At 65.3% G+C, this 54695-nt stretch carries 59 protein-coding genes and 1 tRNA gene (2 of these 60 running past the window's edge); 28 read left to right on the top strand and 32 right to left on the bottom strand.

The features are described 5' to 3' along the window. Nucleotides 1–188 carry the 3' portion of a DUF3768 domain-containing protein gene (locus P1X14_RS03320; RefSeq protein WP_277313887.1) on the top strand. Its footprint begins 145 nt before the window's first position, so 188 of the gene's 333 nt are visible here — the last part of the coding sequence; the start codon falls outside the window, past its left edge; its stop codon occupies nt 186–188. Nucleotides 189–267: 79 nt separating this feature from the next. Here P1X14_RS03320 and P1X14_RS03315 read toward each other — a convergent pair whose 3' ends face one another. Continuing rightward, on the bottom strand, nt 268–879 hold the full coding sequence (locus tag P1X14_RS03315) for a hypothetical protein (protein ID WP_277313886.1): 612 nt from the start codon (nt 877–879) through the stop codon (nt 268–270). Nucleotides 880–2414: 1535 nt separating this feature from the next. On the opposite strand from P1X14_RS03315, the gene P1X14_RS03310 reads away from it, so the two are divergent. After that, nucleotides 2415–3308 carry an endonuclease/exonuclease/phosphatase family protein gene (locus P1X14_RS03310; RefSeq protein WP_277313885.1) on the top strand — a complete coding sequence of 298 codons (894 nt, stop codon included), beginning with the start codon at nt 2415–2417 and terminating at the stop codon, nt 3306–3308. A gap of 113 nt (nt 3309–3421) precedes the next feature. Then, a complete protein-coding gene (locus tag P1X14_RS03305; protein ID WP_277313884.1) occupies nt 3422–3775 on the top strand; it encodes a hypothetical protein in 354 nt (117 codons plus the stop codon). Here the strand turns inward: P1X14_RS03305 and P1X14_RS03300 are convergent. Further along, the gene (locus P1X14_RS03300; RefSeq protein WP_277313883.1) at nt 3744–5024 is read right to left on the bottom strand and encodes a DUF5677 domain-containing protein; all 1281 of its coding nucleotides are present in this window, start codon (nt 5022–5024) and stop codon (nt 3744–3746) included. The genes P1X14_RS03305 and P1X14_RS03300 overlap by 32 nt on opposite strands. Nucleotides 5025–5090: 66 nt before the next feature. Continuing rightward, entirely contained in the window at nt 5091–5771 is a 681-nt protein-coding gene (locus P1X14_RS03295; RefSeq protein WP_277313882.1) for a hypothetical protein, read from the bottom strand. 160 nt (nt 5772–5931) lie between these two features. Here P1X14_RS03295 and P1X14_RS03290 point away from each other — a divergent pair, with 160 nt between their 5' ends. Beyond that, entirely contained in the window at nt 5932–6294 is a 363-nt protein-coding gene (locus P1X14_RS03290; RefSeq protein ID WP_277313881.1) for a hypothetical protein, read from the top strand. On the opposite strand, the gene P1X14_RS03285 is transcribed toward P1X14_RS03290, so the two are convergent. Together P1X14_RS03285 and P1X14_RS03280 are read right to left on the bottom strand one after the other, a co-directional pair. Continuing rightward, nucleotides 6291–8465: an SEC-C metal-binding domain-containing protein gene (locus P1X14_RS03285; RefSeq protein ID WP_277313880.1), complete on the bottom strand. Its 2175-nt coding sequence runs from the start codon at nt 8463–8465 to the stop codon at nt 6291–6293. The genes P1X14_RS03290 and P1X14_RS03285 overlap by 4 nt on opposite strands. Before the next feature lie 613 nt (nt 8466–9078). After that, nucleotides 9079–9165 (bottom strand) — tRNA-Leu (locus tag P1X14_RS03280). Between the two features lie 389 nt (nt 9166–9554). Between P1X14_RS03280 and P1X14_RS03275 the strand changes: the two genes are divergently transcribed. Further along, a complete protein-coding gene (locus P1X14_RS03275) occupies nt 9555–10913 on the top strand; it encodes an MATE family efflux transporter (protein ID WP_277313879.1) in 1359 nt (452 codons plus the stop codon). Here P1X14_RS03275 and P1X14_RS03270 read toward each other — a convergent pair. Further along, entirely contained in the window at nt 10885–11649 is a 765-nt protein-coding gene (locus P1X14_RS03270; RefSeq protein WP_277313878.1) for an MJ0042-type zinc finger domain-containing protein, read from the bottom strand. The genes P1X14_RS03275 and P1X14_RS03270 overlap by 29 nt on opposite strands. Nucleotides 11650–11765: 116 nt before the next feature. Here P1X14_RS03270 and ftsE point away from each other — a divergent pair, with 116 nt between their 5' ends. From ftsE to P1X14_RS03250, 4 genes are read left to right on the top strand one after another with little or no spacing between them, the layout of a single operon-like run. Beyond that, the gene (gene ftsE, locus P1X14_RS03265; protein ID WP_277313877.1) at nt 11766–12461 is read left to right on the top strand and encodes a cell division ATP-binding protein FtsE; all 696 of its coding nucleotides are present in this window, start codon (nt 11766–11768) and stop codon (nt 12459–12461) included. After that, on the top strand, nt 12458–13345 hold the full coding sequence (locus P1X14_RS03260) for an FtsX-like permease family protein (RefSeq protein ID WP_277313876.1): 888 nt from the start codon (nt 12458–12460) through the stop codon (nt 13343–13345). The genes ftsE and P1X14_RS03260 overlap by 4 nt, the downstream gene beginning before the upstream one ends. Then, the gene (locus P1X14_RS03255) at nt 13342–13875 is read left to right on the top strand and encodes a YdcF family protein (RefSeq protein WP_277313875.1); all 534 of its coding nucleotides are present in this window, start codon (nt 13342–13344) and stop codon (nt 13873–13875) included. The genes P1X14_RS03260 and P1X14_RS03255 overlap by 4 nt, the downstream gene beginning before the upstream one ends. Then, nucleotides 13875–14558, top strand: coding sequence for a lysophospholipid acyltransferase family protein (locus P1X14_RS03250; RefSeq protein ID WP_277313874.1), 684 nt, complete (start codon nt 13875–13877; stop codon nt 14556–14558). The genes P1X14_RS03255 and P1X14_RS03250 overlap by 1 nt, the downstream gene beginning before the upstream one ends. Nucleotides 14559–14668: 110 nt before the next feature. Here the strand turns inward: P1X14_RS03250 and P1X14_RS03245 are convergent, their stop codons facing one another. Together P1X14_RS03245 and hisC are read right to left on the bottom strand one after the other, a co-directional pair. Beyond that, nucleotides 14669–15577, bottom strand: coding sequence for a prephenate/arogenate dehydrogenase family protein (locus tag P1X14_RS03245; protein WP_277313873.1), 909 nt, complete (start codon nt 15575–15577; stop codon nt 14669–14671). Then, a complete protein-coding gene (hisC, locus tag P1X14_RS03240) occupies nt 15574–16680 on the bottom strand; it encodes a histidinol-phosphate transaminase (RefSeq protein ID WP_277313923.1) in 1107 nt (368 codons plus the stop codon). The genes P1X14_RS03245 and hisC overlap by 4 nt, the downstream gene beginning before the upstream one ends. Nucleotides 16681–16766: 86 nt before the next feature. On the opposite strand from hisC, the gene P1X14_RS03235 reads away from it, so the two are divergent. From P1X14_RS03235 to P1X14_RS03215, 5 genes are all read left to right on the top strand, one after another. Next, a complete protein-coding gene (locus P1X14_RS03235) occupies nt 16767–18323 on the top strand; it encodes an NAD(P)/FAD-dependent oxidoreductase (RefSeq protein WP_277313872.1) in 1557 nt (518 codons plus the stop codon). Nucleotides 18324–18446: 123 nt separating this feature from the next. Next, nucleotides 18447–19571, top strand: coding sequence for a homoserine O-acetyltransferase (locus tag P1X14_RS03230; protein ID WP_277313871.1), 1125 nt, complete (start codon nt 18447–18449; stop codon nt 19569–19571). After that, a complete protein-coding gene (locus P1X14_RS03225; RefSeq protein WP_277313870.1) occupies nt 19568–20002 on the top strand; it encodes a GNAT family N-acetyltransferase in 435 nt (144 codons plus the stop codon). The genes P1X14_RS03230 and P1X14_RS03225 overlap by 4 nt, the downstream gene beginning before the upstream one ends. After that, nucleotides 19999–20592, top strand: coding sequence for a methionine biosynthesis protein MetW (gene metW / locus P1X14_RS03220; RefSeq protein ID WP_277313869.1), 594 nt, complete (start codon nt 19999–20001; stop codon nt 20590–20592). Before P1X14_RS03225 ends, metW begins: the two co-directional genes overlap by 4 nt. After that, nucleotides 20589–21437, top strand: a complete 849-nt coding sequence (locus P1X14_RS03215) for a pirin family protein (RefSeq protein ID WP_277313868.1) — start codon at nt 20589–20591, stop codon at nt 21435–21437. The genes metW and P1X14_RS03215 overlap by 4 nt, the downstream gene beginning before the upstream one ends. 1 nt (nt 21438) lies before the next feature. On the opposite strand, the gene P1X14_RS03210 is transcribed toward P1X14_RS03215, so the two are convergent. After that, nucleotides 21439–21870, bottom strand: a complete 432-nt coding sequence (locus P1X14_RS03210) for a hypothetical protein (protein WP_277313867.1) — start codon at nt 21868–21870, stop codon at nt 21439–21441. A 14-nt stretch (nt 21871–21884) separates the two neighbouring features. After that, nucleotides 21885–22433 carry a single-stranded DNA-binding protein gene (gene ssb, locus P1X14_RS03205; RefSeq protein WP_277313866.1) on the bottom strand — a complete coding sequence of 183 codons (549 nt, stop codon included), beginning with the start codon at nt 22431–22433 and terminating at the stop codon, nt 21885–21887. Nucleotides 22434–22475: 42 nt separating this feature from the next. Between ssb and P1X14_RS03200 the strand changes: the two genes are divergently transcribed. Both P1X14_RS03200 and P1X14_RS03195 read left to right on the top strand, forming a co-directional pair. After that, nucleotides 22476–22670: a DUF4169 family protein gene (locus P1X14_RS03200; RefSeq protein WP_277313865.1), complete on the top strand. Its 195-nt coding sequence runs from the start codon at nt 22476–22478 to the stop codon at nt 22668–22670. Nucleotides 22671–22711: 41 nt separating this feature from the next. Next, nucleotides 22712–23815, top strand: coding sequence for a hypothetical protein (locus P1X14_RS03195; protein ID WP_277313864.1), 1104 nt, complete (start codon nt 22712–22714; stop codon nt 23813–23815). On the opposite strand, the gene P1X14_RS03190 is transcribed toward P1X14_RS03195, so the two are convergent. The 4 genes from P1X14_RS03190 to P1X14_RS03175 all read right to left on the bottom strand — a co-directional run bounded on the left by P1X14_RS03190 (nt 23796) and on the right by P1X14_RS03175 (nt 27563). After that, nucleotides 23796–25640, bottom strand: a complete 1845-nt coding sequence (locus P1X14_RS03190) for a ferrous iron transporter B (RefSeq protein ID WP_277313863.1) — start codon at nt 25638–25640, stop codon at nt 23796–23798. The genes P1X14_RS03195 and P1X14_RS03190 overlap by 20 nt on opposite strands. Nucleotides 25641–25643: 3 nt before the next feature. Beyond that, nucleotides 25644–25904 carry a FeoA family protein gene (locus P1X14_RS03185; protein WP_277313862.1) on the bottom strand — a complete coding sequence of 87 codons (261 nt, stop codon included), beginning with the start codon at nt 25902–25904 and terminating at the stop codon, nt 25644–25646. A 61-nt stretch (nt 25905–25965) separates the two neighbouring features. Then, the gene (locus tag P1X14_RS03180; protein ID WP_277313861.1) at nt 25966–26625 is read right to left on the bottom strand and encodes a COQ9 family protein; all 660 of its coding nucleotides are present in this window, start codon (nt 26623–26625) and stop codon (nt 25966–25968) included. Next, entirely contained in the window at nt 26625–27563 is a 939-nt protein-coding gene (locus tag P1X14_RS03175) for a DMT family transporter (protein ID WP_277313860.1), read from the bottom strand. The genes P1X14_RS03180 and P1X14_RS03175 overlap by 1 nt, the downstream gene beginning before the upstream one ends. Nucleotides 27564–27618: 55 nt before the next feature. Between P1X14_RS03175 and P1X14_RS03170 the strand changes: the two genes are divergently transcribed. After that, the gene (locus tag P1X14_RS03170; RefSeq protein ID WP_277313859.1) at nt 27619–28704 is read left to right on the top strand and encodes an alkene reductase; all 1086 of its coding nucleotides are present in this window, start codon (nt 27619–27621) and stop codon (nt 28702–28704) included. Nucleotides 28705–28790: 86 nt separating this feature from the next. On the opposite strand, the gene P1X14_RS03165 is transcribed toward P1X14_RS03170, so the two are convergent. From P1X14_RS03165 to P1X14_RS03130, 8 genes are all read right to left on the bottom strand, one after another. Continuing rightward, entirely contained in the window at nt 28791–29270 is a 480-nt protein-coding gene (locus P1X14_RS03165; protein WP_277313858.1) for a hypothetical protein, read from the bottom strand. A 9-nt stretch (nt 29271–29279) separates the two neighbouring features. After that, a complete protein-coding gene (gene ribH, locus P1X14_RS03160; protein WP_277313857.1) occupies nt 29280–29699 on the bottom strand; it encodes a 6,7-dimethyl-8-ribityllumazine synthase in 420 nt (139 codons plus the stop codon). 1 nt (nt 29700) lies between these two features. Beyond that, complete coding sequence (gene ribB, locus P1X14_RS03155) at nt 29701–30834, bottom strand: 3,4-dihydroxy-2-butanone-4-phosphate synthase (protein ID WP_277313856.1); 1134 nt, start codon at nt 30832–30834, stop codon at nt 29701–29703. Next, nucleotides 30821–31441: a riboflavin synthase gene (locus P1X14_RS03150; protein WP_277313855.1), complete on the bottom strand. Its 621-nt coding sequence runs from the start codon at nt 31439–31441 to the stop codon at nt 30821–30823. The genes ribB and P1X14_RS03150 overlap by 14 nt, the downstream gene beginning before the upstream one ends. Beyond that, a complete protein-coding gene (ribD, locus tag P1X14_RS03145) occupies nt 31441–32376 on the bottom strand; it encodes a bifunctional diaminohydroxyphosphoribosylaminopyrimidine deaminase/5-amino-6-(5-phosphoribosylamino)uracil reductase RibD (protein ID WP_277313922.1) in 936 nt (311 codons plus the stop codon). The genes P1X14_RS03150 and ribD overlap by 1 nt, the downstream gene beginning before the upstream one ends. Nucleotides 32377–32393: 17 nt before the next feature. Further along, nucleotides 32394–32744 (bottom strand): hypothetical protein, encoded by a 351-nt coding sequence (locus P1X14_RS03140; RefSeq protein ID WP_277313854.1) that lies wholly within the window; start codon nt 32742–32744, stop codon nt 32394–32396. 98 nt (nt 32745–32842) lie between these two features. Next, nucleotides 32843–33514, bottom strand: coding sequence for an energy transducer TonB (locus tag P1X14_RS03135; protein ID WP_277313853.1), 672 nt, complete (start codon nt 33512–33514; stop codon nt 32843–32845). Nucleotides 33515–33623: 109 nt separating this feature from the next. Then, nucleotides 33624–34952 carry a glutamate--tRNA ligase gene (locus P1X14_RS03130; protein ID WP_277313852.1) on the bottom strand — a complete coding sequence of 443 codons (1329 nt, stop codon included), beginning with the start codon at nt 34950–34952 and terminating at the stop codon, nt 33624–33626. Between the two features lie 89 nt (nt 34953–35041). On the opposite strand from P1X14_RS03130, the gene P1X14_RS03125 reads away from it, so the two are divergent. Continuing rightward, nucleotides 35042–35977: a ribose-phosphate pyrophosphokinase gene (locus P1X14_RS03125; protein ID WP_277313851.1), complete on the top strand. Its 936-nt coding sequence runs from the start codon at nt 35042–35044 to the stop codon at nt 35975–35977. 83 nt (nt 35978–36060) lie between these two features. Here P1X14_RS03125 and P1X14_RS03120 read toward each other — a convergent pair whose 3' ends face one another. Together P1X14_RS03120 and P1X14_RS03115 are read right to left on the bottom strand one after the other, a co-directional pair. After that, complete coding sequence (locus P1X14_RS03120; RefSeq protein WP_277313850.1) at nt 36061–36810, bottom strand: sulfite exporter TauE/SafE family protein; 750 nt, start codon at nt 36808–36810, stop codon at nt 36061–36063. Continuing rightward, nucleotides 36807–37286, bottom strand: a complete 480-nt coding sequence (locus P1X14_RS03115) for a sterol desaturase family protein (protein WP_277313849.1) — start codon at nt 37284–37286, stop codon at nt 36807–36809. The genes P1X14_RS03120 and P1X14_RS03115 overlap by 4 nt, the downstream gene beginning before the upstream one ends. A gap of 121 nt (nt 37287–37407) precedes the next feature. On the opposite strand from P1X14_RS03115, the gene sucC reads away from it, so the two are divergent. From sucC to P1X14_RS03085, 6 genes are all read left to right on the top strand, one after another. Continuing rightward, nucleotides 37408–38607: an ADP-forming succinate--CoA ligase subunit beta gene (gene sucC, locus P1X14_RS03110; RefSeq protein ID WP_277313848.1), complete on the top strand. Its 1200-nt coding sequence runs from the start codon at nt 37408–37410 to the stop codon at nt 38605–38607. A 72-nt stretch (nt 38608–38679) separates the two neighbouring features. Next, entirely contained in the window at nt 38680–39432 is a 753-nt protein-coding gene (locus tag P1X14_RS03105) for an electron transfer flavoprotein subunit beta/FixA family protein (protein ID WP_277313847.1), read from the top strand. Continuing rightward, nucleotides 39429–40358: an FAD-binding protein gene (locus tag P1X14_RS03100; protein ID WP_277313846.1), complete on the top strand. Its 930-nt coding sequence runs from the start codon at nt 39429–39431 to the stop codon at nt 40356–40358. Before P1X14_RS03105 ends, P1X14_RS03100 begins: the two co-directional genes overlap by 4 nt. A 20-nt stretch (nt 40359–40378) precedes the next feature. Then, nucleotides 40379–40915, top strand: coding sequence for a hypothetical protein (locus P1X14_RS03095; protein WP_277313845.1), 537 nt, complete (start codon nt 40379–40381; stop codon nt 40913–40915). 80 nt (nt 40916–40995) lie between these two features. Then, complete coding sequence (locus P1X14_RS03090; RefSeq protein ID WP_277313844.1) at nt 40996–41544, top strand: hypothetical protein; 549 nt, start codon at nt 40996–40998, stop codon at nt 41542–41544. 81 nt (nt 41545–41625) lie between these two features. Next, the gene (locus P1X14_RS03085) at nt 41626–42831 is read left to right on the top strand and encodes an MFS transporter (RefSeq protein WP_277313843.1); all 1206 of its coding nucleotides are present in this window, start codon (nt 41626–41628) and stop codon (nt 42829–42831) included. A 4-nt stretch (nt 42832–42835) separates the two neighbouring features. Here P1X14_RS03085 and nhaA read toward each other — a convergent pair whose 3' ends face one another. Next, on the bottom strand, nt 42836–43987 hold the full coding sequence (nhaA, locus tag P1X14_RS03080) for a Na+/H+ antiporter NhaA (RefSeq protein ID WP_277313842.1): 1152 nt from the start codon (nt 43985–43987) through the stop codon (nt 42836–42838). Next, nucleotides 43984–45564, bottom strand: coding sequence for a lysine--tRNA ligase (locus tag P1X14_RS03075; RefSeq protein WP_277313841.1), 1581 nt, complete (start codon nt 45562–45564; stop codon nt 43984–43986). The genes nhaA and P1X14_RS03075 overlap by 4 nt, the downstream gene beginning before the upstream one ends. Before the next feature lie 171 nt (nt 45565–45735). Here P1X14_RS03075 and chrA point away from each other — a divergent pair, with 171 nt between their 5' ends. Genes chrA through P1X14_RS03060 form a run of 3 tightly spaced genes read left to right on the top strand, consistent with a single transcriptional unit; the run spans nt 45736 to nt 50237 of the window. Then, complete coding sequence (chrA, locus tag P1X14_RS03070; RefSeq protein WP_277313921.1) at nt 45736–46932, top strand: chromate efflux transporter; 1197 nt, start codon at nt 45736–45738, stop codon at nt 46930–46932. A 42-nt stretch (nt 46933–46974) separates the two neighbouring features. After that, nucleotides 46975–49701: an ATP-dependent DNA helicase gene (locus P1X14_RS03065; RefSeq protein WP_277313840.1), complete on the top strand. Its 2727-nt coding sequence runs from the start codon at nt 46975–46977 to the stop codon at nt 49699–49701. After that, nucleotides 49701–50237 carry a histidine phosphatase family protein gene (locus P1X14_RS03060; RefSeq protein ID WP_277313839.1) on the top strand — a complete coding sequence of 179 codons (537 nt, stop codon included), beginning with the start codon at nt 49701–49703 and terminating at the stop codon, nt 50235–50237. The genes P1X14_RS03065 and P1X14_RS03060 overlap by 1 nt, the downstream gene beginning before the upstream one ends. Nucleotides 50238–50404: 167 nt before the next feature. Here P1X14_RS03060 and P1X14_RS03055 read toward each other — a convergent pair whose 3' ends face one another. From P1X14_RS03055 to rpmF, 5 genes are all read right to left on the bottom strand, one after another. Continuing rightward, nucleotides 50405–50746 carry a MerR family transcriptional regulator gene (locus tag P1X14_RS03055; protein ID WP_277313838.1) on the bottom strand — a complete coding sequence of 114 codons (342 nt, stop codon included), beginning with the start codon at nt 50744–50746 and terminating at the stop codon, nt 50405–50407. Nucleotides 50747–50757: 11 nt separating this feature from the next. Continuing rightward, on the bottom strand, nt 50758–51057 hold the full coding sequence (locus tag P1X14_RS03050; protein ID WP_169556675.1) for an integration host factor subunit alpha: 300 nt from the start codon (nt 51055–51057) through the stop codon (nt 50758–50760). A 238-nt stretch (nt 51058–51295) separates the two neighbouring features. After that, nucleotides 51296–52267, bottom strand: coding sequence for a beta-ketoacyl-ACP synthase III (locus P1X14_RS03045; protein ID WP_277313837.1), 972 nt, complete (start codon nt 52265–52267; stop codon nt 51296–51298). A gap of 10 nt (nt 52268–52277) precedes the next feature. After that, a complete protein-coding gene (gene plsX, locus P1X14_RS03040; RefSeq protein WP_277313836.1) occupies nt 52278–53306 on the bottom strand; it encodes a phosphate acyltransferase PlsX in 1029 nt (342 codons plus the stop codon). Nucleotides 53307–53330: 24 nt separating this feature from the next. Continuing rightward, nucleotides 53331–53510 (bottom strand): 50S ribosomal protein L32, encoded by a 180-nt coding sequence (gene rpmF / locus P1X14_RS03035; RefSeq protein WP_277313835.1) that lies wholly within the window; start codon nt 53508–53510, stop codon nt 53331–53333. Nucleotides 53511–53711: 201 nt separating this feature from the next. Here rpmF and P1X14_RS03030 point away from each other — a divergent pair, with 201 nt between their 5' ends. Then, nucleotides 53712–54107, top strand: coding sequence for an MAPEG family protein (locus P1X14_RS03030; protein WP_277313834.1), 396 nt, complete (start codon nt 53712–53714; stop codon nt 54105–54107). Here the strand turns inward: P1X14_RS03030 and P1X14_RS03025 are convergent. Continuing rightward, a protein-coding gene (locus P1X14_RS03025; protein ID WP_277313833.1) for an MBL fold metallo-hydrolase crosses the window boundary here: on the bottom strand, nt 54104–54695 show its 3' portion. The gene runs 71 nt beyond the window's last position; only the last 592 of its 663 coding nucleotides appear in the window; its start codon lies beyond the right edge, outside the window; the stop codon is at nt 54104–54106. The two genes, P1X14_RS03030 and P1X14_RS03025, sit on opposite strands and share 4 nt — an antisense overlap.

Below are 54695 nucleotides of genomic sequence, written 5' to 3'. Positions count from 1 at the left end.
TCGACGAATTCACCCCGGACAACGATCCGCATGGTGAGCACGATTTTGGTCGTTTCGAGGTGAACGGACAAATCCTGTACTGGAAGATCGACTATTACGATCGGGACCTCGTGTATGGGTCTCCCGATCCAGCCGATCCGGCCGTAACCAAACGTGTGCTGACCATCCTGCTAGCCTCAGAATACTGAGGCTAGCTTTTTAAAGTGCTGCTTCATTATCGCTCAGGTGCTCGCTGAAAGTGCCTTTCGACTAAATGCTTGAGACGAGTTAGGGTCGCGAAAAGCCACTCTCCGATGATAGTAACATCGTTTGCGTCGCTCTCACGTGCGGAATCCGCTGTACGACCTCCCTTGCGTACTTGAGCAGATACTCTTGGTCGACAAATGAGAGGTTGATCAGGATGTCGTAGTCCACCGCGCCGTGAACGATGGCGATGTTTGTGAGGGCCAGCGGAAGCCGACTGTCAAGGCGATTGACCTCGCTCCACTCCTTTGTTCGTTCAATTATGAGGTCCATAATTGTCTCTTGCGTCGCTGGTTGCCCCGGGGCCAGCGAAGGACCTTGATGCGCTGAATGATTGTGATCGCCTGAGTTGGTGCGGATCCACTCCTCCTGCCTCAGGGTGGCGATATCAACGGCTACGGCCACCAAACCGGCGTTCTCGAGGTTTACGCGGGGATCTCGCCCATTCAGCCACAACGTCTCTCGAACACCGCCGTCTTCGACAAGGCGCCTAAGAACTTTTGCTACTGCTCTGCGCTCGTTGTCGGTGAGCTTCTCTGAGGGGGTCTTGTCGTACGCTGCTAATAGCGAGGCGCAGTCCAACAATGACTGTTCACTGTGTAGTTTTGGAAATTCGGCAGCCAATGCATTCAGCACTCGCTCTGCTCCAGATCCTGCGCGTGAGCGAGGCTTCTTACTTGCTCCAGCCATCTTCCCCCCATGGACGGTTTGCTAGCTAAAATGGCCCTGCAGTCAAGCTATGAAGCCATTTATTGCACTATGTGACACGAATAATGACTAGATGGAACTCGTAACTTGAGGTCACGATTCTCTGAATTTTCGAGAGATGATATCGCTAAGCTTGGAAGTCATGTTCGGACTGGTGGGCCGGATTTAACGATTAACGCTGCCGCTGGCTGCACGTGCATACGCGTTCAATGGCTAGTGACGACTAATTGCTTATTGCCAGATTGATTATCACCTCTGCAGAGGGTCCGATGCGCTATCGATATAGGTCCATATTGGGGAGAAATGCTGACAGTTATGTCAATAAAGTTATATTATAATAAGAATTAGATGATTTTTAAAAAATAGTGCCATTGATTTGGATCATGATAAAATTATCTGGCGCTCGCTGTTAACCATGTGCTATGGCTATTGTTGGACGGGTGACGCGCGTAACGCGGCGAAGTCTGCCGCGAAGCACCCCGCGCGTCTCCCTAGATTGGGAGCCGAAGATGTCCAAGATCACGATTGCGCGGAAGTCCGAACTTCCCCCTCCCGCATTGCTGCACATCATTATCCTGCGGAGTAACGGCTATGATCCCGGCCGTATCGCATAGCGGCTGCGCGCCGCACGCCGGGGCGATTGCACAATCGCGCCTCGGTCACGTTCGGGCAGCCAAAAGCTGCGCGCCGAAAGCTAGCGCCGTCTCCGTTTATGGGGGCGGCGCTTTCGTTTGGGGCCATCCTTGTGATGACTTCAATGCAAGGCCCAACCGAATTCGACGGCGGTTGGCAATAAAAAGAGGGGCGAGAGCGTGACAGCGCTCCCGCCCCTACCGGCGACAAATCGTATGGAGATTGACCATGCCAATTCTATCGACGGTAATCCTGCGGCAGATCCGAAAGGGACGCCACCTGTTAGCATTAATGTGCGAACACGTACGCTGGATGGGGGCACTTTCTCAAGCGAAAGTGCCTCATACAGTAGCTGATAGTGTAGTTGGACCTGGTGGTCCTGCCCAAAGTTGGGCGGGGCTACTCTGGGCCTGTTTCCTATCGGGATCGAGACAGCTAGTCGTTTCGGTCATCGAAGACCCCGCTGACGCATATTTAAGCGTCATAGCTATTGTTCATACAGTGGCGCTTGTCCGTAGCGCGCTCCGCCGTTTGCGGCGAAAGCGCGGTCGAACTCGCGCCATCGACGTGTCGTTCAAGTCCACTACTAACCCTACAGCATGACCGATTGCGACACAAGGTGTGAATAGACGTCTCTGGGGAGACGGATTTGTGTTCTTCACGGATCTGTCTCCCCACTTTATTATGATGATGTTGACACGTGTTCTAAACTGTGTGGCGTCTCGGGGTAAAAGGTCGCAGCGCCTACGCGCTCCACGCGGTGAGCGCTTGAACGGTGGCGTTCGGTGGAAAGCTTGTGATCAAGCGAGAATCAGAACTAGTCTCTGCCTATGAAATTCGGGATCTTGATCACTGGGCTGTCGCTTGCCCTGGGAGGATGTGCACATCTCAGTATCGCACCGAGCACTCGACAAGCACCCGACCTTAAAGTCGTCAGCTGGAATCTTGAGTTTCTCGCTGAGCGTGATGGCGCCGGATGCAAGCCTCGCACGGCTGCAGATTATGCGCAAATGCGCCAGATCGCAGATAGCCTCAATGCCGATGTCATTGCCTTTCAGGAGGCCGAGAATCCAGCCGCCGCAGCGCGCGTCTTCGATCCCTCGCGCTATACCATCATCATGGAAACGCGGCTTGGTGATGTCAGCGGAAAATGCGGCGGTCGCCAACCAGAGCAGACCTTTATCAGACAGGCAGTTGGATTTGCGATCCGAAAGGATCTCGCCTTTGACCGGGCGGCAGACCTGACAGCACTACAGGTTGGAAATCCGAACCTGCGGTCGGGTGTCGATATTACCGTGCGGCCTGCTGGCGGGCGACCGCTTCGGTTGCTGGCTGTACATCTTAAGTCCGGCTGCTTCTCAGGATCCACTGGACCGGCATGTGACACTTTGGCTCAGCAGGTTCCAGTGCTCGAAGATTGGATCGATGCGGCTGCCCGCGGCGATACGCGTTTCGTCGTGCTCGGAGACTGGAACCGGCGCCTAGCGGTGCCCGGAGATGCTGTCTGGATCGATCTGGACGATGGGGATCCCGCGGACTCCGATCTTACCTTGGCGGACGATGGTGTTGTGCCTCGATGCGATCCTCGATTTACCGCATTCATCGATCATATTGTGCTTGATCGACGGTCTGCGGTAGACTTCCGTCGCTTCTCTGAATTAACTTACGCCACCGCCAACCATCCATCCGATCATTGTCCTATATCAGCAGTGATCGCGCGTTGAAGTCCGCTATGCGCCCCATAAGCGGTCATTCAGCCGCGACACAAACGATCCTGTAGGCTGACACTCGTACAACAACGCTGGAGCTCAACGCCAGCATCCGTGCCGCACTCGCGGTGCCGGCCGCGCAGAGCAGAACACTCGGTGCAAAGACGGCGCTGATCGCTGGCGGCGATGGCCCGCAATGGTATCGAGGACATTTCGGCAAGGGCGATGCCGCGACTAGCCCCATCGATATCGGCCGAACCTTTGTCTCGTTCGGCGTTTCCAGGGTGCTGGTCGGCCATGCCATCATCGAGACCGTGACTCCCCTCTACGGCGGCAAGGTGATCGCGGTGCAGGGCTATCCGCACCGCGACGAGACGACCGGCGCGCCGGCGCGCCGGCGCTCGAAGGCGCACCGCGCGAGGGCGGCAGCGGCTCCGCAGAAAGCCGAGCTTATATGCGGCGCTTGCCCGGCTTGGCCTTGACGTATCCCATACGTCGCGACGCGGACCGGCGCACCGCACGGTCAATGTCCTGCTGCTCGCGCCTTGCGATCTGGCGCGCAACACGAAACCACGCGGCCGCGGTATCATCGCGGAGCCGCCCCAGCACCTTCACGAACACGATCTCATCGAGCTCCCATGGCTGAGGGTAAAGGGTGGTGGTGATCTGCACGAGAGCCTGCGCAGTATCCGTGGCCGGCGCCTCAAAACCGGCTTCGAATACACTTGGGATATGGGTCGTCGGGTCCCAGAGGTGCATGGGCTGGGACAGTGCCCGCGGGCTGGCATGGTTGTCGAACGAAGCCAGCCGGTAGCGATGCTTCAGCGTCAAGCTGCCCGCGGCCTCCTGAAGATGATGGAACTTCGGATCGTCCGGCACGCCCAGCTGGCCGCCGGCCCAGCCGTACATGCCGCGAAAGTGTCTGCCATATTTGGCGACGGCCCGAGCGAAGTCCTTCTCGAGCTCGATGGCATAGTCACGGTCTGCGGACGAACCGCCGTCGAGCTCGGCGGCGCGGCGGTGATCGTCGAGCGCCTTCTTGCGATCGACGATCTCATGGTCGAAATAGCGGCGCGCCAGCGCGTCGCCGCCCTCGGCGATCAACGTCGCGGTGATGGCAACCTCATGCAGCGTGCGCCAACGGGCTTGCGCTCCTTCTGTACGACCATGTTCGAGCAGCAGCAGAATCTCCTCGGCAATCCGGCAGGCGCGGATATGCAGGCGCGCCAGCGCCAATGCCTGTCCTTCCTCGCCTGCGCGGCGTGAACTGAGATGCGCGTGATTGAACTTGTCGCCTTCCTCTGCGCAGAGCGTCAGCAGCATGCGCAGCGCGTCGAACGGCTCGGCCCAGGTCTTGAGGATTCGCGACCGTGTAACTTCCGCCTGATTGTCGGCTGGGCCGGTGCGCCATTTCTCACGCATAGCCTCGGCGATATCGTTGGCCGACCTGTCGGCAACACGCTCGAATATCTCGGGTAGCTGCTCTTCGAGTCTGGTCGACAACTTGCCTAACCGCTCGAAATCCGCGTCGTCGAACTCGATCTTGATCGGGCGATCATGGAGAATCGAGGCAATCTTGCCTCCACCTTCGAGAAGCGCATCGACGATCTTTCCGAGCAGCGCTTCATCCTCGACGCCCGCCGCCTGAAGCTTGTCCTGGACCAGATGCTCCAGCTCTCGCCGCGGCAGTTCGTCAAGAAAGCGATCGAGTGAGTCCTGCAGCGCTCCCATGACCTCGTCCTTGCGAAACCGACAGCAACAAATCTAGCCGATCATCACTTTGTCCAACGAAGGCAATTATCCACCCTCGTCGAACAGGCGGAGTGCCCGGGCCAGCGAAAGCCCAGTCGCAGTCGAACCGATTATCGGACGGATTTCGATGTCCGGCCTTGAACCCCAGGTTGGAAAGACATCGCCTTCGTGATTGGACTTCAATGTCATCAGCGCGGCCGAAACGGAATCGCTGTCGATCGTCACGCGGCGCTCCGTGACGCCGAGGGCAAGCAGATGCTCGGCAGACTGCCAGGCACGGTCACCCAGCTTCTCCCTGATCGCCTTGTACATCTCCCACTCTTCGAGCTCGATATCGTTGAGGATGCCATCCTCCCGGGAATTGGTTCGTTGCGCAGCGTCACTGGTGAAGAAGAAACGCATCACTTCAGCGTCCAGAGGCACGAAGCGCGATACGATCTCCAAATGCCGACGGTCACCTGCATCGACGTCGCCCGATGCCGCACCAGCGAGCAAGCGTGCGAACAATTGCTGGATTTCCGGCTCATCCTGTTTGGTAGCCTCCTCGAACCACGCAACGGCGAAGCGGTCGGGAATGCGAGCTGTAACCGCGAGGCCGCGGGCCTTCAGCTCCTCATGGATCTTCAGCTGAAGATCCATGGCATTCTTCAGACGCCAGGCAGCTACGCGATCGCCAATCAAGGCCTGCCAAGCATCGTTTAGCGTGCCTCCGAGCGGCTTGGTCAATTCCGCCGAGGCGGTCACAATATCGCTAACGTCAATCGGCATCACGGCATCCCAAAAGCTGATATGCAGTTCAGCACAGCTACTTTGACTGCAATACTATGGTCGGCAATATTCTCGCATATGGATTGCACATGGTATGTCGTGAAAGAAGGAGCTGACTATGCCGCAGTTCTTCGTGCCGCTGGTCGACGCGGACAAGCAGGAGGACGCCTACACAGAGATGGCCGCCTCAATTGGCGCCGCTACCGCGCCTCCAGCGAACCGGATCTACTCGATGACCTGGAAGCACAGCGACACCGAATGGACCGCCACGGTCGGCGAGCAATTGCGTGGGATCGCGACGATCGAGAAGGGCCGGGGACGCTCGAAGCGAGAGATCAGAGTGCCCCGCTCGACCAATGACACCGTGATCGCGATCTATCCCGGAGCGCAATTCATGATCATGCACGACAATCGAAGCAAGATCTGGAACGTGCCGATCTACGCCAACCCCATTTCGGTGACGGGGTTTCACCAAGACTAAGTCAGGCAGCATTTTTTGAATTTCTTACCGCTACCGCACGGGCAAAGTTCATTTCTCCCAACCTTGACGCCAGGTGCCGTTGTTCTGGCCGCAGCTGGCCGAGCCGGAGACTTGCGGGTCATTCCGCGCGTGAGTCGCTCCAAGGCACTGTCATGCTTCCACGGATAGCTCAGCTGTATCCCGAACTTCGGCAACCCGTCATCGGCACGAACCGCAAGGCCAAACCAGCCTTCAGCGCGATGCACATATTTACGGCGACGGCAGTGGTCGGCCAGCTTTTCGGCCGCCTCGGCATTGGGCAGCGGTCCGCAATGGATGGTCAGCCCGCTTTGACTATCGTCGAAGCCGAGCGTCAGATTATGGCTCCTGCCGTCCCTACGGGTCTGCTCGGAAATTTGCTGCAGGCCGCGGTTGAGATCGTCGATCGTCTCGCCGCCCAGCGACAATAGGAGGAAGCCGAGGTCGACCAGTGCCGCGTCGGGCCGGGTTTCGATATTCGCGAGCACCCGGCCGACCAGCGTGCCCTTGAGGCGGGTCAAGATGCCGTCTGGCGTATGTTCGCCCGCGATCCCGGTGCGACGAACCGTCATCGCCGTGTCCAGCGAAATGCTGAAATCGTCGGCGATGGTGACGAGGTTCATCTCGTCTTCGAACCAGAGATTGTGCTTGAGGTGATAGGCGAGGATCGTCAGCTCGTTGATCGTGTTGATCCGGTCGCCATAGCCGACCCTGCGGTTGACATAGCTCAGCAGGCGCAACGGACTCGGCAACATCTCCGCCAACACGTCGATCAGGAATACATCGCCGATCAGCGGCGCCTGAATGATCGCATCGGTCTGGAATCTGAGAAACTGGCGCGCCTGTGCGCCCAACGCAGGATAGTGATCCGATACCACGCAAACAGGATAGATCTCGCGCAGTTCCGAGATATCGATTGCGACGTCGCCGGAGCCGACAAAGCGAAGGGTCGGATCGCTCAGCGACGTTGCGCACAGATGCGCTTGATCATAGGCGTCCTGGACCGCCTTCTTGAAATCGTCCTGCAACTGCAGGTCGTTGCCTCGCCGGGCTTCGAGCGTCAGCTTTTTGGACTTGCACTGGACGACGATCGCGCGGTTGGCGAACAATACCAGCACGTCGATTTCACTGACCCGAGCGCCTTTGCGGATGACGTTCACCCCGCGGTGGACATTCGCTTCGCCAAAGACCGCCGCCAGGCGATCGGCCACGAAGCTTTCAGTGAAGTCGCCGCGATGTTGGAAGGCGGTATTCCTGTACCCCTTGTCGGCCGCCATCCAATAGTAAGGGGAATCGTAGAGGGCCTCGACCACGCCGTAGCTCTGAAGCGAGACGTAGTCGTCGGATGGCGTGCGCAGGATCGGATAGGCATTGGCCAGGTTGAAGTCGCCGATCGTCCTGAAATCCGCATTGGAAGGCGCTTCCGGTGCCGTGAACGCGGCAAGCACAGCGGCTGCGCTCTTGGATGATACGCTTGCGGCGGCGGCGACCTCGTCGAGCGAAAAGGTGAAGCCGGGGAGGAAGCTCAACGTGGTCGGGTCCGCGTCGCAGGCCTTGTCGAGAACCGCGAGGAGCTTGTCGTTCGGCAGGGTGGTAAGCGCTTCGGCAACCGCTCGGCCTTCCGCGATGCGAAACCCCTTGTTGGCGAAGAGCCAGTCATCGTCGCGCGCGTAACGCTTCACCGCGAAGTCGCGATATTGAAAGCTGTAGGCGGATTCGCCACCATAGAAGATCGGCTCGCGGAGCACATCGCCCCGCAGGAACGGGCTCGCTTCTTCGATGGTCAGTCCGGCCTGCACCTCCTCGAAAGCCCGCTTCAGCGCCGCCATCATTGGCATGTTGAAGCACGCGTGAAGTTCCTCGAGCAGCTCGCCCGTACAATCAATCAGGCGCTGCATTTCAGTCGGGCTGGGCAGGTCAAAATCGATCGGATGCTTGAGCATCAGCCCGAGCAGCGTCGAGAATTCGGTCCGTATCGTTCGTTGCGGCGCGTAGGAAGCGGCGAGCGCTTCGCTGGTCAACTCACCCGAATGAAGAACGAGATTGTCGCGGAACGACAATAGGGCGAGGACATGGATATAGCCTGGGGATGCACAGAGCCGCTCGAGGTCGTCGAAGACTTCCTGTTCGGTGCGCGCCGTCTCAAATCGCATCAGTCTCGTCCGCCAGCTTTGTTCCAGCGATCTCTATATCCGATCCGCATGCCGTCGCCGGGTCCAAGATTGCTCGTCGTGCGGAGAATAGTAGCCGGTATCGCCCGTAAACGAATGTCCGCTCTTCGGGACCAGTCATCCAGAAGCGGGCCGTTTGCAAGCGGCCCATTAGCGGTCATGCAGGCGCCTTTGGCCGACGAAAAAGGGGCCGGCGCACGCGCCGGCCCAATTGCTCCGTCAGGAGCTGGATGCATCGCGTCGGGCGATTCGTTCACGAAGCCAAGCGTCTATCTCCTCCTCAACCCACCCGACCCGTCCGACACCAAGAGGTACCCGTTTAGGGAATTGTCCGGCAGCTTCTAGGCGAGCGATGTGAGCGGGGCTGTAGAGTACCCGGTCGCGAACGTCCTTCTTCGATAGCAGTCTCATTGTCGCTAACTCCCGTATGGGAGCGTCGCGACGCTCAGGTGATGCCTAAGCAAGTGAGGGATACCATCGCGCGACCGAACGCAGCGAGTTCCAACTGCCTCCGAATTGGAGGGTGGACTAAACGGGGGGCCAGAACTGCCGAGGAAGCAATTCCCTTACTATCTCAACCCCTTATCAGGGGAAGTGGTGCGGTCGAGAAGACTCGAACTTCCACGGCCTTTCGGCCACAACGACCTCAACGTTGCGCGTCTACCAGTTCCGCCACGACCGCACGTGAAACCCACCGGACGAACGCCGGAGGCTGGTAAGGCAGCGGCCCCTAGCAAAGCGGATCGGGGGTTGCAACCGCACTTTCGCGAATCCTGCGATCCGGTAAGGGTCTGAACCCGATAGCGGCAACGCCCGTGACGGAGCCGAATTTGCTTCAGGGCAAGGCGCGAGGAGCGGAGCGATGCAAATGCATCGTGACCGACAAGCAACGCAGCCCTGGGGCAAATTCGGCCCGCCGCGAGGCGGTCGTTCTCCTAGCCCCGCTGGACGGCGTCGTGCCGCTTGCACGTGGCAACCAGCACGCGCTGCGCGTCACTCCTAGCCAGCGGGGCTAGGAGAACGATCCCGGGCATTGTCGCTATCGGGTTCAGACCCTAAGGCAGCCGGCCCATGCGTGCCTCCCCTGCCCTGATTGCCGAGACGCGCAAATTGCTGGCCCTTGCATGGCCGGTGATGCTGACCAGCCTCAACTGGACGATCCTGCACGTCACCGACGTGATCGTGGTGGGCATGACCGGCACCGGCGAGGTGGCCTATCTGGGCGCGAGCCGTTCGCTCACCTTTATCGGCATCGTCATCGCGATCGGCGCTCTCTCGGGCATCCTCGTCCATGTCTCGCGCGCGGATGGCGCGAAGGACCTTCCGGGCACCGGGCGGGTGTTCCATGAAGGGCTGCTGCTGGCCGCCGCGCTGGGGCTGGCCAGCATGGTCATCCTGTTCACCCTGGCCCAGCCGATGCTGATCGGGCTGGGCGTCGATGCACATGTCGCGCCGGGCGCAGCGCATGTCGTGCAGGTGATGGCGTTCGCCTATCCGTTCCAGCTGATGATCGTCGCGGCGAGCTTCTTCCTCGAAGGGGTCAGCAAGCCGCGGCGGGTGGCGGTGGTCAATCTCTCGATCCTGCCGGTCAATGCGGTTCTCGCATGGGCGATGTCGGGTGGGCATCTGGGCTTCCCGGTGATGGGCGCGGCGGGTGCGGCAGCGGCAACTGCGATCGCGTCGGCGCTGGGCGCGATCGGCATGCTGGCCGCAGCGTGGATGGTGCCCGAGGCCAAGGCACGCGGCGTGCGGGCGCTCAACCGGCTCTGGACCCGCGAAACGCGCGCAGGTGCCCTCGCGTTGGCGAAGTTCGGCTTCGTGCCCGGCCTTGCCTCGGGTCTGGAGCTGGCCGGCTTCTCGATCCTGATCGCGCTTTCGACCCAGCTGGGCGACGTGACGACGCACGCCTTCCAGATCGTGTTCTCGATCCACAACCTCACCTTCTCGATCGCGCTGGGCCTCGGCTCGGCAGCGGGCGTGCGCGCCGGCAATGCGGTGGGCGAAGGCGTGCCCGAACAGGCGGCGTGGCGGACCGGAATCGCGGCCGGGCTTGCGGCAATCGCTTTGGGGCTGCAGGCGCTGGTGCTGCTGGTAATCCCGGCTGCGGTGGTCGGCCTGTTCCCCGCAATCCCGCCAGTGCATGTGCTGGCCGCGGCGATGCTGATCCCCTGGGCGCCGTTCATCCTGTTCGACGGGGTGCAGGTGGTGTTGGTCTATGCGCTGCGCTCGCTCGGCGATCAGGTCGCGGCGGGCGTGAACAGCATCATTGCGTTCTTCGTGATCACTGGCGGCGCAGGTCTATGGCTCGTCCACACCGGCTGGGGCGCATACGGTCTGGCGATCGCCTCGGGCATCGGGATGCTGGCCGCGGCCGCATTGCACGGCGCGCGGTTGCTGGTCGTCAACCGCCGATTTCGCTCGCAAAGCTGAAGTCGACGATGCGGACGTTCGCGGGAACGTTCAGGTTCGCGCTGTTGAAGTCGATCGACGCATTGGGATCGAGGCTGCGCACCTCGGGCGTGATCCGCCAGCTATAGACGACCTGCCCCGCCGAATCCTGCAGCTCGATCCGGATATCGGGCACGTGCTGCTTGGCGCCGGTGGGGTTCACCACCTTGCCCGAGACCGCGAACAGCTCGCCGCCGCCCGGCGGGCTGCGCCGCTCGACCTTGGTATCGGTCACGCGCAACGGGGTTTCGACTTCGCCGAGACCAAGGCCCAGCGACGCGGCGATGCCGGGCGCGCCCGAATAGAGGATCGCGCCGGTGCCCAACAGCATCGAGAAGCCCGCGACGAACGCCGCCGCGGTCCAGCGCTTCGCCGGATTCTTGCGCGGCTTGAACGGCGGCTCGGGCGCGAACGGATCATAGCCGTTCGAGGGCTCGGGCACCGCATCGTCGACGAACACGCGGGGTGCGGCCTTGGGCGCCGCTTCCCGCGCGGCACGCGGCGCAGGCTGCGGCTCGGCGGCGGGATAGCTCGGGATCGGCTTGCGTGCTTCGGCCTTCACGTCGGCGGGCGAGGCGCGGGTGGCCAGATCGAGCACCTGCGGCGCCTGGAACCAGCTATGCTTGCAGCTGGCGCAGCGCACGGTACGCCCTTCGGCGCCGATCGCGCTATCGGGAACGAGATACCGGGTCCGGCACTGGCTGCATTCAAGGATCATGGCGAATCATAAGCACTAAGCGACTCGGGCCGCAAGAGTCCTAAATTCCGGACCTGCTTGAGCGGCGGCAGGCGCTATGCGATGGCTCGGCTTCACGGGGGCGCCGCAGGGAACGAATGGCCAATATCGTCCAGTTCGAGAATGTCGGTCTGCGCTATGGCACGAGCGCGGAAACCCTGTCGGACATCAACTTCACGCTGACCTCCGGCTCCTTCTATTTCCTCACCGGCCCGTCGGGCGCGGGAAAGACCTCGCTGCTCAAGCTGCTCTACCTCGCACAGCGGCCGACGCGCGGCACGATCCGGCTGTTCGGCGAGGATGCCGGCGCCCTGCCCCGCACCCGCCTGCCCGGCTTTCGCCGTCGCATCGGCGTGGTGTTCCAGGATTTCCGGCTGGTCCCGCACCTTTCCGCCTATGACAATATCGCGCTCCCGCTGCGTGTCGCGGGCATGCCGGAAAGCGATATCGAGGCGCCGGTGCGCGAGATGCTCGCCTGGGTCGGCCTCACCGATCGCGGCAAGGCCAAGCCGCCGACGCTGTCGGGCGGCGAGCAGCAGCGCATCGCCATCGCCCGCGCGGTGATCGGCCGCCCCGAAGTGCTGGTCGCCGACGAACCGACCGGCAATGTCGATCCCGACATGGCCGAGCGGCTGTTGCACCTGTTCGACTCGCTCAACCGGCTGGGCACCACCGTGGTGGTCGCGACCCATGATTTCCATCTGCTCAACCGCATCCCCAATGCGCGGATGATGCGGCTGGAAAAGGGTCAGCTCAACGATCCGACGGGCGCGCTGAGGCATCCTCCCGCATGAAGTTCAGCCTCAACCCCAACGCGCCCGACCGGCGCCTGCTCGACGAGGGCAAGCGCACCCGCGCGATGACCTGGATCATGTCGATCATGCTGTTCCTCACCGTGCTGTCGGGCGCGCTGGGACTGGGCATGTTCGCCGCGACTGCGCAGCTCGACCAGCAGCTCTCGGGCCGCCTGACCGTCCAGATCGTCGAGCCGAATGCCGAACTGCGCGACGCGCAGGCTCGCCAGATGGCGGCAGCCCTGCGCGCGGTGCCCGGCGTTGCCCGCGCCGAGGAAGTCGATCGCGCGCGGCTAGCCGAACTGCTCAAGCCATGGCTGGGCGATGCGGGGCTCGATCCCGATCTGCCGATGCCGGCGATGATCGATGTCGATGTGCGCGGCGACACCGCCGTTGCAGCCGCGGAATCGGCAGCCAGGCGCGTCGTGCCCGCCGCGCGGATCGACCGGCACGCGCAATGGCTCTCGCCGGTACGCAATTTCATGTCGACCTTGAGCTGGCTGTCGGTCGGGCTGGTGCTGCTGATGGCCTCGGCGACCGGTGCGGTGGTACTGCTGGCGGCGCGGGCGGGGCTGGACACGCATCGCGATACGATCGACGTGCTGCACATGCTCGGCTCCACCGATATCCAGATCGCGCGCCTGTTCCAGCGGCGCATCGCGTTCGACACGCTGATCGGCGGCGTGGTCGGCGCGGCGGCCGCGATGGGGCTGGTGTGGTTCCTCCAGTCGCGGCTGGGCAGCCTCGGCTCCGAACTGATGAGCGGTGTCGCACTTCAGCAGCGTGACTGGTTCCTGCTGCTGTTGCTGCCGCTAAGCTTCGCGCTGCTCGCCACCTTTGCGGCGCGGCTGGCGGTGCTGCGCAAACTGAGCAAGACGCTTTGATCGGGCGGATCGCCGCGCTGGCCCTCGTCGTCTGGGCGCTGGGCTTCGGCATCTTCATGCTGTCGCTCGGCAAGCCGGTCGAGCCAACCGAGAAGACCGACGCCATCGTCGTGCTGACCGGCGCGCCGGGCCGGATCGATCGCGGGCTGGAGCTGATGCGTGCGAAGGCGGCGAAGCGCATGCTGGTCAGCGGCGTCGGGCGCGAAGTGAAGCCGCACGAGCTGGCGATCCAGTACAAGGAACAGCGCCTGTTCCGCTGCTGCGTCGATCTGGGCTGGGAGGCGGTCAACACCCGCTCCAATGCCGACGAGACCGCAACCTGGGTGCGCCGGCACGGCTACAAGACGGTGCGGCTGGTGACGTCGGACTGGCACATGCCGCGCGCGCGGATGGAATTGGCCAGCCAGCTGGGCGGCGACGTCGAGGTGATCGGCGATCCGGTGCCCAGCTCGCCGCGGTTCATGACCCTGCTGCGCGAGTATCACAAATTCCTGGTCCGCTGGACCGCGCTGACGCTGGGCCTGTCCTGATGGACCTAGTGCGGACGATCGCCTTCTCGATCTTCTTCTATGGCCTGTCGGTGCCGATCGTGCTGCTGGCACCGGTCGCGGCTTTGTTCGGCAGCGAGCGGATGCGGGCATGGTGCAACGGATGGGCCGGATTGTTACGCTGGTCGGCGCGCAATATCCTGAAGATCGACCAGCAGATCGTCGGCGAGATTCCCCCGGGGCCGTTCTTCTTCGCCGCCAAGCATGAATCGCTCTACGAAGCGATCGAGCTGACCCGGCTGCTCAAGGCGCCGGCGACGGTGATGAAGCGCGAGCTGGCCAGCATCCCGGTGTGGGGCTGGGCCGCGCGCAGCTATGGCGTCATCGTGATCGATCGCGCCGCCAGCGCCACGGCGCTGCGCGGGATGATGAAGGATGCCAAACAGGCGGTAGCAGAAGGCCGGCCGGTGCTGATCTTTCCCGAAGGCACCCGCGTGCCGGTGGGCGAAGCGCCCGATCTGGTCGCGGGCTTTGCCGGGCTGTACCGGATGATGGGCATTCCAGTGATCCCGGTCGCGGTGAAGAGCGGGCATGTCTGGCCCAAGGGCGGCGTGAAACATCCCGGCACGGTGACGTTCGTTTTCGGCGAACCGATCCCGCCGGGCCTGCCCCGCGAAGAGATCGAAGCGCGGGTGCATGCGGCTATCAATGCGCTGAATGTTTGATTTGATCCGGCTGACGCCGGATGCGGCACCGGCCCGCTCTCCCACCCGGCCACCCAACGACAGTGTATTCTATGGGTGGCCGGGTGGGGGAGCGGGCCGGTGCCGCCAGATCAATCGTGCGAGCGGCCGAAATCGGGGCGTGAATCGTCCTGGCCTTCCTCGATCACGCTGCGGCGAATCGCGCGGGTCTCGGTGAAGCGGTCGAACAGCTCGTCGCCCTTGCCCCAGCGGATCGCGCGCTGGAGCGCCGAGAGATCCTCGGAGAAGCGCTGGAGCATGTCGAGCACGGCCTCCTTGTTCGCCAGGAACACGTCGCGCCACATGGTCGGGTCCGACGCGGCGATGCGGGTGAAGTCGCGGAAACCGCCGGCGGAATATTTGATCACTTCGGAACGCGTCACTTCCTCGAGGTCCGACGCGGTGCCGACGATGGTATAGGCGATCAGATGCGGCAGATGGCTGGTCACCGCCAGCACGCGATCGTGGTGATCGGGGGCCATCGTCTCGACCTGCGCGCCGAGCTGGCGCCAGAAATCGAGCACGCGTTCCACGCCAAGCTGCGGCGCGCCCTCGGGCGGCGTCACGATGCACCAGCGATTGTGGAACAGCGACGCGAAGCCCGCTTCCGGCCCGCTATTCTCGGTGCCCGCAACCGGATGCGCCGGGATTACGATGGCGTTCGGCAGCGCGGCGGTGAGGGCGGTGACCACGCTTTCCTTGCACGAGCCGACATCGCTGACGATCGCATCGGCGGGCAGATCATCGGCGAACGACGCTGCGGCGGCACCCATCGCGCCGACCGGCACGCACAGGATCACGAAATCGGCATCGATCACCGCAGCGCCCGGCGTATCGGTGATGTCGTCGCACAGCTGGATGCGCGTCGCGATCTCGCGGACTTCGGGGTCGGCGTCGTATCCGGTCACCCGGACGCTCGGCATATGCGCCTTCACCGCGCGCGCGATCGACGAGCCGATCAGGCCCAGGCCGATCACCGTCACGCGGGCAAAGGGGATCATCCCGCCTGCTCGACCAGTGCGCGGAGCGCCGCGGCGACGCCCTGCGTCTCTTCCGCGGTGCCCACGGTGATGCGCAGGCCGTGCGGCAGGCCCTGCCCCGGCAGCCAGCGGACAATGTAGCCGGCCTCCATCAGGCCCTTGTACGCCGTCTCGGCGGTCAGCTTGCCCTCAAACAGCACCAGCACGAAGTTCGCCTGGCTCGGCACCGCGCGCAGCCCGGCATTGCCCAGCTTGCCGATCTCGGCGGTGAACCAGCGGCGCCATTCCGCATTCTGCTCGCGGCAATGCGCGACGAAATCGGTGTCGGCGAGTGCTGCGAGCGCCGCGGCGGTACCGGCGATGGTGATCGAGAAGGGCAGGCGGATGCGGTGCATCGCTTCGATGATCGCGTTCGAAGCATAGCCCCAGCCGATCCGCTCGGCGGCGAGGCCGTACATCTTGGAGAAGGTGCGGGTGACCAGCACGTTGCCCGCGGTCTCGGCCAGCTCCATGCCGCCATCCTCGGCGTCTTCGTCGCCTTCGATATATTCGGCATAGGCATGGTCGAGGACCAGCAGGATATCGCTGCGCAGCCCGGCATGGAGCCGCGCGATCTCCGCGCGACTGGAATAGGTGCCAGTCGGATTGTTGGGATTGGCGATGTAGACGATCTTCGTCTTCGGCGTGACCGCGGCGAGGATCGCGTCGACATCGGTCGCATAGTCATTGTCCGGCGCGATCACCGGCGTGGCACCGACCCGGCGCGCGGCGATATCGTACACCGCAAAGCCGTATTTCACGTAGATCACTTCGTCGCCGGGACCGGCAAAGGCACCGGCGGCAAGGTGCAGCACCTCGTCCGAGCCGTTGCCGTAGATGATCCGCATCGGATCGAGACCGTACTTCGCCGCCAGCGTCTCGCGCAGGTCTGCGGCGCTCGCATCGGGATAGCGTTCCAGATTATGCGACGCCGATTCGAACGCGACGCGCGCGGCGGGCGAGGTGCCGTGCGGATTCTCGTTCGACGAAAGCTTGGTGACCTTGCGGCCATCGTCGGTGGTCGAGCGCCCCGGAATATAGGGGGCGATGTCCATGATCCAGGGCTTGGGTACGGGCGCAGTCATGTCGCGCCGCTTGGCCGAACGGTTACGCAATAGCAAGGTCATGCAGGCTATGGCATGAGCCGTAACGGGGACGGAACGAGAGGCGAATGCGAACCAGCACCAGCTTTTGGCGCGCGATGCAGACGGCGCGGCGGAGCAATTTGGCGGCAGCCGGAGAGGCGCCGCCGGTCCCTGCAAACTATGCGGTCACCCGGCGGACGCTGCTGCAGGCGATTGCGGCCGGCGCTGTCGTCTCGGCCCTGCCGCGCGAGGCGCGTGCCGCGACGATGGGCACTGTCGCGATCATCGGCGGCGGGATCGCGGGCCTCACCGCGCTGCATCACCTCACCGAATCGGGCGTCGAGGCGAAGCTCTATGAAGCACGCGACCGGATGGGCGGGCGGATGTTCACCCAGCGCCCGGCGAGCGGCCCGGCGTTCGAGGCGGGCGGCCAGCTGGTCAACACCGATCATCACGACATGCAGCAGCTGGCAAAGGCCTTCGGCGTCGAGCTGATCGACCGCAAGAATGGCGAGCACCGCACGCTGATCCTCGCCAATGGCCGGGTCGTGCCCGACGCCGAACTGGCCGAGGCGCTGCGCGGGATCGCCGGGCAGATCGGCAAGGATGCCGACCGGCTCGACCGGAGCTATGCCCGGGTCGCTGCCGAACTCGATCGCATGTCGATCGAATCCTATCTCAACCAGCATGCCGCGCTGATCCCGAACCCCTGGGTCAAGAGCCTGCTCGAAGGCACCAGCCGCACCGAATATGGCGTCGAGCCGGGCGAGGCATCGGCGCTGGAGCTGATCTTCAACCTGCCCACCGTGAACGGCGAGCGTGCCGAAGTGCTGGGCGGATCGGACGAGCGCTTCGTCATCGAAGGCGGCAGCAGCGCGCTGATCGACGCCATGACGTCGAAATATGCCGGCGCGATCGAGAGCGGGAAGCGGCTGTTGAGCGTGACCCGCAGCGGTGGCCGGATGCAGCTGCGCTTCCTCGACGGATCGGAAGGCCTGGCGGATACGGTGATCGTCGCCGTCCCCGCGCCGATCCTGCGCCAGATCGATTTCCGCGTGCCGCTGCCCGCCGCATGGCGCGCCTTCGTCGCCGAGGCCGAGCTTGGCCGCAACGAGAAGGTGCAGGCCTTTGCCACCGCCACTCCATGGACGAAGACGATGGGGATGGGCGGCGAGCTGTGGCAGACCGGGGACGAGGGCTATGCGCTGGGCTGGGACGGTAGCGTCCATATGCCCGGCACGCTCGATTCGGTGTGGACCTGGTTCCTGGGTGGCGATCAGGTGAGCGATCCGGGTGCTGCCGACGCGCTGGCCCGCCGCTTCGCGCAGATCTCCGAGCCGGCCGTGCCGGGGCTGATCCCGGCAACTGCGGACGGACCCTATCGCCGCACCGCATGGCATCGCGATCCGCTGACGCTCGGCGCCTATTGCAACTATCCGCCGCGATTCCTGACCCGGTTCGCGCATCTGCTGAGCGTCGAATCGGAGGATGGCGAGCCGCAAGTGAGCCGCGCGGGCAATGTCTTCTTCGCGGGCGAGCATCTGTCGGACGCCTTCCCCGGATACATGAACGGCGCGGCACAGACAGGTCGGATGGCGGCCGAGGCGATCACCGGCAAGCGGTTGCTGGCGAAGGCCGCTTGAACCTTGCTTGTGCTCCGGCGAAGGCCGGAGCGCTGGCCACGTCGCGCTTCGATCTCCAACGCTCCGGCCTTCGCCGGAGTACACGGGGTTGAATGCAGACGCACGCAGCCCTAACCCGCCGCAATGTCTGACGATCAGCGTTTCGGCCTGAGCCGCACGGTGACCCTGCCCGGCCCGTTGCGGCTGGACGGCGGCGCGCTGCTGTCGCCGGTCGATATCGCCTATGAGACCTATGGCACGCTGAACGCCGATGCCAGCAACGCGATCCTCGTCTGCCACGCGCTGACCGGCGACCAGCATGTCGCGTCCGAGCATCCCGTCACGAAGAAGCCGGGCTGGTGGACCAAGCTGATCGGGCCGGGCAAGCCGATCGATCCGGCGCGGCATTTCGTGGTCTGTGCCAATGTGCTGGGCAGCTGCATGGGGTCGTCCGGCCCCGCGACGATTAACCCGGCGACGGGTCAGCCCTGGGGCATGAGCTTTCCGGTCATCACCATCCGCGACATGGTCGGCGCGCAGGCGCTGCTCCTGACCCATCTCGGCGTCGAGCGGCTTCAGGCGGTGGTCGGCGGATCGATGGGGGGCATGCAGGCGCTCAGCTGGGCCGCGACCTTCCCCGAGCGCGTCGCCTCCGCCGTGGTGATCGCATCGACCGCGCGGCACTCGGCGCAGAATATCGCGTTCCACGAAGTCGGGCGGCAGGCGATCATGGCCGATCCCAACTGGCGCGATGGCGACTATTACGCATCGGGCGAACCACCCACCGCGGGGCTGGCCGTGGCGCGGATGGCGGCGCACATCACCTATCTGTCCGAAGCCGGCCTCACCGCCAAGTTCGGCCGCAAGCTGCAGGCGCGCGAAAGCAAGACCTTCGGCTTCGACGCCGATTTCCAGGTCGAAAGCTATCTGCGCCATCAGGGGCTGAGCTTTACCGACCGGTTCGACGCCAACTCCTATCTCTATATCACCCGCGCGCTCGATTATTTCGATCTGGCGGAGGAGCATGGCGGCGTGCTGGCCAATGCGTTCAAGGGCGCCGCGACGCGCTTCTGCCTCGTCAGCTTCGACACCGACTGGCTGTATCCCACCAGCGAATCGCGCGCGATCGTGCATGCGCTGAACGCCGCGGGCGCGCCGGCCAGCTTCGTCGAGCTGAAGTCACCGTTCGGCCATGACGCCTTCCTGCTCGACGCACCGGAAATGAACCGGGTGATCGACGGCTTCCTGCGCGCGGGGGAGAAGAAGTGAGCATCACGCTTTCCTTCGACCACGCCGATCTCGACATCGACCTGATCCATGCGTTCCTGTCGGGCGCCTATTGGTCGGTCGGGATTCCGCGTGACACGGTCGAGCGGGCGATCCGGGGGTCGCTGTGCGTCGGCGCCTTTGCGCCGGACGAAGCGGGCACGCCCGAGCAGGTCGGCTTTGCACGGCTGATCACCGACAAGGCGACCTTTGCCTATCTGGCCGATGTGTTCGTGCTGCCCGCGCATCGCGGCAAGGGCATCGCCCGGACGATGATCGAGGGGTTGCACGCCCATCCCGAGCTGCAAGGCCTGCGCCGCTGGGCACTGTTCACCAAGGACATGCAGCCGGTCTATGCCAGCCTTGGCTGGGAGCAATATCCGTACCCCGAGCGGCTGATGGTCCGCGACGATCCGGACGCGTATACGCGATGAGCTTGCGTCCCGACCTTGCGATCATCGCCGCCAATGTCGCGCCGGGCAGCCGCGTGCTGGATGTCGGCTGCGGCGATGGCGCGCTGATGGCAGCGCTGCGCGACGAGCGCGATTGCGATGCGCGCGGATTGGAGCTGGATGCGGGCGATGTGGCCTCGGCGGTGGCGCGCGGGCTTTCGGTGATCCAGGGCGATGCCGACACCGATCTGGCCGATTATCCCGACGCCAGCTTCGACTATGCGATTCTGAGCCAGACGCTGCAGACGACGATGCGGCCCGACTGGGTGCTCGATCAGCTGCTCCGCATCGGCAAGCGCGCCTTCGTGTCCTTCCCGAACTTTGCGCATTGGCGAGTGCGCGCGAGCCTGCTCTGGGGCGGGCGGATGCCGGTGACTCGGCTGTTGCCGCTCAAATGGTATGCCACGCCCAACATCCACCATGTGACGGTCGACGATTTCCGCGCGCTGCTCGAGGAACGCGGGATCGCGATCGAGGGCGCCTGGTTCCTGTCGGGCGACCAGCAGACCGGCCAGACCATGGCCAACCTGTTCGCCGAGCATGCGGTGTTCCTGCTGAGGCGCGGCGAGTGACCGCGCGCGCGGTGCTGCGGCTCCATGCTGCCCATCGCGACGATATCGGCGATCTGGTGACGCGGCGCCCGGTGCCCGGACCGGCGATCGGACATATCGGCGCGTTCCTGTTCCTCAACCATCACGGACCGCAGACCTACGCCCCGAACAATCGCGGCCTGCCGTTCGGCCCGCATCCGCATCGCGGGTTCGAGACGGTGACCTTCATCCTCGACGGCGAGCTCGCCCATACCGATTCGGCGGGGCATGAGAGCATCATCCGCGCCGGCGGGGTGCAGTGGATGACCGCGGGGAGCGGGATCGTCCATGCCGAGGTGTCGCCCGAGGCGTTCAAGCGAGATGGCGGGGCAATGGAGATCCTCCAGCTCTGGGTGAACCTGCCCGCGCGGCTCAAGATGACCCGCCCGCGCTATTTCGGGGTTCAGGCGGATGCGATCCCGGTAGTCGATGGCGTCCATCTGATCGCGGGCGAGCATCGCGGCGCGACAGGGCCGATCCCGTCGCTGACCGGTGCGTTCATGAGCTTCGTCACGCTGGCGCCGGGCGAGATGGTTACGTTCGACGGGCTGAGCGGGCGCGACGTGTTCCTCTATTGCGCGCGCGGGGCGATCGAGGTGGGCGGAACCCGGGTGTCGCGGTTCAATCTGGCCGAACTTGGCAGCGGAGATGCGGTGACCATAGCGGCGAGCGAACCGGCGCTGTTCCTGTTCGGCCATGCCGAACCGATCGATGAGCCGATCGTGGCGCATGGGCCGTTCGTGATGAATTCCGCCGACGAGATCCGGCAGGCCTATGCCGATTATCAGGCCGGGCGGTTCGGCACGGCAGAGATCGTCGCGGGCTAGATCAGGGCGCCTTGCCCCAGTTGACGGTGACCTTGCTGCCCGATCCTTCGGGCAGGGCCATCACCATGATCGTGCGCTTGTTGCCTTCACCGGCGGAGAACATCTTGTCGTTCGAGATGCGTTCGGCGAGGCCGGATTTGGTCGCATGTTCCTTCGACCAGGCGAGGATCACCGCAGGCGCCGCGGCGCTCGAATAGCTGACCGTGCCGGCATCCTTGCCGGTCGCGTCGAAATGCGCCGAGCTGCACACGTTGATCTTCGCATCGGTGTAGATCGGCGCGAAATCGGGGTTCTTGGCGCAATCGTTGCTGCCGTTCGCGCTCAGCACCTCGGCGGCCTTGGTCTCGAACGTGTCGTCGCGCTTGTCCCCGGCAGGCTTGGCGCCACATGCCGACAGCGAAACCGCCAGCATCAGTCCGATCGCAATCCGCATGCTGCCCTCTCTGCTTAGAAGGGAACGTCGTCGTCCAGATCGTCGGGGAAGCCACCGCCGCCGGACGAGCCGCCGCCGCTGTTGAAATTGCCGCCACCGCCGCCGCCGCGGCTGCTGGAATTGCCCGCGAAATCGTCACGGCCGCCGCCGCCGCCCCAATCGTCACCGCCGCGCGATCCACCGCCGCCGCCACCCTGGCCGCCACCGCCGGGTGCGCCGTCGAGCATGGTCAGCACGCTGTTGAAGCCCTGCAGCACGATCTCGGTCGAGTAGCGGTCGTTACCCTGCGGGTCCTGCCACTTCCGGGTGGTCAGCGCGCCTTCGATATAGACCTTGCTACCCTTGCGCAGATAGCGTTCGGCGACGTTCGCCAGACCTTCGTTGAACACCTTCACGGTATGCCACTCGGTCTTTTCCTTGCGTTCGCCCGAATTGCGATCCTTCCAGCTTTCCGACGTAGCAATGCGCAGTTCGACCACCTTGCCGCCATTCTGGAAGCTGCGGCTTTCGGGATCGCGGCCGAGATTGCCGACGAGAATGACCTTGTTGACGCTGCCGGCCATGGAAACTCCGCTTCTAATTCTGTATTCCTGTTCCCCGACGATATGGCCGAGATCATCAACCTGAACAAGGCGCGCAAGGCGCGTGCAAAGGCCGCCAATCAGGCAAAGGCTGTGGAAAACCGCGCCAGATTCGGCCGGACCAAGGTCCAGAAGCAAGCCGATGGCGAGCAATATGTCCGGATCGGCAAATTGCTCGACGAGTCGAAACGCGAAGAAGCCGGGCGCGAGGACGACTGACCCGTCCGGTCAGCGGATCGCGCTGTGAGGGGAGAAGCGGCGTGGCGTGGCGAGGGGTTTTCGGAAGATCATGGGTCGCGCGGCTGATCCTCGGCGCGCTGATGCTGGCCGCGGCACCCGGCGCCCGGGCCCAATATTATGACGGGCATTCCGAAGTCGACATCGAAGAGGTCCGGCGGAGCGCGCTGCTCCTCTATGGCTATCAGCCGCTGTCCATGGGCCTCAACAGTGCGGGTACCGACTGGAAGCGCCGGATCGGCAGCGAGGATGCCCGATCCCTGCTGTCGCGCGAGACGGTGGACGACACGTTGCTGTTCCTGATGTCGCCGACGCTGCCCGACGCGCCGCGGATGACGCCCGATCCCGCCGCCGCGCATCGTTTCTGCAGCGCCGCATTGGCCGGGCAGGTGAGCGACACCGCCGAACTGCGCCGCGCGGCAGTCTGCATCGCGCGCTTCCCCGATCTCGGCGCACGGCATGGCGAGCGGATCGCGGCGGCGTTCACTGGCCAGTCGTCGGCCTTCGTGCCGCGGCTCGACGTCGGCAGTTCGGCGACCGCGCACGACGCCTTGCTGCTCTATCGCGCGCTGCGCTTTTGCGGCTGCGGGCCGGAAACGATGCGGGCGTCCCTGCTTGCGATCGTTGTGCGGACCGAACCTGTCTTCGCTGCGGGCTATACCGCCTGCCCCGGCTGGCGGTGCGCGACGGAAGCGGAGTCCATGGCGCTGGGGAGCTATACCGCGGTCCTGCGCGGCGCGATCTTTGCGCTGATCGAGAATCCCGATCTGGCAACCGATCCCGGCATCCAGCCGCTGCTGCGCCTCGCCGGCACCGAACAGATGCGCCTTTCGGTGCAGATGACCCGGCGCGCCACGGCGCGATTCATGGAGCGGCCGTGCAGCGAAGTCGCGTTCGACTATGCCGAGTGCCGGCGGCGCTATCCGTACAACAACCATCTCACCGCCGTGGCGCTGAAGATGGCGAGCGGCTTCATTCTCGATACCCGCCCGATGGCGCGGCGTTGCGCGGTGCTGCTCAGGCAGATGCGCGAGATGGAACCCGAGCTACGGCTCGATCCCGGTCTGGCGCGGGCAATGGATCGATTCGCTGCGCAACGCTGCCCGGCTAAAAGCCGAGCGCCTTAGCGCCCCAGAAGGTGGCGCCCGCGGCGATATAGGCCAGCGCGAACAGGTAGACGATCATCACGATCGGCCATTTCCAGCCGTTGGTCTCGCGCCGGGCGACGGCGATGGTCGACAGGCATTGCGGGGCGAAGACGAACCAGGCGAGGAAGGCCAGCGCGGTGGGCAGCGACCAGCGCGAGGAAAGCTGGGTGCCCAGCTTCTCGCCTTCGGCATCCGCATCGGCATCGATCGAATAGACGGTCTGCAGCGCCGATACCGCGACTTCGCGCGCGGCCATGGCCGGGATCACCGCCAGCGACATTTCGTGATTGAAGCCGATCGGGTGCAGCACGACTTCCAGCCCCGAGGCGATCCGCCCGGCGATCGAATATTCGCTCTGCTTCTGCCCCTCGGGCGCGACCGGATAGGAACTGAGGATCCACAGCGCCACGGTGACGCCCATGATGATCGTGCCCGCGCGGCGCAGGAACACATAGGCGCGCTGCCACAGCCCGATGGCGATGTCGCGGATCGAGGGCAGCTGATAGCGCGGCATTTCCATCATGAAGCCGCCGCCCGCGCCCTTGGTCGCGGTGCGCCGCAGGACCAAAGCCGCCAGCACCGCGCCGACGATACCCATCAGGTAGAGCGCGAGCAGGACGAGACCCTGAAGCCCGATGCCCGGCCCCACGGTCTTCGCAGGAATGAACGCGCCGATGATCACCGCATAGACCGGCAGGCGCGCGGAGCAGGTCATCAGCGGGGCGATCAGGATCGTGGTGAGCCGTTCCTTGGGATCGTCGATCGATCGCGTCGCCATGATGCCGGGGATGGCGCAGGCGAAGGAGGACAGCAAAGGAATGAAGGCGCGGCCGGACAGGCCGACCCCCGCCATCAGCCGGTCCATCAGGAAGGCGGCGCGGACCATGTAGCCCGATGCCTCGAGCACGAGGATGAAGGCGAACAGGATCACAATCTGGGGCAGGAACACCACCACCGATCCGACGCCGTTAATGATCCCTTCGACCAGCAGATCGCGCAGGAAATTCTCGGGCAGGTTCGCAGTGGCGGCCTCGGCCAGCCAGCCCTGCAGGCCTTCGATCCAGCCGATCGGCGCTTCGGACCAGCTGAACACTGCCTGGAACATGGTGAAGAGGATCGCGAGCAGGATGACCGGCCCGAGCACCGGATGCAGCACGACCCGATCCACGCCGCGGGTGAAGGCGCGGGCGCGCGGCTGCTCGACGATCGCCACGCCGGCGATGCGGCGCGCCTCGCGCTGGAAATGGGTGATGTCGGCGTCGAGCACCGGCGGCGCCTTGGGCGTCGATTCAGCGAGGCGCTCGGCCAGCGCGTCCTTCAGCGCATCCAGACCGCGCTTGCGCACGGCGACGGTGGAGACCACCGCGACGCCCAGTTCGGCAGCCAGCTTGCCGGTGTCGATCTTGAGCCCGTCGCGCTCGGCCATGTCGATCATGTTAAGCGCGACGATCATCGGCCGTCCCAGCGCGCGAAGCTGAAGGACGAAGCGCAGGTGATTGTCGAGATTGGTGGCGTCGGCAACGACGACCAGCGCATCGGGCAGCCGCTCGCCATCCTGCCGGCCGATAACGACGTCGCGCGTCACCTGCTCGTCGGGGCTGGAGGGATCGAGGCTGTAGGTGCCGGGCAGGTCGACCAGCTCGACCGGGCGGCCGTCGTTCAGCGCCATGCGGCCCGAATGACGCTCAACCGTAACGCCGGGATAATTGCCGACCTTTTGCCGCGCGCCGGTCAGCGCGTTGAACAGCGCGCTCTTGCCCGCATTGGGATTGCCGACCAGCGCGACGAGGGGCGTGGTTTCCATGACTCAGTTCGCCTGCGAGACGTGAATGGCATCGGCGACGTGGCGGCGCAGCGCCACCGTCATCCGCCCGATCCGCGCGGCGAGCGGCCCGCCCATCCAGCCCGAAGGCGCCAGCAGCTCGATCTCGACGCCTTCGTCCAGCCCGAACTCACGCAGGCGGCGCGCTTCCGATGCGGCCAGCGCCGCCCAGTCGATCGCGGCGACGGTTGCGGGGCTGAAGCGAGGCAGGTCGGCAAGGGGTACGGACGTGGCAGGGGTATTCATGATGCGAGTCGTTATCAATAACAACGGTCGCGCGCCAGTAACTTAGTGTGTCCCGCCCGGGCTAGACCGCCGGATAACGCAGCCGGCCGATGAAGCGGCTGAGGCTCAGGCGGTGGGTGTCGGGGCCGATCCACTTCGCCTTGGCCTTTTCGAAGCGCATGATCCCGTCGATCCGGCGCGACAGGAAAGCGCGGGTCTCGGCCCAATTGTCGCTTTCGTCGTTCAGGAACACAGTGACGGTGGCGCCATAGACGCCCGCCAGGATGCCACGCTTGGTATAATGGTTGTAATCGGTCGCAGTGTCGCCCGCGGCGCGCCACATCACATCCGCAGAACGCCAGCCGAGCTTCGTGGCACGGAGGGCGTTCTGCGGCATGGCGAGGATCGAGAGGGCGCGGCGGAGCGCCTCGCGGTTCGGCGCGGCGATCTCGAGCCGGGTTTCGACCAAGGCCGCGATGCGTTCGCGGATCTTCATCGCGGCGAGACGTTCGGGCGGCAGGCGTTCGAGCATCGCGGCGTCGATGCTGGCGAACCAGGCGTCGATCATCTCGACCGGACCGCCGGGAAAGGCGAGCGCGGCAATGGCACGGTCCACCCCGATCAGGTCGGCCGCGGCATCCACCGCCTGCACATTCCATCCGTCGAACGCGGCATTGGCGGCGACATGGGGGGCGAGCGCGGCGCGGATCTCGTCGAGCGTGGGGTCCTGAGGCAGAGTCATCACACCGTTCCTTCGGCTTCCGACTTAGTGGCTCCGGCGCTCGACGCAACCGGTCCGCGCCGGACCAGCACCAGCGCGATGGCGACAAGGATCGCGCCGAGGAAATCGGGCCAGCCGAGCCGTTCGTGATAGACGAACCAGCCGACGATACCCGCCACGATCGGCTGGCTGAGCAGGGCAATGCCGACGACCAAGGGCGACAGATGCCCGATCGCATAGATCATCAGCCCCTGCCCCAGCACCTGACTCGCGAGCGCAAGGCCGAGCAGGATGCCCCAATTGGTCGGCCAGATCGTCTCGCCCAGCGCCAGCGCGAACAGCAGCAGCGGGATCATGCTGCCCGCGCTCGACATGGCCAGCGCCGGGAGCGGCGCCATCGCTTCGCGCGCGCGGGCCATCATGATGAAATAGACGGTGTAGAGCGTGCCCGCGAGCAGGCAGAGCAAGTCCCCGGCAAGATGCTTGGGCGACAGGCTGTACGAACGGCCGAGCAGCAAAGCCGCGCCGAGTGCCGCCAGCGCCAGTGCGGTGCCCTGTGACCGGGTCGGCCAAGCGCGGGCGATCAGGAAGCCGTAGATCGGGAACATGAGCGTCGCCGAATTGCCGAACAAAGTGGCGTTGGCGAGGGTGGTGCGCAGGATGCCAAGGTGCCAGCTCGCCAGATCCGCGGCGAAGGCCACGCCGCTCACCGCCAATGTCAGCCACAGGGCAGGGACGGCGGCGAAGGGCTTGCGGTTACCGGCATAGCTCAGCGCGATCAGGAACGGCACCGCGAGCGCGATCCGCCAGAAGCCCGAGGCGACGGGCCCCACATCGGCAAGCCGCACGAACCACGGCCCGAACGCCAGCGCCATGTTCCCCGCAAGGCAGGCGAGCAGCGGCAATGCAGCCTGGATTTGCGGCGAAAGAGTTTTTCTTTGAGACCCGTTTCCGTGCATGTGGCCCTGTAGCGCCCTATTTCCGCGAAACCATCCTTTCGTTCGGAGTTACCGAATGCCCAGCCTGTTCGATCCTATCCAGCTTGGCGCTATCGAAGCGCCCAATCGCATCCTGATGGCGCCCCTCACCCGCGGCCGATCGACCCGCGAGCATGTGCCGGTCGAGATCATGGGCGATTATTATGCCCAGCGCGCAGGCGCCGGCCTGATCATCTCGGAAGGCACGGGCATCAGCCGCGAAGGGCTGGGCTGGCCCTATGCGCCGGGGCTGTGGACCGACGAACAGGTCGAAGGCTGGAAGCCGGTGCTGGAGCAGGTCCACAAGGCCGGCGGGCGGATATTTGCCCAGCTGTGGCATATGGGGCGGATCGTCCATCCGAGCTTTCTCGATGGGGCCGCGCCGCTTTCGGCCTCGGCGACCACCGCGCCCTTCACCGCGCATACCTATGACGGCAAGCAGCCCTATGCCGAGGCGCGCGCCGCGACGCTGGACGATATCGCGCGGACGCTCGACGATTATTCGGTGGCCACCCGCAACGCGATGCGTGCCGGGTTCGACGGGGTGCAGCTCCACGCCGCCAATGGCTATCTGATCGACCAGTTCCTGCGTTCCAGCTCGAACCTGCGCGACGATGACTATGGCGGCAGCCCGGAGAATCGCGGGCGGCTGCTGCGCGAGGTGGTCGACCGGCTGATCGCCGAAGCGGGCGCGGACCGGACGGCGGTGCGCTTCTCGCCCAACGGCAATACGCAGGGCGTCGAGGATGCCGATCCCGAAGCCGTGTTCGTGCCCGCCGCCAAGTGGCTGTCGGACCGCGGCATCGCCTTTCTCGAGCTGCGCGAGCAATCGCCCGACGGCACGTTCGGCAAGTCGGACCAGCCCAAGGTCTCGCCCGCGATCCGGAAGGTGTTCCGCGGGCCGCTGATCCTCAATCAGGATTACACGCTGGAAGGCGCGCAGGCCGATCTGGATTCGGGCGTGGCGGACGGAGTCGCATTCGGACGCGGCTTCCTGGCCAATCCCGACCTGCCCGAACGGCTGCGCAGCGGCGCCGAATGGAACACGCCGGACATCGCGACCTTCTACTCGCGCGGCGCGGAGGGTTATACCGATTATCCGGCGCTGTCTCACGCGGGCTGAAACCTTGTGCTCCGGCGCAGGCCGGAGCCCTGGCCGCAAGCGACGACCTGCGAACCCAACGCTCCGGCCTTCGCCGGAGCACAGACTCAGACTTCCTCGCCCAGCCCGGTCAGCCAGCCGGTGATCGCCGCGCGGATCATCTTGCGGGGGCCGGACTGGAGCAGGACGAACAGCGTCGCCGGGATCAACAGCCAGCCAAGGAAAAAGATCGCCGCGATCGCCAATGCGGCGAGGATGCCGATCGTCATCGTAAGGCCGCCTTGCCCTCCCGGCGAAATGCGCAGCCGGCGCGGCCCTTCGTCATCGAACCAGCTCTGGGTGGTGATGATCCAGTCGGCGCCGCCCAGCCCTGCGTTCGTCGTGCGCTGAGGCTTGTGCGTGGTGGCATGGGCGCGCAGCGTGGCGCTGGCCTGCTCGATGGTCGAGCGCGGGGCAGCGCCAAGGTCGTTGCGCGGCGGTTGCGGCGTGCCTGCGCTGTACTGGACCGGCTGGCCGGTCCAGTTGTCGATCACCACCAGACGGCGCCCCTGCTCCACGACACGATAGCGGGTTGGGGGCATGTCCATGATGGGGTTTTACCCGAAACGGCTCCGCAGCGCGAGCATTGCGAGGGCCGCCTTGGCCGCCTCGCCGCCCTTGTCCTTCTCGTCGGGCTTCGCACGCGTCAGCGCCTGGGCTTCGTTCTCGACCGTCAGGATGCCGTTGCCGATCGGCAGCGAATCCATCGCGAGCGCCATCAGGCCGCGCGCGCTTTCGTTCGAAACGACTTCGAAATGATAGGTCTCGCCGCGGATCACCACGCCGAGCGCGACGAACGCGTCGTAGCGGCCGCTTTCGGCCGCCATCGCCACCGCGCCGGGGATTTCCAGCGCGCCGGGGACGGTCACGGTCTCGTGGCTATGGCCTTCGGCTTCGATCGCAGCGCGGGCGCCCGCCAGCAGCAGGTCGTTCAGATGGGCGTAGAAGCGCGCCTCGACGATCAGGACATGGGCCAAGTCAATTCTCCGGATCGATGCGGCGCTCGCCGACGATCGACAGGCCATAGCCGTCGAGACCGACAAGGGTGTGATGGGTGTTGGTGAGCAGCACCATGTCGTGCACGCCCAGTTCGCTGAGGATCATCGCGCCGACGCCATAGTCGCGCAGTTCCTCCATGTCCGAAGGACGCACGCCTTCGCGCATTTCCAGCGCGACGCTGAACGCATCGTTACGGCGCTTGTTGATCGCTACGATCACGCCCGAGCCTTCCTCGCCGATGATCTGCATCGAACGTTCGAGCAGGCCCGCACGGCCGCTCTGCTCGCCGAAAATGTCCGCCAGCGGCGAGACGGCGTGCATGCGGACCAGAGTAGGCTTGGCCGGATCGATCTTGCCCTTGAGCAGCACCATCTGGTCGGTCTGGGTCGCGCGGTTCCAGAAGGCTATCGCGGTCCAGTCGCCACCCCATTGGCTGACGAAACGCGACTCCGCGCGGCGCTCGACCAGATGATCGTAGCGGCGGCGATAGGCGATCAGGTCGCGGATCGTGCCGATCTTGAGATTGTGGAACTGGGCGAACGAGACGAGATCGTCCATCCGCGCCATCGTGCCGTCCTCGTTCATGATCTCGCAGATCACGCCCGAGGGATTGAGCCCGGCGAGGCGCGCCACGTCGACCGCAGCCTCGGTATGGCCCGCGCGGACCAGCACGCCGCCGTCGCGCGCGACCAGCGGGAAGACATGGCCCGGGGTGACGATATCGGTCTTGCCCTTGGCCGCATCGATCGCGACCGAGATGGTGCGCGCGCGGTCCGCCGCCGAAATGCCGGTGGTGACGCCTTCGCGCGCCTCGATCGAGACGGTGAAGGCAGTCTCATGCCGCGTGCCGTTGGCGCGGCTCATCAGTTCGAGGCCAAGCGTGTCGACCCGGTCCTTGGTCATCGCCAGACAGATCAGGCCGCGGCCGAACTTGGCCATGAAGTTGATCGCGTCCGGTGTCGCCATCTGCGCCGGGATGATCAGATCGCCTTCATTCTCGCGATCCTCGTCATCGACCAGGATGAACATGCGGCCGTTGCGGGCTTCGTCGATGATCTCCTCGGGCGAGGAGAGGAATGCGTGCTTCAAGCGCGCGAGTTCAGGCTTTGCCACGAAGGGACTCCATCCGCTGCAGATAACGGGCGAGCACGTCGATCTCGAGATTGACGGCCTGTCCGGCAGCGATCGTATTGAAAGTGGTGACTTCCGCGGTGTGCGGAATGATGTTGAGGTGGAATTCGACGCCATCGGGCGTGTCGTCCACTGCGTTCACGGTCAGCGAGACGCCATCGACGGTGATCGATCCCTTGGGCGCGATATAGGGCGCCATGTCCTTGCTCGCCGCGATCACGATGTGGTGCGATCCGCCGATCTCCTCGACCAGCTTCACCGTGCCGATGCCGTCGACATGGCCGGTAACGATATGCCCGCCCAGTTCGTCGCCGAGGCGCAGCGCGCGTTCGAGATTGAGGCGGCGGCCCTGCGTCCACATGGCGCTTGCGGTGCGCGAGACGGTTTCGCCCGAAACGTCGAACGCGACCCAGCCGGGGGCCCCGGGAGCCGATTTGTCGACGACGGTGAGGCACACGCCCGAACAGGCGATCGACGCGCCAAGGTCGATGGTGGCGCTGTCATAGGCAGTCGAGACCTTCACGCGCAGGTCGCCCTGCGTGCCGGCGGCTTCGATCGTGCCGATATCGGTGACGATTCCGGTGAACATCAGCGCGCCGCGTAGACCTCAAGTCGGTCGCTGCCAAGGCTTCGTGAATCGGTGAGGGTCCAGCGGGCCTCATCGGCCAACCCGATATCGCCCAGCGCAGCGGTGCCGGTACCGATCAGGACCGGCGCGCGATAGAGCAGCAGGCGATCGACCAGACCTTCGCGGAGGAAGGCGGAAGCGGTCCCGGCGCCACCCTCGACCAGCAGATGATCGACGGATTCGAGTGCCGCGATGGCCGCCGGACTTTCCAGCCATTCCCAATCGCCGTTTTCGCGGGGACGACGGGAAAGGATGAAGCGCCGGGGCGAACGGCCTTCGAGTCCCGGAAGGCGGACATCTAGCCTCGGCGTGTCGGCGTCGAACGTGCCGCGTCCGACCAGGATCGCCTCGTGCCGCGTCCGCTCGAGATGGGCGTGTGCGCGGGCTTCCTGCCCGGTGATCCAGCGATCTTTCCCGGCTTCGCGCGCGATACGGCCATCGAGCGAAGTCGCCAGTTTGAGCGTGACGAAGGGCCGGCCGAGCGACTGGCGGGTGAGGAACCCGGCCATCGCCGCGCGGGCCTGCGCTTCCAGCACGCCTTCGCTCACCCGGATACCGGCATCGCGCAGCCGCTGCGCACCCTTGCCATTGGTGCGCGGATCGGGATCGCCCAGCGCGATCACCACTTCCGCCACGCCCGCCTCGATCAACAGACCGGAACAGGCCGGACCCCGCGCCGATTCGTGCGCGCAGGGTTCCAGCGTGACGAACGCAGTTGCGCCGCGCGACTTTTCGCCCGCCTCTGCCAGCGCCATCGCCTCGGCATGCGGGCGTCCGCGCGGCTGGGTCCAGCCGCGGCCGACCACCACGCCATCCTTCACCAGCACGCAGCCGACATTGGGATTGGGCGCCGTCCGCCCCCGCCCGCGCTCCGACAGCGCCAGCGCGGCGGCCATCCAGCGTGCGGGAGCGGTCAGAGTCCCCAAGACTTCAGGCCGTCGTCGATCTTCTTGAACTCATCGCGCCGCGCCTTGCGCTTCTTTTCAAGCTCGGCGTCGAGCTTGTCCTTCTCGGCCTTGTCAATCGCCTGCTGCGCCTCAATCTCGGCGTCGGAGCGATCAAGCCGCCAGTCCTTGACCCAGATGATCTCGGGCCGCTTCCATTCCGGCCTGGCGACCGAATCGAGATAGAAGGCGACCAGCACCCCGCCGGTGACGACCAGCGCGGGGATCAGCATCCACCATTCGTGCTTCTTGCGCGTGACCACGAACTGACGCGCGTCGCGCAGCGCCTTTGCCGGCGAGAGGAACTTGAACAGACTCATTATGGCGTAAAGATAGGCATGCGGAGGCTCAGGAGCCAGCCCCCGCATGCCGGTTGCCCGTTCGGTGCCTGCCGGAGCGGGCACCGCGGACCGGGAACTCACTGTCCGGTCATCTCGAAACGGACGTTCATCACCTTCCAGCTCTCCTGTGCCTCGCCGCCGCGGCTGGCGGGCTTGAAGCGCCAGTTGCGTAGCGCGTGGCGCTTGGTCGCCTCGAAGAATGCGGCGTTGGTCGCGCGGACCTGTTCGACTGCCTTCACCCGGCCATCGGCACCGATCAGCACGCGGACCGATACCGTGCCCTCACGCTCGCCGCGCAATTCGGACGCGGGATAATCGGGCTGGAACGCGCCGGCGTAACGCGGATCGATCTGGGCGGCGATCAGCGGCGGGGCCGGCTTGGGCGGATCGGGCTGTACCGTGCCGGTGCCCTTGGGATCGCCCAGGTCGGGGATCGGCGGATTGATCGGCGGATCGTTGGTAGTGGTCACCGGATTGTCGGTCGCCACCGGATTGTCGACCGGCGGGGTGTAGATCGGCGTCTCGCGCACCTGCTCGTGGGATTCGGGCTTGGGCTTGGGATCGATGGGCGGCGGCGGTTCATCGATCGGGATCTGTTCACCGATCAGCACGGTGATCGGCGACTTGCCGATGATCTGCGGCGCGATCAGGAACATCATCGCGCCGATGATTGCCCCGTTGACCACGACCGCGAAGCCCAGACCGGCAGGATTGATGCCGAAGGGCAGTGACGAACGATTCGCGTACATGTCAGGCCTCCTTCTCCATGTGCCGGATCGAGCCGGCCACATTGTGATGATACAACGTTACATGAAAAACGTAAAGCGGAGATGAAAGATCCCGCGACGGGCGGGATTCTCAGCGCGGCGTGAGGCGTTCGATGGCGCGTTCGGGGCCGATCAGGGGGAGCAGGGCGGCCATGTCCGGCCCGTGATCGCGCGCAGTGAGCGCGCGGCGCAGCGGCAGGAACAATGGCTTGCCCTTGCGGCCGGTGATTTCCTTGAGCGCGGCGGTGAGCTGGGCCCAGGGATCCGCGGACCAGTCGATTCCGGCGGCGGTAGCGGCGGCCTTTGCGAGGAAGTCGCGATCCTCCTCGGCCGGGACCGATGCCACCGGACCTTCGACCACGCCCCACCAGTCCGCGGCTTCGGCAATGGTCGAAAGGTTCGGGCGAATCGCTTCCCATGCCGCTTCGGTCATGCCCGCGGGCAAGCGCGAGGCGACGGCTTCGAAGCCGAGCTGATGGACGATCTTCGCGTTCAGCCCGGCCAGTTCGTCCTCGTCGAACCGCGCAGGCGCGCGGCCGAACCGGGCGAAGTCGAGACTGGCGATCAAGGGCGCGGGATCGGCGAACGGCTCGACCGGATCGCTCGTCCCCAATCGGGCCAGCAGCGCGACGATCGCCTGCGGCTCAATGCCGACCTCGCGGAAATGATCGCAGCCGAGCGAGCCGAGTCGCTTGGAGAGCTTGCCCTCATTGCCGGTCAGCAGCGCCTCATGCGCGAAGGAGGGCGGCGTGGCGCCAAGTGCTGCGAACATCTGGAGCTGGCTGGCGGTGTTCGACACATGATCCTCGCCGCGCACCACATGGGTGATCGCCAAGTCCACATCGTCGATCACCGAAGGGAGCAGATAGAGCCAGCTGCCATCGGCACGGCGCACCACCGGATCGCTCATCGTCTTCGGATCGAAGCGCTGGTGACCGCGGATCAGATCGTCCCATTCGATTGCGGCGTCATGATCCAGCTTGAAGCGCCAGTGCGGTGTGCGCGCTTCGGCTTCATAGGCCGCGACCTGATCTGCGGTGAGCGCAAGCGCGGCGCGGTCGTATACCGGGGGCAGACCGCGCCCGAGCAGGACCTTGCGCTTGAGATCGAGTTCCTGCGCACTCTCATATGCCGGATAGACCCGGCCCGCCGCCTTCAGCTCGGCGAATCGCGCTTCGTAACGGTCGAACCGCGCCGACTGGCGTTCCTCGCCATCCGGGTTCAGCCCCAACCAGGCGAGATCGGCGCGGATCGCGTCGACGAACGCCTCTTCCGAACGCTCGCCATCGGTATCGTCGATCCGCAGCAGGAAGCGGCCGGCCTGTGCCTGCGCGAACATCCAGTTATGGAGCGCGGTGCGCAGGTTGCCGACGTGCAGGCGGCCGGTGGGGCTGGGCGCGAAACGGGTAATCACGGTCATATGGCTCCGTTAAGCAGCATTGCAGTCTTGCGCCACTGGGATCGGGCACTAAGGGGAGCGTCACGCGACCGTCACAAGAGACCGATCCCATGAAGCTGATGTCCGGCAATTCGAACCTGCCGCTCGCCAAGGCGATCGCAGACTATCTCGAAATCCCGCTGACCCAGGCCAATGTGCGCCGCTTCGCCGACGAGGAGATCTTCGTCGAGATCCTCGAGAATGTGCGCGGCGAGGACGTGTTCGTGCTCCAGTCGACCAGCTTCCCCGCGAACGACAACCTCATGGAACTGCTGATCATGATCGACGCGCTGCGCCGCGCGTCGGCCAAGCGGATCACGGCGGTGCTTCCCTATTTCGGCTATGCCCGCCAGGACCGGAAGCCCGGCCCGCGCACGCCGATCTCGGCCAAGCTGGTCGCCAACATGATCACGACCGCGGGCGCCGACCGCGTGCTTTCGGTCGATCTGCACGCCGGGCAGATCCAGGGTTTCTTCGACATTCCGACCGATAACCTGTTCGGCGCGCCGGTGATGAGCGAGGACATCAAATCGCGCTTCGGCGACAAGAATCTGATGGTCGTCTCGCCCGACGTGGGCGGCGTGGTGCGCGCGCGTGCGCTGGCCAAGCGGCTCGACAATGCGTCGCTGGCGATCGTCGACAAGCGCCGTGAGCGCGCCGGCGAATCCGAGGTGATGAACATCATCGGCGACGTCGAAGGCCGCTTCTGCATCCTGATCGACGATATCGTCGATTCGGCGGGCACGCTTTGCAACGCCGCCGCCGCGCTGAAGGCAGCGGGCGCCGAGGATGTGGTCGCTTATTGTACCCATGGCGTGCTGTCGGGCGGCGCGGTGGCGCGAGTCGATGGTTCCGCGCTGGCCGAGCTGGTGATCACCGATTCGATCGGCAACCATGCCGTGATCGCCGACAGCCCCAAGGTGCGGCATCTGACCATCGCCCCGCTGCTGGCTGAAGCGATCCGCCGCATTGCGGACGAGAGTTCGGTTTCGTCTCTATTTGACTGACGCTGTGCTCCGGCGAAGGCCGGAGCTTTGGAGATCGAAGGGAGTGGTGGCCAGGGCTCCGGCCTTCGCCGGAGCACAAGTCGCTAAAAGGCGGCTTCCCAGATCAGCGCGACGCCGACCAGCACCATCAGCCAGTAGATCGCGGTGTAGAAGCGCGCCGCGTCGATCCGCCGCACCAGCCACACCCCGGCAAAAGTCGAGATAATCGCCACCGGCAACAGCGCGCCTGCGGTCATCAAATTGGCGCGGGTGAACTGGCCGAGCGCGAAATAGGCCGGGACCTTGATCCAGTTCACCGCGGCGAAGAACACCGCGGTCGTGCCCACCAGCAATGCCGGGGGCAGCTTTCGCGGCAGCACCCACAGCGAATAGGGCGGCTGGCCGGCATGGGCGACCTGGCTGGTGAAGCCCGAGGCTGCGCCGAACAGCGCGCCGAGCCATTCGGGCATCGCCGCGGTCTCGCGCGGCATCGCATGCCGTTCGAGCCACAGCCGCCACAGGCCGAACAGGATCGAGATCACCCCGACCAGCGCCATCACTGCGGACGCCGACACGCTGGCCGCGAACCAGTAACCCAGCCCGACTCCGGCGACGGCGCCGGGAAACATCCAGCCGAGCAACCGCCAGTCGACCGATTTGCGAAACGCCCACACGCCGACCACGTCCTGCACGATCAGCAGCGGCAACAGGATCGCCGCGGCGGTCACCGGATTGATCACGAACGCCATCATCGGCAGCGACAGGGTGCCGAGGCCGGTAAAGCCGCCCTTGGACAGCCCGACCAGCATCACTGCGGGAACGGCGACGGCGTAAAAGGTCCAGTCGGTAATCAAGCGTCCACGCGATTCTTCTTGAGTTCGGCCTTCAGCACCTCGGCCTTCGGCGCATAGAGAAAGCCGAAGCTTACCGTGCCGTGCTTGCCCTGCACCGCATGATGCAGCCTATGGGCCTGGATGATCCGCTTCATATAGCCCGATCGCGGCACATAGCGGTGCGGCACGCGGCGGTGGACGATGACGTCATGGAAGCCGAAATAGATCGCGCCATAGGCCGCGACGCCCGCCCCGATCCAGGTGAAGCCCGGCCACCAGCCCAGCTGAACCCCGCCCAGCAGCAGCACGAATGAGGGAATCGCAAAGATCACTGCGTAAAGATCGTTGAGCTCGAACATGCCGGTCCGGTCGCGGTGATGGCTTTCGTGCAGGAACCAGCCCCATCCATGCATCACCCAGCGGTGCGCCACATAGGCGACACCCTCCATCACGAGGATCGTGGACAGGAACAGGGCGATGCTGGGCAGCCAGTGCATTCGGGGCATATAGTCCAGCTATGCTGCACCCGCGAGAGTGCAGGGGTGGATTCGTGTTTCCGGCTGTGCTTTAGGCGGGGCCAACTCCCGATTTCCTTATTCAGAGAAGGCGGCGCTCCCCATGAACATCCATGAATATCAGGCCAAGGAACTGCTTGCGAAGTACGGCGCGCCGATCGCGCAGGGCTTTGCCGCCTTTTCGGTCGAGGAAGCGGTGGAAGCCGCCAAGAAGCTGCCCGGGCCGCTCTATGTCGTGAAGTCGCAGATCCATGCCGGTGGCCGCGGCAAGGGCAAGTTCAAGGAACTTAGCGCCGAAGCCAAGGGCGGCGTCCGCCTCGCCTTCAGCCTGGACGAAGTCCGCGCGCACGCGACCGACATGCTGGGCAACACGCTGGTGACGATCCAGACCGGTGACGCGGGCAAGCAGGTCAACCGCCTGTACATCACCGACGGCGCCGACATCGCCAAGGAATTCTACCTCGCGCTGCTCGTCGATCGCGCCAGCAGCGAAGTCGCGTTCGTCGTCTCGACCGAGGGCGGCATGGACATCGAGGAAGTCGCCCATTCGACCCCTGAGAAGATCAAGACCTTCTCGGTCGATCCCGCGACCGGCTTCATGCCCCACCATGGCCGCACCGTTGCCGCCGCGCTGGGCCTGACCGGCGATCTCGCCAAGCAGGCGGCCAAGGTCGCCAAGTCGCTGTACGACGCGTTCCTCGCGACCGACGCCGCGCAGATCGAGATCAATCCGCTGGCGCTGACCGAGCAGAACAACCTGCTGGTGCTCGACGCCAAGGTCGGCTTCGACGGCAATGCGCTGTTCCGCCACAAGGACCTGATGGAACTGCGCGACGAGACCGAGGAAGATCCGGCCGAGCTGGAAGCTTCGAAGTACGACCTCGCCTATATCAAGCTGGACGGCGATATCGGCTGCATGGTCAACGGCGCCGGTCTTGCCATGGCGACGATGGACATCATCAAGCTGAACGGCATGTTCCCGGCCAACTTCCTCGACGTCGGCGGCGGCGCTTCGAAGGAGAAGGTGACCGCGGCGTTCAAGATCATCCTTCAGGATCCGAACGTGAAGGGCATCCTGGTCAACATCTTCGGCGGCATCATGAAGTGCGACATCATCGCCGCCGGCATCGTCGAAGCCGCCAAGGAAGTGAACCTCTCGGTTCCGCTGGTCGTGCGCCTGGAAGGCACCAACGTGCAGGAGGGCAAGGACATCCTCGCCAATTCGGGCCTGCCGATCGTGGCGGCAAACGATCTGGGCGACGCGGCAAAGAAGATCGTGGCCGAGGTGAAGCAGGCGGCCTGATAGGGTAAGCCTGCCCATCGGCGCTGGCCCGCGATCCTCCCCGGGAGCGGTTCGGACACAGGAGTGGATGCAATGAAGTTACTGGTGCCGGTCAAGCGGGTGCTTGACTATAATGTGAAGCCCCGCGTGAAGGCGGACGGGACGGGGGTCGATCTGGCCAACGTCAAGATGAGCATGAACCCTTTCGACGAGATCGCGATCGAGGAAGCCGTGCGCCTGAAGGAAAAGGGCGTGGCGACCGAAGTGGTCGTGGTAACCGTCGGCGTGGCCAAGGCCGAGTCGGACGTGCTGCTGACCGCGCGCGCGATGGGCGCCGACCGCGCCATCCTGATCGCGACCGATGACGAGGTGGAGCCGCTGGGCGTCGCCAAGCTGCTCAAGGCGGTGTGCGACGAGGAGCAGCCGGGTCTGGTGATCCTGGGCAAGCAGGCGATCGACGACGACAGCAACCAGACCGGCCAGATGCTGGCCGCCCTGCTGGGCTGGCCGCAGGGCACCTTCGCATCGAAGGTCGAAGTGACCGGCGACCGCGTTGCCGTGACCCGCGAAGTCGATGGCGGCCTCGAGACGGTGGACCTCGCCATTCCCGCGATCGTCACCACTGACCTTCGCCTGAACGAGCCTCGTTATGCGACGCTGCCGAACATCATGAAGGCCAAGAGCAAGCCCGTCGCGAAGAAGACCGTCGGTGATTACGGCGTCGACGTCTCGCCGCGCCTGACCACGCTCAAGACGGTCGAGCCGGCCAAGCGCTCGGCCGGCGTGAAGGTCGCGGACGTGGATGAGCTTGTCGGCAAGCTCAAGGCTCTGGGAGTGGCGAAATGAAGACGCTGGTTTGGGTCGAGCACGACAATTCGAGCGTCAAGGACGCAACCCTGGCCGTCGTCACCGCTGCGTCGCAGCTGGGCGAGGTCCATCTTCTGGTCGCCGGTGCAGGCTGCAAGGCCGTGGCCGACGAAGCCTCAAGAATCGCGGGCGTGGGCAAGGTTCACCTCGCCGATGACGCATCGCTGGGCCATGCGCTGGCCGAGAATGTCGCGCCGCTGATCGTCAGCCTGATGGCCGATCATGACGCAGTGCTGTTCCCGGCCACGTCGAACGGCAAGAATATCGCGCCGCGCGTCGCTGCTTTGCTCGACGTGATGCAGATCAGCGACATCCTGTCGGTGGAAGGTGCGGATACCTTCACGCGTCCGATCTATGCCGGCAACGCCATCGCCACCGTGAAGACCAGCGACAAGAAGCTGGTGATCACCGTGCGCGGCACCGCCTTCGCCAAGGCGGATGCGACCGGCGGTTCGGGCAGCGTCGAAGCCGTCGGCGGTGCTTCGGACACCGGCATCTCGAAGTTCGTCTCGGCCGAGATCGCCAAGAGCGAGCGCCCCGAGCTGACTTCGGCCAAGGTGATCGTCTCGGGCGGCCGCGCGCTGCAGAACAGCGAGAATTTCCACTCGATCATCGAGCCGCTGGCGGACAAGCTGGGCGCGGCCGTGGGTGCATCGCGCGCCGCGGTGGACGCCGGTTACGTCCCCAACGACTATCAGGTCGGCCAGACCGGCAAGATCGTCGCACCGGAAGTCTATATCGCGGTCGGTATCTCGGGCGCGATCCAGCATCTGGCAGGCATGAAGGACTCCAAGACCATCATCGCCATCAACAAGGACGAGGACGCCCCGATCTTCCAGGTCGCGGACTACGGCCTGGTCGGCGACCTGTTCAAGGTCGTCCCGGAACTCACCGAAAAGCTGTGATGCGAACGCGGCGGCCAGCCTTGTTTCTGGCCGCCGCAGCCGCGCTGCTGCTGACCGGCGCAGCGCCGCAATCGGCCCCGGCGAACGACTTTGCCTGCCGCGCCGATTTCAAGACCAATGGCCCGCACCGCGCCACGCCGCTGACCGGCCCGCCTTATGCGGTGACCGGCAGGCTGAAGGTCGAGCGCAAAGAGGAGCAGGGCTCCCACTATGCCGCCTCCGCCTATGTCCAGATCATGTCCTATGATGGCCGCGACGGCGTGTATCTGATCGTCAGCGGGCAGAAGGAATTCCTTGGCGGAACCGTCGAGGCAGAGCTGGTGAGCCTGCGCGGCGGCAAGCGCCACGACTATTACCAGATCGGCGTGTTCAAGACCGGCGTGCCAACCTCCTTCTCGCTCAGCCTCGACGAAAAGGGGCTGGCAACGGCCCGGTTCGGCAGCCGCACGGTGAAGCTGCGCAGTGCTCCCTTGCCTCGCGCGGCGGCGGTGATGGGTTGCTCGCTCGGCTCCTTCACATTCTCGGAGCTAACCCCGGCGATCCCGGCCGGGAATTAAGGGCTGCGGCAGGCCCCTGTCACGCCTGACTTGCCCGCCTTCCGGAAATCGCGAATTCTGGCTTCGCAGGGGAGAGGACGATGATTCGCACAGTTTCCGCGGCGCTTGGTATCGCGTTGCTCGCTTGCGGTTCCGCTCAGGCGCAGACGATCGACTATGATTGCGACACGCCGGCCCAGCGCGTCTCGGCGATCAAGCGTGCGGTGTCGGGAACGGACTTCAGCATGAGCGGGACGGTCACGCCGCGCGAAGCCTATGACAGCGGCGAATATGGCGCCACCGCCGGGATCAGGCTGGAGGCACCGGACGGGAGCTGGTTCGTCAACATCGGCATCGTGCGCAGCTTCGACGACGAGGATCGTGACCCCGACGAGGTCCCCGCTTTCCTCCATAGCAAGTCGGGCGATATCGAGACGGTATCGACCTTCGGCAATATGAAGCTGGGCCGGGCCTATCGCTTCACGCTGACCGTGGCGGGCGGACGCGGCAAGGCGGTGCTGGACGGCGACTATAGCTGGGTGGAGGCGCGCAGCATCGATTTCGAGGTGCCTTCCGCGACACAGGCCATCGCCTCGATCTCATGCGAGACCGGCCATTTCCTGTTCGGCGAGGTCGATTTCGGGCGCTGAGGCGCCGCGATTGCACGTGCCGCATCCGCGGACCCAGCCTCGGCAATTGACGATGCTGCGGTGCAGCACCACTTGCAAACCATGCAATCCCCCGCTGCTGCTCCCCGCGCCACCCCGGTCGCGCTCGTTCATTTCGCGCTGGCCATGGGCGGGTTCGCCATCGGCACCACCGAATTCGCGACGATGAGCCTGCTGCCCTATTTCGCGGACGGGCTGCATATCGACGCGCCGACCGCGGGGCATGTGATCAGCGCCTATGCGCTGGGCGTGGTTATCGGCGCGCCCTTGCTGGCGGTGATGGGCGCGCGCATGTCGCGCCGGGTGCTGCTGATCGTGCTGATGGGCATGTTCGCGCTGTTCAACGGCCTGAGCGCGCTGGCGCCAAGCTATGAGTGGATGCTGGTGTTCCGTTTCCTGAGCGGCCTGCCGCACGGGGCCTATTTCGGGATCGCGGCGCTGGTCGCGGCCAGCCTGGTACCGGTCAACCAGCGATCGCAGGCGGTGGGACGCGTGCTGCTGGGGCTGACGATCGCCACGGTGATCGGCGTGCCGCTGGCCAACTGGCTGGGGCAGGCGGTGGGCTGGCGCTGGGGCTTCGGCGTGGTTGCGGTGCTTTCGCTGCTGACGGTGGCGCTGGTCTGGGCCTTTGCCCCGCGCGACGCGGCCGACCGCACCGTCAATCCGCTGCGCGAACTGGCGGCACTCGCCAACGGACAGGTGTGGCTGACGCTCGGGATCAGCGCCATCGGCTTTGGCGGCATGTTCTGCGTCTACACCTATGTCGCCTCGACCATGCTGGAGGTGACCCATGCCTCGGCCGGCATGATCCCGGTGGTGCTGGCGATCTTCGGGATGGGCATGACCGCAGGCAATCTGATCGTGCCGCGCTTCGCCGACAGGGCGCTGATGCCGACCGCGGCGATCCTGCTGACCAGCAGCGCGGCGATGCTGGCGCTCTATCCCTTCACCGCGGGCAATATCTGGTCGCTCAGCCTCAACGTGTTCGCGATCGGCTTTGCCGGGTCGTTGGGCCCGGTGCTGCAGACGCGACTGATGGACGTGGCGGGCGAGGCGCAAGCGCTGGCGGCCGCGCTCAACCATTCTGCGTTCAACACCGCCAACGCGCTGGGCCCGTGGCTGGGCGGGATGGCCATTGCCGCGGGCTATGGCTGGACTTCGACCGGATGGGTCGGCGCGCTGCTGGCGCTGGGCGGTCTGGCGATCTGCGGCGTGGCGATATGGGCGGAGAAGCGCGATCGGGTGCCGGCACCCGCCGCCTGCTGTTGAAGGGTCAGCCTTTCGCCGCGAAGCGCAACACCGCGAACCCGGCCAGCGCCGAGAGCAAGGATCCGCCGAGCACGCCGATCTTCACTTCGTCGACCAGCTCGGGCCGGCCGGGAAAGGCCAGACCGCCGATGAACAGGCTCATAGTGAAGCCGATGCCCGCGAGCAGCGCCATGCCATAGACCTGAGCCCAGCTCGCACCCGCAGGCGGCGCAGCGAAGCGCGCCTTCGCGGCCAGCCAGATGCTGCCGAAGATGCCGATCTGCTTCCCCGCGAACAGCCCCAGTGCAATCGCCAGAGGCAATGGCGCGAACAGGATCGCCGGGCTCATCCCCGCCAGCGATACGCCCGCATTGGCGAAACCGAACAGCGGCACGATGAGGAACGCGACCCAGGGGTTGAGTATGCCCTCCAGCCGGTGCCGCGCCGCTTCGGGGATCGCCATCGCCGCCGCCACACCCGCGATGGTGGCGTGCACACCCGAGAGGAAGACCAGATACCAGAGCAATGCCGCGAGCATCAGATAGGGCACCAGCCGCACCACGCGGAACCGGGCCAGGCCGAACATCGCGGCGAGCACCAGTCCCGCGCCCGCCAGCGCGGGCAAGTCGAGATGCGCGGTATAGGCGATGGCGATGATCGCCACCGCGCCCATATCGTCGACGATGGCGATGGTGACGAGCAGCAGCTTGAGCGACGCCGGCACGCGCGGCCCGAGGATCGCCAGCACGCCCATGGCAAAGGCGATGTCGGTCGCGGCGGGCACCGCCCACCCATTCGACAGGCCGGGTGACGACGCCGTGACGCCAAGATAGATCGCGGCGGGGACCATCATACCCGCCGCAGCAGCCAGCACCGGCAAGCGGCGCTGCTCCCATGTCGCCAGCCGTCCGCCGGAGAACTCGCCCTTGATCTCGAGTCCGACGAGCAGGAAGAACACGGCCATCAGCGCGTCGTTGATCCACAGATGCACCGTCATCGGGCCGTGTGCGGGCGCGATGACCGGTCCCGTCACCGCGTGAATCGCGTGGAAATAACTGTCCGCGAGCGGCGAATTGGCGGCGACCAGCGCCGCCGCCGATGCCGCCATCAGCACGATCCCGCCCGCCGCTTCGCTCCGGACGAAAGCGGATATGCCGTGGCGGAAGCGGCGGATCATGCCCTGGCGAGCGCCTCGGCGATCAGCTTGCGGCTGTTCGCCACGCCGTACAGCGCGATGAAGCTGCCCATGCGCGGCCCTTGCGAGGTGCCGAGCAACGTCTCGTACAGCGTCTTGAACCAGTCGCGCAGCGCTTCCTTGCCGAAGCGCTCCTTGCCGATTTCGTAGACGATGTTCTGGATCGCCTCGGCATCGGCATCCTCGTCCAGCGCAGCGAGCTGGCCGTCGAGATCCTGCAGCGCCTCCACCTCGACGCCCGCAGGCGCGCGGCGGACCGGCTTTTCGGCCACGTCGCGGACATAGGCGATCGCATAGCCGATCAGCGCATCGAGCGCGGGCCACTTCTCGGGCGTCGCATCGGGCACGTAGTTGGCGAGATAGCCCCAGACCTGATCCCTGGTCGCCTCGCCCATCACGCCGACCAGATTGAGCAGCAGGCCGAAGGTGACCGGCAGCGTCTCGGCCGGCGGCGGGCCGTTATGGATATGGTGGACCGGATTGCCGAGCTGCTGGGCGATCTCCTGGCTGCCGTAATTGCCGCGGAACTGCCAGTAATCGTCCACTGCGCGCGGGATCAGGCCAAGGTGCAGCGCCTTGGCCTTTTTCGGCTCGCGATAGATGTAGAAGGCGAGGCTCTCATCGGGGCCATAGGTCAGCCATTGCTCGATCGAGAGGCCATTGCCCTTGGTCTTCGAGATCTTCTCGCCCTTGGCGTCGAGGAACAGCTCGTAATTGAACCCCTCGGGCGGGCGACCGCCCAGCACGCGTGCGATCTTGCCCGACTGGATCACCGAGTCGATCAGGTCCTTGCCCGCCATCTCGTAATCGACGCCGAGCGCAACCCAGCGCATCGCCCAGTCGGCCTTCCATTGCAGCTTGGCCTTGCCGCCAAGGATGGTCTGCTCGATCCGTTCGCCATCGGAGTCGGTGAACGCGATCATCCCCGTCTCGGAATCCAGCACCTCGATCGGCACCTGCAGCACGATGCCGGTCTTCGGGCTGACCGGCAGCACCGGCGAATAGGTCGCCTGACGCTCGGCACGCAGCGTCGGCAGCATCACATCCATGATGCCCTGATAGTGGCGCAGCACGCCGCGGAGCGCGTCGTCGAACTTGCCCGATCCATAATAGTCGGTCGACGAGACGAATTCATACTCGAAGCCGAAGCGATCGAGGAAGTCGCGCAGCATCGCATTGTTGTGATGCGCGAAGCTTTCGAACTTGCCGAACGGATCGGGCACCGTCGTCAGCGGATGGCCGATATACTGCGCCAGCATGTCGCCGTTCGGCACATTGTCCGGCACCTTGCGCAGCCCGTCCATATCGTCGCTGAACGCGATCAGGCGGGTCGGAATATCCGACATCGCTTCGAACGCACGGCGGACCATCGTCGTGCGCAGCACTTCGTTGAAGGTGCCGATATGCGGCAGGCCCGAGGGGCCGTAACCGGTCTCGAACAGCACATGACCCTTGGCCGGCGCGCCATCCGGATAGCGTTTCAGCAGCTTGCGCGCCTCTTCGTAAGGCCAGGCCTTGGATTCGAGTGCGGCGGCGCGGAGGGCTTGCTTGTCGGTCATGGTGATGCCGCACTAGCGAAGAGATGCGCCGGGAGCAAAGCGGGCCATTGACTTTGCCTGTCCCGCGCGGCGATGTGGGCCGCAACGGGCCGATGCGGACGCCCGTTCAGACGGCATCCGTCCAAGTCCGCTCCATCCGTCGCGCCTGCGGCGAAGGGAGCATATGTGACGATGACTGCCGATCCGAACCTGACCGATACCAAGCCGCCGCAGCTCAGCCTGATCGCGCTGTTCCTCAAATTCCTGCGCTTCGGCGCGCTCGCATTCGGCGGGCCGGTCGCGCAGATCGCGATGCTACGGCAGGCGCTGGTCGAGGAGGAACGCTGGATCGACTCCGCGCGGTTCAACCGGCTGCTCGCGGTGCTGCAGGTGCTGCCGGGGCCGGAAGCACATGAGTTGTGCGTCCATCTGGGCATGATCGCGCGGGGCCGGATCGGCGGATTGCTGGCCGGAATCGGCTTCATGCTGCCCGGGCTGGTGCTGATGCTGGCGGCGGGATGGCTCTATGTGACGTGGATCGCAGGCGATGCCGGGCTGACCGGTGTGCTGCTGGGCGTGCAGATCGTGGTGCTGGCGATCATCCTGCGTGCGGTCGTGCGGATCGGACAGCATGTGATCGAGGATCGCTGGCTGGGCGTGATCGCCGCCGCCAGCCTGATCGCGACGCTGATCGGCGTCCCTTTCTGGATTCCGCTGGCGGCAGGCGGGCTGGCCTATGCCGCGTCGCGGCCTGCCCTGATCGCGATCGTGCTCGCCCTCGCGGCTGTCACCGCATGGCTGCTCGTGCCGGGCGTCGTGACCGAGAGCGGGATGCCGCAAATGGCTCCCGCGCCGGTGACGCTCGCCGCTTTGTTTATCGCCGGGCTGAAAGGCGGGCTGCTGACCTTTGGCGGCGCTTATACCGCAATCCCCTATGTCCGCGCGGATACGGTCGGCAGGGGCTGGATCGGCGATTCGACCTTTCTCGATGGCGTGGCGCTGGCCGGAGTACTGCCCGCGCCGCTGGTGATCTTCGCGACCTTTACCGGCTATGTCGCGGGCGGACCGGCAGGTGCGCTGGCGATCACCGCCGGCATGTTCCTGCCCGCCTTCGCCTTTTCGCTGATCTTCTTCGAGCGACTGGAAGCGATCGTCGGGAATCCGGCGCTGCACCGGTTGCTGGCGGGCGTCGCCGCGGCAGTGGTGGGGATCATCGCCGCGACGCTGGTGCAACTGGTGCAGGCGACGGGCGTGCGGATCACCAACCCGCTGATCGCGGCGATCCTGTTCGGCGTGGCGCTGGTGGTGGTGTGGCGGGTTAAGGGCGCATGGGTGACGCCTGCCATCGTTGCCGGAGGTGCGCTGGCCGGGTGGCTGGTCGCGCCGTAGCGGCTGGTCAGCCGGAACGAAAAGTGTACACGATGGCGTTCGATGACCGCCCTCCCCTATCCTGCGCTGCACGCGAGCCATGGCGGCGTCTGGATCGCCATGCCGGACGGGGAGACGCGGGCGGTGGGCCGCGGCGAGGCGATCCGCGTCGCGGCGGACACGCCGGTGATCCTGCTCAACGCGCCGCTGGTCGGGCAAAGGCTGGGACATCCCGAGATCAACGGGTTGGACCTGCTCGAGCTGTTCGCTTTCCTGCGCCCCGCGCAGTTCATGGTGCCGACGCCCAAGGGTCTTGCGCGGGTGGCGGGGATCGAACCGCCGGCGAGTGACGCCGAGGTCGCGCCGTTCCTGCGCGATGCGGCCGAGGCGCTGCTGAGGCTGACCGACGGCGACTGGCCCGAGCGTGAAGGCGCATGGCATGCGGCACAGTCGCTCGGGCGGTTGCGCTGGCCGTGGGCGATGGCGGTGAGCCAGCGGCTCACGACGCCCGAGCGTGCCGAGCGCTGGCTGTTCTCGCGCCTGCCCGAATGGAGCGAGCAACCGCCCCGCCCTGCCCCGCGCAGCGTAACGCTGCACGATGAGGATGTAGCGGCGAGGTTGGCGCAACTGACCGGGCAGGGGGCCGAGCAGCGCCAGGGCCAGCGCGATTATGCCAATGCCGCCGCGCGCGCCTTTGCCCCGCGCGAGATGCGCGATTCGCCCAATCTGGTGCTGGCCGAGGCGGGGACGGGGATCGGCAAGACGCTCGGCTATCTGGCGCCGGCCTCGTTATGGGCAGCGGAGGCCGATGGCGCGGTGTGGGTCTCGACCTTCACCAAGGCGCTGCAACGCCAGTTGGCCCATGAGACCGAGCGGCTGTTCCCCGATCCCGCGACCCGCAAGGCCCGGGTGGTGACGCGCAAGGGCCGCGAGAATTACCTGTGCCTGCTCAACCTAGAGGACGCGTTGCAGGGCGGGTTTGCCGGGCGCGCGGCGATCCTGGCGCAGCTGGTCGCGCGATGGGCCGCCTATAGCGCCGATGGCGACATGATCGGCGGCGACCTGCCCGGCTGGCTGCCGGTGCTGTTCCGCCGCAATGGCTCTACCGCGCTGACCGACCGGCGCGGCGAATGCGTCTATGCCGGGTGCCCGCATTACCGGAAATGCTTCATCGAGCGCGCGGCACGGGCCAGCGTCGATGCCGATATCGTGATCGCCAATCATGCACTGGTGATGGTCAACGCCGCGCGAGGCCGCGAAACCGCGGCGCGGCCGTCCCGCTATGTGTTCGACGAAGGCCATCACCTGTTCGATGCCGCCGATGCGATGTTCTCGGCCGCCCTTACGGGTCAGGAGGCAATCGAGCTGCGCCGTTGGATCACCGGGCCCGAATCGGGGTCGCGCGGGCGGCGGCGCGGGCTGGCGGCACGACTGAGTGACGTCGCCAGCTATGATTCGGAAGGCGGGGAAGCGATTGCCGCCGCTGTGGTCGCGGCGCAGGCACTGCCGAGCGACCAATGGCTCCAGCGGCTGGCCGAGGGCCAGCCCTTCGGCCCGGTCGAGTCGCTACTCGCGGCGGTGCGAGGGCTGGTCTACGCCCGCGACGAAGGCAGTGCGGACGCGGGATATGGCTTGGAGACCGAACTGGCCGAACCCGATGGCGCGCTGGTCGAGGCTGCCGGACCCGCGGGCGTTGCGCTCGACGCGCTGGTGCGGCCGCTGGTGACGCTTGGACGGCGGCTGGAAGCGGTGCTGACCGAAGGCCCGGACTGGATGGACGGCCCGGCGCGCGCGCGGATCGAAGGCGCCATCGCGTCGCTCGGCTGGCGTGCCGAGACGGTGGGCGCCTGGGCGGCGCTGATCGCGCGAATCGGCGGGCCGGCCGATCCGGAGTTCGTCGACTGGCTGGCGGTCGACCGGGTCGAGGGGCGCGAATATGATGTCGGGCTGCACCGGCACTGGCTCGATCCGGCCAAGCCCTTTGCCGAGACGGTGCTGAAACCGGCGCATGGCGCGGTCATCACGTCGGCAACGCTGACCGCGGGCGGCGACTGGAACGTCGCCGAGGCGCGATCGGGCGCCAGCCATCTGATGCGCCCGCCCGGCCGGTTCGAAGCGCCCAGCCCGTTCGACTATGCCGCGCAATCGCAGGTGCTGATCGTGACCGACGTGAAGCGCGGCGACTTGCCCGCGCTTGCGAACGCGTACGCGCGGCTGATCGTCGCGGCTGAAGGCGGGACTTTGGGGCTGTTCACTGCGATCCGGCGGCTGCGCGCGGTGCATGCGCGAATCGCCGACCGGCTGGCGCGCGAGGGGCTGCCGCTGCTCGCCCAGCATGTCGATCCGATCGATACCGGCACGCTGGTCGATATCTTCCGTGACGATCCACGCACCTCGCTGATCGGCACCGACGCGCTTCGAGACGGGGTGGACGTGCCCGGCCATTCGCTGCGGCTGGCGGTGATGGAAGGTGTGCCCTGGCCCAAGCCGACCGTGCTCCATGCGGCGCGGCGACTGGCAGGCGGCGGCACCGCCTATGACGACCGGATCGTCCGCGCACGGCTGGCCCAGGCATTCGGGCGGCTGATTCGCCGCGCCGACGATCGCGGTACCTTCGTCCTGCTCTCCGCCGCGATGCCCTCGCGCCTGTTGAGCGCCTTTCCCGATGCGACGCCGATCGCGCGGGTGACGCTCGACGAGGCTGTCGAGCGAGTTCGACTTTCCTTGGCAACACGCTTGCGGCAAGAGGCTCCAGAATCGACCGATGTGACCGCCGATCCGGGGAAGTGATGAAGACGCTCACCTTGCTGCGCCACGCCAAATCGGGATGGGACGATCCGGTCGCGCGCGATTTCGATCGGCCGCTGAACACCAAAGGGCATCGCGCCGCGCAGGCGGTGGGCCGGTATATGAAGGCGATCGGCCTCAGTTTCGATCATGTTGCCGCGTCTCCCGCCGTCCGCGTGGTCGAGACATTGGGCGAAGTCGAGTTGGGCTATGGCAGCGAGCTGGCCCCGGCGTGGGACCAGCGCATCTATCTCGCTTCGGCCGCGACGCTGCTCGATCTGGTCCATGAATTGCCCGAAGGCGCCGCCAGCGTGCTGATCGCCGGGCATAATCCCGGGCTGGAGGAGCTGGTGCTGACCCTGATCCCCGATGGCGACCATCTGCGCGACGATGTCGAAGTGAAATTCCCGACCGCGAGTCTGGCCGAGATGCGATTCGCGGTGGAACGCTGGTCGGACGTGAAACCGGGTGCCGGCGAGCTGATTCGCTTTACCCGTCCGCGCGATCTGGATCCAGCGCTGGGGCCGGGCAAGGACTGAACGGACGTCTTGCTACTGATACCCTTCCCCAGCGAAGGTTGGGGCCCAGTTACACAGGTTGACGTAACGAAGCCGAGTCCTCTCCACGACCGCCATCGAAACTGGACCCCAGCCTTCGCTGGGGAAGGCGCATATTGAGAAGCGGCGGAATCACCAATTGGCGTGGATTATCCCTCGTCGTCCTCGAGCGCCTTCACCAGCGTTTCGCGAATCGATTCAAGGCTACCGACCGAAAAGGCCTTTGGCGTCGGAGTCCGCCCGCCCTTTTCGGAGGCCAGCAGTTTCTGCACGCCGCGAATCGTATAGCCTTCATTGGTCAGCAGATCGTGGATCCGCTTCACCAGCGCGACGTCTTCGGGGCGATAGTAGCGGCGATTGCCTGCGCGCGTGAGCGGGCGCAGCTGCGGAAAGCGCGTTTCCCAATAGCGAAGGATGTGCTGCGGCCTGCCGATTTCTTCGGCAAGCTCCCCTATGGTGCGCAGCGCGCCAGCGGCCTTGGGCGCTGGCATCGCCGCACCTGTCAGCCGGCCGAGACGATGCGATCGCGCATCATCTGGCTGGCCCGGAAGGTAAGCACGCGACGCGGGGCGATCGGAACCTCGACTCCGGTCTTTGGATTACGGCCCACGCGCTCGCCCTTGTCGCGCAGGATGAAGCTGCCGAAACCGGAGATCTTGACGTTCTCACCCTTGGAGAGCGCCTCGCACATATGACCCAGAATCTGCTCGACGAGTCGCGCGGCATCGGCACGCGAGAGACCGACTTCGCGATGCAGCGATTCGGCCAAATCGGCCCTGGTCAGCGTGCCCGCGTCAGCCATGGTCGGCCTTCTCCCCGTTTAACCTGTGATGTGTGATCTAACAGATTGTTCACAGCCCGCAAATGGGAACATTACCATGCTGTAACAATCGGGCGTAACTTGATCACGCTCTGGCGTTCTTGTGTCGGTTCAGCTGGTGCTGAACCGTGCGGTGCCAGCCCGCTCCCCCACCCGGCCACCCATAGAATAAACTTCCGTTGGGTGGCCGGGTGGGGGAGCGGGCTGGCACCGTTGCGAATCAAAAACGCACTACGGCTGCGCCCCAGGTGAAGCCGCCACCCATGGCTTCGAGCACCAGCAGGTCGCCCTGCTTGATTCGCCCGTCCTTCACCGCGGTATCGAGCGCGAGCGGGACCGAGGCCGCCGAGGTATTGGCGTGCTGATCGACCGTCACGATCACCTTTTCGGCCGGCAGGTTCAGCTTTCGCGCCGTCGCGTCGAGGATGCGGGCATTGGCCTGGTGCGGCACCACCCAGTCGACATCGCCGGGCTGAAGTCCGGCGGCGGCGAGCGACTCTTCCATCACCGAGGCGAGATTGACCACCGCGTGGCGGAAAACCTCACGGCCCTTCATGCGCAGCTTGCCGACCGTACCCGTCGTCGAAGGGCCGCCATCGACATAGAGCAGTTCGTTATGGCGCCCATCGGCGTGGAGCTTGCTGGCGAGCACGCCGCGGCCGTTCGAGTCGTCCGATTCCTGGCCCTCGAGCACGATCGCGCCCGCGCCGTCACCGAACAGCACGCAGGTGCCGCGATCTTCCCAGTCGAGGAGACGGCTGAATGTCTCGGCGCCGATCACCAGCGCGCGCTTTGCGGCGCCGGCGCGAATCATCGAGTCGGCGACCTGCAGCGCGTAGAGGAAACCGGAGCAGACCGCCGCCACGTCGAACGCGACGCAATCGTCGATGCCGAGTGCCGCCTGCACCTTGGTCGCGGTGGCGGGGAAGGTCTGGTCGGGCGTGGCAGTGGCCAGCACGATCAGATCGACGTCCTGCGCGGGCAGGCCGGCGGCAGCGAGTGCGGCCTTTGCCGCACCGGTCGCCAGCGTGCCCGTGGTTTCCTCGGGTGAGGCGATGTGGCGGAAGCGGATGCCGGTGCGTTCGACGATCCATTCGTCGGTGGTGTCGACCGTCTCCGCCAGCTCCGCATTGGAGACGCGGCGGGCCGGGAGCATCGTTCCCGTGCCGATGATGACCGAACGCAATGTCATTGCCTGTGCCTTACGCCGCCTGGGCTTCGAAATTTCCGAGATCCTCGGCGATGCGGCGCATCAGATCGTCCTGGAGCATCTTCGCCGCGAAACCGATCGCGGTGGCAACGCCGGTCTCGTTGGCGCTGCCATGGCTCTTCACGACGATGCCGTTCAGGCCAAGGAAAACCGCGCCATTATGATTGTTGGGATCGAGATGGTGGCGCAGCAGCTCGGTCGCGGGCTTCGAGATCAGGAAGCCGATCTTCGAGCGAGTCGAGCTGGAAAAGGCGCGCTTGAGCAAGTCCGCCACGAAACGTGCCGTACCCTCGACCGTCTTGAGCGCGATATTGCCCGAGAAACCGTCGCACACGATCACGTCGACATCGCCGCGCGACAGCTTGTTGCCTTCGATAAAGCCCCGGAAATCCATCCGCAGATCGGCGCTGCGCAATGCGGCGGCAGCCTCGCGGATATTCTCGGTGCCCTTCATCTCTTCGGTGCCGATGTTGAGCAGGGCGACTCGCGGCCGCTCCAGATCGAGCGCGGTGCGCGCATAGGCGGCGCCCATCACCGCGAACTGGACGAGATTGCGTCCGTCGACCTCGGTATTGGCGCCCAGATCGAGCATGACGGTGTCGTTTTCGCCGAGGCTGGGCATCAGCGCGGCCAGCGCAGGGCGATCGATACCCTTCATCGTGCGCAGCGACAGCTTGGCCATCGCCATCAGCGCGCCGGTATTGCCGGAGGATACGGCAGCGCCGGCCTTGCCCTGCTTCACCAGATCGATGGCGATGCCCATCGACGTGGTCTTGGCACGGCGAATCGCCGCGCTCGGCTTGTCTTCCGAGGACACGACTTCAGGCGCGTGGACGATCTCCGACGCGGCAGTAAGGTTCGGATGGGTCTTCAGACCTTCGCGGATCTGCGCTTCATCGCCGACGAGGTAGAATTGCATCCCCTCGTAGCGGCGGCGCGCAGCCGCCACGCCTGCCAGCATCACGGCAATCCCCTCGTCGCCGCCCATCGCATCGACGGCGATTCGCGAGGGTTTCGTCATGCTGTCAGGCCCCCGTTTTCAGGCTCAAGCCTCGACGGAGACGATCTCGCGGCCGTTGTAATGGCCACAGGCGCCGCACAGGACGTGCGGGCGCTTCAGTTCGCCACAGTTCGGGCACTCCTGATACGCCTCGACCGACAGCGCATCGTGCGCCCGGCGCATGCCACGCCGCGACGGCGAGGTTTTTCTCTTGGGAACGGCCATTTCGGCAACCTTCTTCGAAAACTACAAATCCGGGTCGCGATACGCCCACAGGAAGTTCCGGGCAAGCGACGGTCCATGCCGGCCGCTCGCCGGACCAGTGGACAGGTCACGAAGCGAGCGTGCGCCTATAGCGATTCTTCGCTGCGTTGCAAGGCTGGGCTGGCCATGGCAGGTGAAGCCGAACGGGGAGGGGGACCTGATATGATATTGTTGCCGGTGACTCTGGGCACGGCGGGTGCCGCGGCGCTGATCAATTTCTGGCTGAGCATCCGAATCGGGCGGATGCGCGTGGCCGAAAAGATTTCGGTCGGCGACGGCGGCAACCCGAAGATGATCGCGCGGATGCGGGCGCAGCTGAACTTCGCCGAATATGTGCCGCTGATCCTGATCCTGTTCGGACTGGTCGAGCTGGCGCTGGGGAGTTCCACCTGGCTGGGCGCGGTCGCCGCGGTCTTCATCCTCGGGCGCATATGCCATCCGTTCGGGATGGACGGATGGATGCCGGGGCGGCTGATCGGCGTGGCCACCTCGATGCTGACGATGATCGGTCTTGGCGGACTCGCGCTCTGGTTCGGACTGTGCGCGCTGGCGGGTTAGGTTTTCGCCAGCACCGAATCGGCGACATAGGGATTCGTCCGCCGCTCATGCGCAAAATTGCTCAGGGGACCGTGTCCGGGAACGAACACGGTCTCGCCGCCCAGCGGCCATAGCCGCGTGACGATCGCGTCGAGCAGGTCCTGATGATTGCCCATCGGGAAATCGGTGCGGCCGATCGATCCCTGGAACAGCACGTCGCCGACCGTCGCGAATTTCGACGGGGCGTGGTGGAACACGACATGGCCCGGCGTGTGTCCGGGGCAGTGATAGACGTCGAGCACCAGATTGCCGACGGTCACCTGATCGCCATTGACCAGCCAGCGGTCCGGCTCGAACGGCATGCCGCGCACGCCATATTTGCGGCCGTCATCCTCAAGCCGCGCGATCCAGAAGCGATCGGCCTCATGCGGCCCCTCGATCGGCACGCCCAGCTCTTTCGCGAACTCGCCCGCGGCGCCGCAATGATCGATATGTCCATGAGTCACGAGGATTTTCTCGATGGTGACGTCATGATGCTTCACCGCCGCGCGCAGCTTCTCCAGATCGCCGCCGGGATCGACGAAGGCGCCCTTCATCGTTTCGGTGCAC

The organism is Sphingomonas sp. AOB5 (assembly GCF_029433115.1).
GTDB lineage: Bacteria > Pseudomonadota > Alphaproteobacteria > Sphingomonadales > Sphingomonadaceae > Sphingomonas.
The sequence above is the reverse complement of the archived record's forward strand: the minus strand, read 5'-3'. Positions and strand labels throughout refer to the sequence as shown.

Coding starts and splice junctions, on each gene's coding strand:
- ftsE (WP_277313877.1), top strand. CDS start 11,766: ATGGCCAATATCGTCCAGTTCGAGAATGTCGGTCTGCGCTATGGCACG.
- P1X14_RS03130 (WP_277313852.1), bottom strand. CDS start 34,952: ATGACCGTGATTACCCGTTTCGCGCCCAGCCCCACCGGCCGCCTGCAC.
- P1X14_RS03075 (WP_277313841.1), bottom strand. CDS start 45,564: ATGACCGACAAGCAAGCCCTCCGCGCCGCCGCACTCGAATCCAAGGCC.
- P1X14_RS03055 (WP_277313838.1), bottom strand. CDS start 50,746: ATGCCAGCGCCCAAGGCCGCTGGCGCGCTGCGCACCATAGGGGAGCTT.
- P1X14_RS03230 (WP_277313871.1), top strand. CDS start 18,447: ATGTCTGACGATCAGCGTTTCGGCCTGAGCCGCACGGTGACCCTGCCC.
- P1X14_RS03125 (WP_277313851.1), top strand. CDS start 35,042: ATGAAGCTGATGTCCGGCAATTCGAACCTGCCGCTCGCCAAGGCGATC.
- P1X14_RS03200 (WP_277313865.1), top strand. CDS start 22,476: ATGGCCGAGATCATCAACCTGAACAAGGCGCGCAAGGCGCGTGCAAAG.
- P1X14_RS03270 (WP_277313878.1), bottom strand. CDS start 11,649: ATGATCCTTGAATGCAGCCAGTGCCGGACCCGGTATCTCGTTCCCGAT.
- P1X14_RS03030 (WP_277313834.1), top strand. CDS start 53,712: ATGATATTGTTGCCGGTGACTCTGGGCACGGCGGGTGCCGCGGCGCTG.
- metW (WP_277313869.1), top strand. CDS start 19,999: ATGAGCTTGCGTCCCGACCTTGCGATCATCGCCGCCAATGTCGCGCCG.
- plsX (WP_277313836.1), bottom strand. CDS start 53,306: ATGACGAAACCCTCGCGAATCGCCGTCGATGCGATGGGCGGCGACGAG.
- P1X14_RS03150 (WP_277313855.1), bottom strand. CDS start 31,441: ATGTTCACCGGAATCGTCACCGATATCGGCACGATCGAAGCCGCCGGC.
- P1X14_RS03175 (WP_277313860.1), bottom strand. CDS start 27,563: ATGCACGGAAACGGGTCTCAAAGAAAAACTCTTTCGCCGCAAATCCAG.
- P1X14_RS03170 (WP_277313859.1), top strand. CDS start 27,619: ATGCCCAGCCTGTTCGATCCTATCCAGCTTGGCGCTATCGAAGCGCCC.
- P1X14_RS03235 (WP_277313872.1), top strand. CDS start 16,767: ATGCGAACCAGCACCAGCTTTTGGCGCGCGATGCAGACGGCGCGGCGG.
- P1X14_RS03065 (WP_277313840.1), top strand. CDS start 46,975: ATGACCGCCCTCCCCTATCCTGCGCTGCACGCGAGCCATGGCGGCGTC.
- P1X14_RS03115 (WP_277313849.1), bottom strand. CDS start 37,286: ATGCACTGGCTGCCCAGCATCGCCCTGTTCCTGTCCACGATCCTCGTG.
- sucC (WP_277313848.1), top strand. CDS start 37,408: ATGAACATCCATGAATATCAGGCCAAGGAACTGCTTGCGAAGTACGGC.
- P1X14_RS03260 (WP_277313876.1), top strand. CDS start 12,458: ATGAAGTTCAGCCTCAACCCCAACGCGCCCGACCGGCGCCTGCTCGAC.
- P1X14_RS03165 (WP_277313858.1), bottom strand. CDS start 29,270: ATGGACATGCCCCCAACCCGCTATCGTGTCGTGGAGCAGGGGCGCCGT.
- P1X14_RS03135 (WP_277313853.1), bottom strand. CDS start 33,514: ATGTACGCGAATCGTTCGTCACTGCCCTTCGGCATCAATCCTGCCGGT.
- nhaA (WP_277313842.1), bottom strand. CDS start 43,987: ATGATCCGCCGCTTCCGCCACGGCATATCCGCTTTCGTCCGGAGCGAA.
- P1X14_RS03290 (WP_277313881.1), top strand. CDS start 5,932: ATGCCGCAGTTCTTCGTGCCGCTGGTCGACGCGGACAAGCAGGAGGAC.
- ssb (WP_277313866.1), bottom strand. CDS start 22,433: ATGGCCGGCAGCGTCAACAAGGTCATTCTCGTCGGCAATCTCGGCCGC.
- chrA (WP_277313921.1), top strand. CDS start 45,736: ATGACTGCCGATCCGAACCTGACCGATACCAAGCCGCCGCAGCTCAGC.
- P1X14_RS03300 (WP_277313883.1), bottom strand. CDS start 5,024: ATGGGAGCGCTGCAGGACTCACTCGATCGCTTTCTTGACGAACTGCCG.
- P1X14_RS03085 (WP_277313843.1), top strand. CDS start 41,626: ATGCAATCCCCCGCTGCTGCTCCCCGCGCCACCCCGGTCGCGCTCGTT.
- P1X14_RS03050 (WP_169556675.1), bottom strand. CDS start 51,057: ATGGCTGACGCGGGCACGCTGACCAGGGCCGATTTGGCCGAATCGCTG.
- P1X14_RS03190 (WP_277313863.1), bottom strand. CDS start 25,640: ATGGAAACCACGCCCCTCGTCGCGCTGGTCGGCAATCCCAATGCGGGC.
- P1X14_RS03285 (WP_277313880.1), bottom strand. CDS start 8,465: ATGCGATTTGAGACGGCGCGCACCGAACAGGAAGTCTTCGACGACCTC.
- P1X14_RS03060 (WP_277313839.1), top strand. CDS start 49,701: ATGAAGACGCTCACCTTGCTGCGCCACGCCAAATCGGGATGGGACGAT.
- P1X14_RS03250 (WP_277313874.1), top strand. CDS start 13,875: ATGGACCTAGTGCGGACGATCGCCTTCTCGATCTTCTTCTATGGCCTG.
- P1X14_RS03180 (WP_277313861.1), bottom strand. CDS start 26,625: ATGACTCTGCCTCAGGACCCCACGCTCGACGAGATCCGCGCCGCGCTC.
- P1X14_RS03100 (WP_277313846.1), top strand. CDS start 39,429: ATGAAGACGCTGGTTTGGGTCGAGCACGACAATTCGAGCGTCAAGGAC.
- P1X14_RS03140 (WP_277313854.1), bottom strand. CDS start 32,744: ATGAGTCTGTTCAAGTTCCTCTCGCCGGCAAAGGCGCTGCGCGACGCG.
- P1X14_RS03275 (WP_277313879.1), top strand. CDS start 9,555: ATGCGTGCCTCCCCTGCCCTGATTGCCGAGACGCGCAAATTGCTGGCC.
- P1X14_RS03105 (WP_277313847.1), top strand. CDS start 38,680: ATGAAGTTACTGGTGCCGGTCAAGCGGGTGCTTGACTATAATGTGAAG.
- ribD (WP_277313922.1), bottom strand. CDS start 32,376: ATGGCCGCCGCGCTGGCGCTGTCGGAGCGCGGGCGGGGGCGGACGGCG.
- P1X14_RS03245 (WP_277313873.1), bottom strand. CDS start 15,577: ATGATCCCCTTTGCCCGCGTGACGGTGATCGGCCTGGGCCTGATCGGC.
- P1X14_RS03090 (WP_277313844.1), top strand. CDS start 40,996: ATGATTCGCACAGTTTCCGCGGCGCTTGGTATCGCGTTGCTCGCTTGC.
- P1X14_RS03310 (WP_277313885.1), top strand. CDS start 2,415: ATGAAATTCGGGATCTTGATCACTGGGCTGTCGCTTGCCCTGGGAGGA.
- P1X14_RS03185 (WP_277313862.1), bottom strand. CDS start 25,904: ATGAATACCCCTGCCACGTCCGTACCCCTTGCCGACCTGCCTCGCTTC.
- hisC (WP_277313923.1), bottom strand. CDS start 16,680: ATGACTGCGCCCGTACCCAAGCCCTGGATCATGGACATCGCCCCCTAT.
- P1X14_RS03045 (WP_277313837.1), bottom strand. CDS start 52,267: ATGACATTGCGTTCGGTCATCATCGGCACGGGAACGATGCTCCCGGCC.
- P1X14_RS03210 (WP_277313867.1), bottom strand. CDS start 21,870: ATGCGGATTGCGATCGGACTGATGCTGGCGGTTTCGCTGTCGGCATGT.
- rpmF (WP_277313835.1), bottom strand. CDS start 53,510: ATGGCCGTTCCCAAGAGAAAAACCTCGCCGTCGCGGCGTGGCATGCGC.